This is a genomic window from Paractinoplanes rhizophilus, assembly GCF_042664765.1.
Lineage (GTDB): Bacteria > Actinomycetota > Actinomycetes > Mycobacteriales > Micromonosporaceae > Actinoplanes > Actinoplanes rhizophilus.
In genome coordinates this window covers 1-56125 of sequence record NZ_JBHTBJ010000027.1, presented here as the reverse complement: position 1 = coordinate 56125, position 56125 = coordinate 1, and the positions used below count along the sequence as shown (strand labels likewise).

The 56125-nt window shown below is 70.9% G+C and carries 57 protein-coding genes and 3 tRNA genes (1 of these 60 cut by a window edge); 42 read left to right on the top strand and 18 right to left on the bottom strand.

Annotated elements, in window-relative coordinates; all coding sequences use genetic code 11:
- Positions 1–574, top strand: the 3' portion of a protein-coding gene (clpB, locus tag ACFQS1_RS28495) for an ATP-dependent chaperone ClpB (RefSeq protein WP_378974179.1). It extends 2015 nt beyond the left edge of the window; the window shows 574 of its 2589 coding nt (coding positions 2016–2589); its start codon lies off the left edge, out of view; the stop codon is at positions 572–574.
- A 39-nt stretch (positions 575–613) separates the two neighbouring features.
- Here the strand turns inward: clpB and ACFQS1_RS28490 are convergent, their stop codons facing one another.
- On the bottom strand, positions 614–796 hold the full coding sequence (locus tag ACFQS1_RS28490) for a hypothetical protein (protein WP_378974298.1): 183 nt from the start codon (positions 794–796) through the stop codon (positions 614–616).
- A 401-nt stretch (positions 797–1197) separates the two neighbouring features.
- On the opposite strand from ACFQS1_RS28490, the gene ACFQS1_RS28485 reads away from it, so the two are divergent.
- The 5 genes from ACFQS1_RS28485 (at position 1198) to ACFQS1_RS28465 (ending at position 5527) form a co-directional block, all read left to right on the top strand.
- The gene (locus ACFQS1_RS28485; RefSeq protein ID WP_378974176.1) at positions 1198–1920 is read left to right on the top strand and encodes a hypothetical protein; all 723 of its coding nucleotides are present in this window, start codon (positions 1198–1200) and stop codon (positions 1918–1920) included.
- Positions 1921–2047: 127 nt separating this feature from the next.
- Positions 2048–3550, top strand: a complete 1503-nt coding sequence (locus ACFQS1_RS28480) for a hypothetical protein (protein ID WP_378974174.1) — start codon at positions 2048–2050, stop codon at positions 3548–3550.
- 380 nt (positions 3551–3930) lie between these two features.
- Positions 3931–4248: a hypothetical protein gene (locus ACFQS1_RS28475; RefSeq protein ID WP_378974172.1), complete on the top strand. Its 318-nt coding sequence runs from the start codon at positions 3931–3933 to the stop codon at positions 4246–4248.
- A gap of 122 nt (positions 4249–4370) precedes the next feature.
- Positions 4371–4748, top strand: coding sequence for an ArsR/SmtB family transcription factor (locus tag ACFQS1_RS28470; protein ID WP_014440216.1), 378 nt, complete (start codon positions 4371–4373; stop codon positions 4746–4748).
- A 104-nt stretch (positions 4749–4852) separates the two neighbouring features.
- Complete coding sequence (locus tag ACFQS1_RS28465) at positions 4853–5527, top strand: class II aldolase/adducin family protein (protein ID WP_378974169.1); 675 nt, start codon at positions 4853–4855, stop codon at positions 5525–5527.
- A 689-nt stretch (positions 5528–6216) separates the two neighbouring features.
- Here ACFQS1_RS28465 and ACFQS1_RS28460 read toward each other — a convergent pair.
- From ACFQS1_RS28460 to ACFQS1_RS28445, 4 genes are read right to left on the bottom strand one after another with little or no spacing between them, the layout of a single operon-like run.
- On the bottom strand, positions 6217–7038 hold the full coding sequence (locus ACFQS1_RS28460) for a DedA family protein (protein ID WP_378974166.1): 822 nt from the start codon (positions 7036–7038) through the stop codon (positions 6217–6219).
- A gap of 59 nt (positions 7039–7097) precedes the next feature.
- Complete coding sequence (locus ACFQS1_RS28455; RefSeq protein WP_378974164.1) at positions 7098–9596, bottom strand: polynucleotide kinase-phosphatase; 2499 nt, start codon at positions 9594–9596, stop codon at positions 7098–7100.
- A complete protein-coding gene (locus ACFQS1_RS28450) occupies positions 9593–10951 on the bottom strand; it encodes a 3' terminal RNA ribose 2'-O-methyltransferase Hen1 (RefSeq protein WP_378974162.1) in 1359 nt (452 codons plus the stop codon). Before ACFQS1_RS28450 ends, ACFQS1_RS28455 begins: the two co-directional genes overlap by 4 nt.
- A 45-nt stretch (positions 10952–10996) precedes the next feature.
- Positions 10997–11179, bottom strand: a complete 183-nt coding sequence (locus ACFQS1_RS28445; RefSeq protein ID WP_378974159.1) for a hypothetical protein — start codon at positions 11177–11179, stop codon at positions 10997–10999.
- A 170-nt stretch (positions 11180–11349) separates the two neighbouring features.
- Here ACFQS1_RS28445 and fbaA point away from each other — a divergent pair, with 170 nt between their 5' ends.
- Both fbaA and ACFQS1_RS28435 read left to right on the top strand, forming a co-directional pair.
- A complete protein-coding gene (gene fbaA / locus ACFQS1_RS28440; protein WP_378974157.1) occupies positions 11350–12375 on the top strand; it encodes a class II fructose-bisphosphate aldolase in 1026 nt (341 codons plus the stop codon).
- Positions 12376–12494: 119 nt separating this feature from the next.
- Complete coding sequence (locus ACFQS1_RS28435) at positions 12495–13010, top strand: methyltransferase domain-containing protein (RefSeq protein ID WP_378974155.1); 516 nt, start codon at positions 12495–12497, stop codon at positions 13008–13010.
- Between the two features lie 228 nt (positions 13011–13238).
- On the opposite strand, the gene ACFQS1_RS28430 is transcribed toward ACFQS1_RS28435, so the two are convergent.
- Positions 13239–14438, bottom strand: coding sequence for an LOG family protein (locus ACFQS1_RS28430; RefSeq protein ID WP_378974153.1), 1200 nt, complete (start codon positions 14436–14438; stop codon positions 13239–13241).
- An 18-nt stretch (positions 14439–14456) separates the two neighbouring features.
- On the opposite strand from ACFQS1_RS28430, the gene ACFQS1_RS28425 reads away from it, so the two are divergent.
- Both ACFQS1_RS28425 and ACFQS1_RS28420 read left to right on the top strand, forming a co-directional pair.
- Positions 14457–15446, top strand: a complete 990-nt coding sequence (locus ACFQS1_RS28425; RefSeq protein WP_378974151.1) for an ADP-ribosylglycohydrolase family protein — start codon at positions 14457–14459, stop codon at positions 15444–15446.
- Positions 15447–15491: 45 nt separating this feature from the next.
- Positions 15492–15914, top strand: coding sequence for a DUF3151 domain-containing protein (locus ACFQS1_RS28420; RefSeq protein WP_378974149.1), 423 nt, complete (start codon positions 15492–15494; stop codon positions 15912–15914).
- 68 nt (positions 15915–15982) lie between these two features.
- On the opposite strand, the gene ACFQS1_RS28415 is transcribed toward ACFQS1_RS28420, so the two are convergent.
- Genes ACFQS1_RS28415 through ACFQS1_RS28405 form a run of 3 tightly spaced genes read right to left on the bottom strand, consistent with a single transcriptional unit; the run spans position 15983 to position 20413 of the window.
- Positions 15983–18103: a MinD/ParA family ATP-binding protein gene (locus tag ACFQS1_RS28415; RefSeq protein WP_378974147.1), complete on the bottom strand. Its 2121-nt coding sequence runs from the start codon at positions 18101–18103 to the stop codon at positions 15983–15985.
- Positions 18104–18161: 58 nt separating this feature from the next.
- Entirely contained in the window at positions 18162–19121 is a 960-nt protein-coding gene (locus ACFQS1_RS28410; protein WP_378974144.1) for a diacylglycerol kinase family protein, read from the bottom strand.
- Entirely contained in the window at positions 19121–20413 is a 1293-nt protein-coding gene (locus ACFQS1_RS28405) for an adenylosuccinate synthase (RefSeq protein ID WP_378974142.1), read from the bottom strand. Before ACFQS1_RS28405 ends, ACFQS1_RS28410 begins: the two co-directional genes overlap by 1 nt.
- Before the next feature lie 112 nt (positions 20414–20525).
- On the opposite strand from ACFQS1_RS28405, the gene purD reads away from it, so the two are divergent.
- Entirely contained in the window at positions 20526–21767 is a 1242-nt protein-coding gene (gene purD, locus ACFQS1_RS28400) for a phosphoribosylamine--glycine ligase (protein ID WP_378974140.1), read from the top strand.
- Between the two features lie 255 nt (positions 21768–22022).
- On the opposite strand, the gene ACFQS1_RS28395 is transcribed toward purD, so the two are convergent.
- Positions 22023–22475, bottom strand: a complete 453-nt coding sequence (locus ACFQS1_RS28395) for an SCP2 sterol-binding domain-containing protein (protein ID WP_378974137.1) — start codon at positions 22473–22475, stop codon at positions 22023–22025.
- A gap of 131 nt (positions 22476–22606) precedes the next feature.
- Here ACFQS1_RS28395 and ACFQS1_RS28390 point away from each other — a divergent pair, with 131 nt between their 5' ends.
- The 6 genes from ACFQS1_RS28390 (at position 22607) to purL (ending at position 30029) form a co-directional block, all read left to right on the top strand.
- Complete coding sequence (locus ACFQS1_RS28390) at positions 22607–23155, top strand: ArsR/SmtB family transcription factor (RefSeq protein ID WP_378974135.1); 549 nt, start codon at positions 22607–22609, stop codon at positions 23153–23155.
- Entirely contained in the window at positions 23155–24519 is a 1365-nt protein-coding gene (locus tag ACFQS1_RS28385) for an MFS transporter (protein WP_378974133.1), read from the top strand. Before ACFQS1_RS28390 ends, ACFQS1_RS28385 begins: the two co-directional genes overlap by 1 nt.
- Positions 24516–25937 carry an adenylosuccinate lyase gene (gene purB, locus ACFQS1_RS28380; RefSeq protein ID WP_378974130.1) on the top strand — a complete coding sequence of 474 codons (1422 nt, stop codon included), beginning with the start codon at positions 24516–24518 and terminating at the stop codon, positions 25935–25937. The genes ACFQS1_RS28385 and purB overlap by 4 nt, the downstream gene beginning before the upstream one ends.
- Positions 25938–26286: 349 nt before the next feature.
- A complete protein-coding gene (purS, locus tag ACFQS1_RS28375) occupies positions 26287–26541 on the top strand; it encodes a phosphoribosylformylglycinamidine synthase subunit PurS (protein WP_378974128.1) in 255 nt (84 codons plus the stop codon).
- Positions 26538–27245 (top strand): phosphoribosylformylglycinamidine synthase subunit PurQ, encoded by a 708-nt coding sequence (purQ, locus tag ACFQS1_RS28370; protein ID WP_378974288.1) that lies wholly within the window; start codon positions 26538–26540, stop codon positions 27243–27245. Before purS ends, purQ begins: the two co-directional genes overlap by 4 nt.
- Positions 27246–30029: a phosphoribosylformylglycinamidine synthase subunit PurL gene (gene purL / locus ACFQS1_RS28365; RefSeq protein ID WP_378974125.1), complete on the top strand. Its 2784-nt coding sequence runs from the start codon at positions 27246–27248 to the stop codon at positions 30027–30029.
- A gap of 66 nt (positions 30030–30095) precedes the next feature.
- Here the strand turns inward: purL and ACFQS1_RS28360 are convergent, their stop codons facing one another.
- Complete coding sequence (locus ACFQS1_RS28360; RefSeq protein ID WP_378974123.1) at positions 30096–31955, bottom strand: carboxypeptidase-like regulatory domain-containing protein; 1860 nt, start codon at positions 31953–31955, stop codon at positions 30096–30098.
- 233 nt (positions 31956–32188) lie between these two features.
- Here ACFQS1_RS28360 and ACFQS1_RS28355 point away from each other — a divergent pair, with 233 nt between their 5' ends.
- The 5 genes from ACFQS1_RS28355 to amcA all read left to right on the top strand — a co-directional run bounded on the left by ACFQS1_RS28355 (position 32189) and on the right by amcA (position 36860).
- Positions 32189–32563, top strand: a complete 375-nt coding sequence (locus ACFQS1_RS28355) for a sterol carrier family protein (protein WP_378974121.1) — start codon at positions 32189–32191, stop codon at positions 32561–32563.
- Positions 32564–32644: 81 nt separating this feature from the next.
- Positions 32645–34234 carry an amidophosphoribosyltransferase gene (purF, locus tag ACFQS1_RS28350; protein ID WP_378974118.1) on the top strand — a complete coding sequence of 530 codons (1590 nt, stop codon included), beginning with the start codon at positions 32645–32647 and terminating at the stop codon, positions 34232–34234.
- 34 nt (positions 34235–34268) lie between these two features.
- Complete coding sequence (gene purM, locus ACFQS1_RS28345; RefSeq protein WP_378974116.1) at positions 34269–35417, top strand: phosphoribosylformylglycinamidine cyclo-ligase; 1149 nt, start codon at positions 34269–34271, stop codon at positions 35415–35417.
- 146 nt (positions 35418–35563) lie between these two features.
- The gene (gene amcB / locus ACFQS1_RS28340; protein ID WP_378974286.1) at positions 35564–36667 is read left to right on the top strand and encodes a cyclophane-forming radical SAM peptide maturase AmcB; all 1104 of its coding nucleotides are present in this window, start codon (positions 35564–35566) and stop codon (positions 36665–36667) included.
- Positions 36636–36860 (top strand): multiple cyclophane-containing RiPP AmcA, encoded by a 225-nt coding sequence (amcA, locus tag ACFQS1_RS28335; RefSeq protein ID WP_378974113.1) that lies wholly within the window; start codon positions 36636–36638, stop codon positions 36858–36860. Before amcB ends, amcA begins: the two co-directional genes overlap by 32 nt.
- Positions 36861–37286: 426 nt before the next feature.
- Here amcA and ACFQS1_RS28330 read toward each other — a convergent pair whose 3' ends face one another.
- Both ACFQS1_RS28330 and ACFQS1_RS28325 read right to left on the bottom strand, forming a co-directional pair.
- Positions 37287–37499 carry a DUF3073 domain-containing protein gene (locus ACFQS1_RS28330; protein WP_203782548.1) on the bottom strand — a complete coding sequence of 71 codons (213 nt, stop codon included), beginning with the start codon at positions 37497–37499 and terminating at the stop codon, positions 37287–37289.
- A 226-nt stretch (positions 37500–37725) separates the two neighbouring features.
- Positions 37726–38805, bottom strand: coding sequence for a Glu/Leu/Phe/Val family dehydrogenase (locus ACFQS1_RS28325; RefSeq protein WP_378974110.1), 1080 nt, complete (start codon positions 38803–38805; stop codon positions 37726–37728).
- A gap of 152 nt (positions 38806–38957) precedes the next feature.
- Between ACFQS1_RS28325 and ACFQS1_RS28320 the strand changes: the two genes are divergently transcribed.
- The 6 genes from ACFQS1_RS28320 to ACFQS1_RS28295 all read left to right on the top strand — a co-directional run bounded on the left by ACFQS1_RS28320 (position 38958) and on the right by ACFQS1_RS28295 (position 43262).
- Entirely contained in the window at positions 38958–39797 is an 840-nt protein-coding gene (locus ACFQS1_RS28320) for a DUF8083 family protein (RefSeq protein ID WP_378974108.1), read from the top strand.
- Positions 39798–40079: 282 nt separating this feature from the next.
- On the top strand, positions 40080–40289 hold the full coding sequence (locus ACFQS1_RS28315) for a BldC family transcriptional regulator (RefSeq protein WP_014687221.1): 210 nt from the start codon (positions 40080–40082) through the stop codon (positions 40287–40289).
- A 111-nt stretch (positions 40290–40400) separates the two neighbouring features.
- Positions 40401–41189, top strand: a complete 789-nt coding sequence (locus ACFQS1_RS28310) for a class I SAM-dependent methyltransferase (protein WP_378974105.1) — start codon at positions 40401–40403, stop codon at positions 41187–41189.
- A gap of 17 nt (positions 41190–41206) precedes the next feature.
- Positions 41207–41395, top strand: coding sequence for a hypothetical protein (locus ACFQS1_RS28305; RefSeq protein ID WP_378974103.1), 189 nt, complete (start codon positions 41207–41209; stop codon positions 41393–41395).
- A gap of 44 nt (positions 41396–41439) precedes the next feature.
- On the top strand, positions 41440–42006 hold the full coding sequence (locus tag ACFQS1_RS28300; protein WP_378974101.1) for a hypothetical protein: 567 nt from the start codon (positions 41440–41442) through the stop codon (positions 42004–42006).
- Positions 42003–43262, top strand: a complete 1260-nt coding sequence (locus tag ACFQS1_RS28295) for a PrsW family intramembrane metalloprotease (RefSeq protein ID WP_378974099.1) — start codon at positions 42003–42005, stop codon at positions 43260–43262. The genes ACFQS1_RS28300 and ACFQS1_RS28295 overlap by 4 nt, the downstream gene beginning before the upstream one ends.
- An 8-nt stretch (positions 43263–43270) precedes the next feature.
- Here the strand turns inward: ACFQS1_RS28295 and ACFQS1_RS28290 are convergent, their stop codons facing one another.
- The gene (locus ACFQS1_RS28290; RefSeq protein WP_378974097.1) at positions 43271–43519 is read right to left on the bottom strand and encodes a hypothetical protein; all 249 of its coding nucleotides are present in this window, start codon (positions 43517–43519) and stop codon (positions 43271–43273) included.
- A 151-nt stretch (positions 43520–43670) separates the two neighbouring features.
- Between ACFQS1_RS28290 and ACFQS1_RS28285 the strand changes: the two genes are divergently transcribed.
- Positions 43671–44090, top strand: a complete 420-nt coding sequence (locus ACFQS1_RS28285) for a PaaI family thioesterase (protein ID WP_378974095.1) — start codon at positions 43671–43673, stop codon at positions 44088–44090.
- A 63-nt stretch (positions 44091–44153) separates the two neighbouring features.
- The gene (locus ACFQS1_RS28280) at positions 44154–44543 is read left to right on the top strand and encodes a hypothetical protein (protein ID WP_378974093.1); all 390 of its coding nucleotides are present in this window, start codon (positions 44154–44156) and stop codon (positions 44541–44543) included.
- Positions 44544–44588: 45 nt separating this feature from the next.
- On the opposite strand, the gene ACFQS1_RS28275 is transcribed toward ACFQS1_RS28280, so the two are convergent.
- Complete coding sequence (locus ACFQS1_RS28275) at positions 44589–44897, bottom strand: hypothetical protein (RefSeq protein ID WP_378974091.1); 309 nt, start codon at positions 44895–44897, stop codon at positions 44589–44591.
- 47 nt (positions 44898–44944) lie between these two features.
- Here ACFQS1_RS28275 and ACFQS1_RS28270 point away from each other — a divergent pair, with 47 nt between their 5' ends.
- Both ACFQS1_RS28270 and ACFQS1_RS28265 read left to right on the top strand, forming a co-directional pair.
- Entirely contained in the window at positions 44945–45121 is a 177-nt protein-coding gene (locus ACFQS1_RS28270) for a hypothetical protein (RefSeq protein ID WP_378974089.1), read from the top strand.
- Positions 45122–45253: 132 nt separating this feature from the next.
- Positions 45254–45766 (top strand): hypothetical protein, encoded by a 513-nt coding sequence (locus tag ACFQS1_RS28265; protein ID WP_378974087.1) that lies wholly within the window; start codon positions 45254–45256, stop codon positions 45764–45766.
- 151 nt (positions 45767–45917) lie between these two features.
- Here the strand turns inward: ACFQS1_RS28265 and ACFQS1_RS28260 are convergent, their stop codons facing one another.
- Positions 45918–47243: a cryptochrome/photolyase family protein gene (locus tag ACFQS1_RS28260; protein WP_378974085.1), complete on the bottom strand. Its 1326-nt coding sequence runs from the start codon at positions 47241–47243 to the stop codon at positions 45918–45920.
- Positions 47240–48142: a phytoene/squalene synthase family protein gene (locus tag ACFQS1_RS28255; RefSeq protein ID WP_378974083.1), complete on the bottom strand. Its 903-nt coding sequence runs from the start codon at positions 48140–48142 to the stop codon at positions 47240–47242. Before ACFQS1_RS28255 ends, ACFQS1_RS28260 begins: the two co-directional genes overlap by 4 nt.
- A gap of 39 nt (positions 48143–48181) precedes the next feature.
- Between ACFQS1_RS28255 and ACFQS1_RS28250 the strand changes: the two genes are divergently transcribed.
- The 10 genes from ACFQS1_RS28250 to ACFQS1_RS28205 all read left to right on the top strand — a co-directional run bounded on the left by ACFQS1_RS28250 (position 48182) and on the right by ACFQS1_RS28205 (position 54652).
- Positions 48182–49321: a polyprenyl synthetase family protein gene (locus ACFQS1_RS28250; RefSeq protein WP_378974081.1), complete on the top strand. Its 1140-nt coding sequence runs from the start codon at positions 48182–48184 to the stop codon at positions 49319–49321.
- An 8-nt stretch (positions 49322–49329) separates the two neighbouring features.
- Positions 49330–50802: a phytoene desaturase family protein gene (crtI, locus tag ACFQS1_RS28245; RefSeq protein WP_378974079.1), complete on the top strand. Its 1473-nt coding sequence runs from the start codon at positions 49330–49332 to the stop codon at positions 50800–50802.
- Positions 50799–51401: an isopentenyl-diphosphate Delta-isomerase gene (idi, locus tag ACFQS1_RS28240; RefSeq protein ID WP_378974077.1), complete on the top strand. Its 603-nt coding sequence runs from the start codon at positions 50799–50801 to the stop codon at positions 51399–51401. Before crtI ends, idi begins: the two co-directional genes overlap by 4 nt.
- Positions 51391–52365, top strand: a complete 975-nt coding sequence (locus ACFQS1_RS28235; protein ID WP_378974075.1) for a MerR family transcriptional regulator — start codon at positions 51391–51393, stop codon at positions 52363–52365. The genes idi and ACFQS1_RS28235 overlap by 11 nt, the downstream gene beginning before the upstream one ends.
- A 138-nt stretch (positions 52366–52503) precedes the next feature.
- Positions 52504–52576, top strand: a tRNA-Glu gene (locus ACFQS1_RS28230).
- A 63-nt stretch (positions 52577–52639) separates the two neighbouring features.
- A tRNA-Asp gene (locus tag ACFQS1_RS28225) sits at positions 52640–52713 on the top strand.
- A 13-nt stretch (positions 52714–52726) separates the two neighbouring features.
- Positions 52727–52800 (top strand) — tRNA-Phe (locus ACFQS1_RS28220).
- Positions 52801–53342: 542 nt separating this feature from the next.
- Positions 53343–53582, top strand: coding sequence for a hypothetical protein (locus tag ACFQS1_RS28215; protein WP_378974073.1), 240 nt, complete (start codon positions 53343–53345; stop codon positions 53580–53582).
- Between the two features lie 265 nt (positions 53583–53847).
- On the top strand, positions 53848–54045 hold the full coding sequence (locus ACFQS1_RS28210; RefSeq protein ID WP_378974071.1) for a hypothetical protein: 198 nt from the start codon (positions 53848–53850) through the stop codon (positions 54043–54045).
- 37 nt (positions 54046–54082) lie between these two features.
- Positions 54083–54652, top strand: a complete 570-nt coding sequence (locus ACFQS1_RS28205) for a hypothetical protein (RefSeq protein ID WP_378974069.1) — start codon at positions 54083–54085, stop codon at positions 54650–54652.
- Between the two features lie 6 nt (positions 54653–54658).
- On the opposite strand, the gene ACFQS1_RS28200 is transcribed toward ACFQS1_RS28205, so the two are convergent.
- Positions 54659–55699 carry a serine hydrolase domain-containing protein gene (locus tag ACFQS1_RS28200; RefSeq protein ID WP_378974067.1) on the bottom strand — a complete coding sequence of 347 codons (1041 nt, stop codon included), beginning with the start codon at positions 55697–55699 and terminating at the stop codon, positions 54659–54661.
- Between the last annotated feature and the right edge of the window lie 426 nt (positions 55700–56125).

Genomic DNA, 56125 nt, shown 5'->3' with positions numbered 1-56125 from the left:
TCGGCGGCCGTACAGCGTGGTGCTGCTCGACGAGGTGGAGAAGGCCCACCCGGACGTCTTCGACGTGTTGCTGCAGGTGCTCGACGACGGGCGGCTCACCGACGGGCAGGGCCGGACGGTCGACTTCCGCAACGCGATCCTGGTGCTGACGTCCAACCTGGGCTCGCAGGCCGGCGACTTCACCATGACCGACGAGGAGCGCCGGGACGAGGTGCTCGCGGTGGTGCGGGCGCACTTCAAGCCCGAGTTCCTCAACCGGCTCGACGACATCGTGGTGTTCCACGCGCTGACCAAGGACGACCTGTCGGCCATCGTGGACATCCAGGTCGGGCGGCTGCGCAGCCGGCTGGCCGAGCGCCGGCTGCGGCTCGAGGTCACCCCGGCGGCGATCGACTGGCTGGGCGAGCACGGGTACGACCCGATCTACGGCGCGCGGCCGCTGCGGCGGCTGGTGCAGTCGGCGATCGGGGACTCGCTGGCGAAGGCGCTGCTCGCGGGGTCGATCCGGGACGGCGACACCGTGATCGTGGATGTCGGCACCGCCAAGGAGGGGCTCACGGTCTCGCGCGGTTGATGCGAAGCGGCCCCGGGGAAGATCCCCGGGGCCGCTCTGTCAATCTTGCGCTCGCTGCCGATAGGCCTCGGTCATCAGTACGTCGGTGACCAGGTGCTCGCCGTCGGCCGTCCAGATCCGTATGCCGTCGCGGTGCAGCCGGTAACGGACGTTCTGGAATCTCGTACGCGTGTCGTCATGGTGCACGACGGTCAGGGTGTCGGCGTGGGGCATGGGACTCACCGGTCCTTGTCAGGTCGGGGGCGGCCGCGGGGTGGTCACGCGGCCGGCGCGATCGGTTGGGTGCCCGGATGCGGTCGGCTTCGGCTTCGCGCCGGCGACTCGCATGCACTTGGGCAGGGTGGGAGGCTGGAGGTCTGTGCTGCTCAGCCTGCGCCACGAGGCGAAAGTGTAGGGCTCAAGGTCACGCCGTGTCTGCCCTCAAACGAGCGACCTAGATCCGGATTTTTCGGTCTTATCGCCCGATGGTGCCATAGCGGGATGGTGCGTGCGGGGCGGTCGCGAATGTGGCCCCGCACCGATACCGTAAGTGGATCAAGTTAGGGGGAAATGTGACCGTCCCGAGTTATTCGTCTCCCGGATATCCGGCACCCGCTCCACGGACGAGACCAACCGTCGTGACGGTGGCGTCCTACCTGCTCTACCTGGTGGCCGTTCTCGAGGTCATCAGCGCCATCCTCGTGTTCACCACGCTCGGCACGACCACCGACGCCATCAAGGACGCGTACGCGGACACCTCGCTGAACGCCGACGAGGCCGGCAGCGTCATCGGGGTCGTGTACGGCATCGGCGCGGGGATCAGTCTGCTGCTCGCGGCCGGCTTCGCCGTGCTCGGCATCTTCAACGGCCGCGGCAAGAACCCGTCCCGCATCGTCACCTGGGTGGTCGGCGGCATCGCGCTCTGCTGCGTCGGCGCCGGGCTGGGCGGCAACGCCCTGGCCGGCTCGCTGGAGGACCGGAGCACGGCCGGCGCCCCGACCCAGACGGAGATCCAGAATCGCCTCAACGACGCGCTGCCGTCGTGGTACCAGCCGGCCAGCACGACGATCACGGTGATCGTGCTGATCGCCATCCTGACGACGATCATTCTGCTGGCGCTGCCGGCTTCCAACGCTTACTTCCGGAAGCAGCCGGCCGCTCAGGGGTGGGATCCGGCCGTGCCGTATCCGACGTATCCGCCGGCGGGACAGCCGGGGTATCCGCCGGCCGGGCAGCCGGGGTATCCGGCGCAGCCCTATGGTCAGCCCGGACAGCCCGCGCCCGGTCTGCCGCCCTATCCCGGGCAGCAATCGCCGCCGCCCACCGACCCGCAGTCGCCGCCGAGGCCGCCGACCGACCCCGCGTGACCGGTTTCCGCTATGCCCCGCCCTCTATTACTGGGGCGGGGCATAGCGGTCTCTGGGTGGGTTCCCCCGCGATCACGGCGCGGCTTGGGTAGGTTCGGGCGCAACGGATCACCTTTGGGGGTCGTCTATGTCGTACCCAACTCAGCCGCCGACGGGCCTCGCGCCGGCCTCGCCCTCGGGGCGGCCGCCGGTCGTGTCGGCCGCCGCCGTCCTGTTGTGGGTCATGGCGGCGGTGGGGCTGTGCTACGCGGTCGCGACCGTGGCGGTGGTGCCGGGAACGATCAGCCGCTTCCGGGACGCCATCGGCGGGACGGCGGACGAGTTCCAGCGCTTCAACGGCGGTACTGACCCGGACACCTACGTCGGCGTCGTCTGGCTCGGCGCGGCGATCGGCCTCGTCCTCGCGGTGATCATCTTCGCGCTCTACGTGGTGCTCGGCATCGCGCTGCGCCGGGGCAGCAACGCCGCCCGGATAGCGACCCTGGTCATCTGCGGCCTCGGGGCGCTCGCGGGCGCGGGTTCGCTGATCGCGGTGGCCATCCAGCGGGCCGGGGACGCCGTGGCGTGGTCGCTGGGGGATCAGCTCTCCCGGGCCTATCCGGGTGGATGGCTGGGCGTCAATGTCACCCTCGCGGCGGGACAGATCATCGCGTACGGGTTGGTGGCGGTGCTGGTGCTGGCGGCGCCCAAGGTGTTCTTCCGGGGGGCGGCTGCGCCGGCGCCGGCCTCGGGGGCGGCGGGCTTTCCGCAGTATGGCGCGCCCTATCCCGGTGGGTATCCGGCCGCGCCCGGGTACAACGTCTTCGGGCCCGCCTCGGCGCCGCCTGCCTCCGCGCCGCCTGCCTCCCCGCCGCCTGCCTCCGCGCCGCCCGCTTCGGCGCCCCCGGCGTCTGCTCCGCCTGCCTTTGCGCCGCCTGGTTCTGCGCCGCCTGGTTCTGCGCCGCCGGCGCCTCCGGTTCCTGGGGTGGGCCCGCAGCCTCCGCAGGGGGCATGGGTGGCGCCGCCGGGCGCCTACGGCCCGCCGGGGGCGTCTGGTGCGGCCGGAGGCTACGGTGCGCCCGTGCCGGGTGGGTATGGGCCTCAGCCCGGCTATGGGGTGTTGCCGCCTGGGGCGGGGTACCCGGCCGCGCCTGGCTACCCGGCCGCGCCTGGCTACCCGATTCCGGGTTATCCGCAGGGCCCCGGTTACCCAACGGCCGGCCCCGGATACCCGGCGGTGCCGCCCGTTCCCGACCAGGCGGCGGTCTGGGGCCGTCCGGCGGAGCCGCAGGCCGGCCCGCCGCCGAGCCCCACGGAGCCACCGGCGACCGCGGGTGGGTCGAGCGCTCAGCAGCCGTCCGCGTCGACCGTGGGTGGGCCGTCGGCTTCGGCCGTGGGTGGGGCGTCCGCGTCGACCGTGGGTGGGGCGGCGGGCGAGCAGCCGTCCGCGGTGTCCGGCGACGGGCCGGCGACGGCGGGGAAACCGTCCGAGGGGGAGGGGGATGTGACGAACGCCTCCCCGTTCGAGCGGCCGACCGGGGTCGGATCCGATCAGTCGTTCGCCCGCGAGGGCGAGGCCCCGGAGGGCGGCGGGGCGACGCCGCCGACGGCCGCCGAGGGCGACGAGTACTGGGCTCGGCCGGCCGAGTAACTGGTCACGGGCTGTCTCGCATCGACCGCCATGGGTCACCCGAACGGGTAGCTTTGTCTGCTGGCGACGTACTCCTATCGGCTGTCCGGGTAGACATGGGCCATCCGGTCGGAGGGTGTTTTTCGCTGAATGGGTAAACGAGCGATGACACGATTCACAGGACCTTCCCAGCGCCACGACCGGGTGATCTGTGTGCTCCGTCGCATGTGACGCCGGACATAGGAGCTTTGAGCTGCATCGATGGTTCCAGCAACGGGCGAAAGGGACCATCGTAATAGTTAAGTTTATTTTCAGATAGAGCCAAAGCCGTGCGTCAATAGTCACCTTCCGCCCCGGCGGGGCGAAAGGTACCTGTTTCGTTCAGCCAGTAAGCTCGATGGATGGAAGCACGCCACGACCTGCGTAAATTCATCACTGAATTAGCCGACGCGGAGCGTGGCGCCATGCTTTCATCGGGTCGTGAACATCTCGTGCCGGGCCGCCCCGGCCGAGTGATCGCGCAGTGTGGCGAGATGACGACGGCGAGGCAGGTGCGTACCTCTCTGAATACGGATCGGCGACCCGAATCGGATCGAAGAATTGACAATGTGGGGCTCCTCACCCTGGGGGCGGGGATCGAGAGCCCGACACGCACGGGCAGCGACCAGACGGCGGCTGAGGCGTTGCAGGAGGCAGAGACCGAAGTCGGTACCGCGTAAAGCTCGATCGGGAGGCCCTCCCGCGATCGACCAACAAGGTGATCGATATCGGCCTTACGGCCTGAAAGTTAGCCGGTTCGTTCCTGCGCACATGCAGGAGAATCGATGCAGTTGGTGGAAGGATGGAGATCGTGGGAACTGCGTTGGCGGAAATGACAATGCCTCAGATCTCGCCGCTTGCCGGCGAGCCTATTGAACGTGCCGACGCCGAGCGGCTGGCGGGAGTGCTGAAGGCACTCGCCGACCCGGCCCGGCTGCGGCTGCTGAGCCTCATCCAGTCCGCGACGGACGGCGAGGCGTGCGTCTGCGACCTGACGGCCCCCCTGGGCCTGTCGCAGCCGACCGTGAGCCACCACCTGCGGATCCTGACGGAGGCCGGCCTCCTCGAGCGCGAGAAGCGCGGTGTGTGGGCGTATTACCGCCTGGTGCCGACCGCCATCGCGACCATCGCCGACCTTCTGACCCCGCCCCGCAAGCGGGCCACCAAGAAGGCGCGCTGACCACTAGCGACCAGCGGGAAAGCCTGGCGCCACCGCTATGGGGGCGTGGCGCCAGGCAGAAGTCCTCCGCCCCTCAGTCCACCCCCGGACCAGAGGAGTTACGGATGAACTACGTTCCGGGTGATCTGCGTGACCAGCTCACGCACGTGGGCTACGACGTGGTCCAGGCCGGCCTGGTCGTCGGATCCGGCGGCAACCTGTCCGCGCGGATTCCGGACGAGGACGCGATCTGGGTGACCGCGTCCGGCACCTGGCTCGATCGGCTCAGCCGGGCCACGTTCGCCTCGGTACGCGTCGCCGACGGAGAACCCACCTCGGTGGGCGCCATGCCCCCGTCGCGACTCGAGCCGACCAGCGAGATCGCCCTGCACCTGGCGTTGTACCGGGCGCGGCCCGACGTCAACGCCGTCATCCACCTGCACCCTCAGACCGCCCTGCTGCTCGACGCGCTCGGCGAGCACATCCGGATCGTCACCACCGACCACGCCTTCTACCTGCGGCGGGTCTCCACGGTGCCGTTCCGGCTGCCGGGCGGACCCGAGATCGCGGCGCTCACCGCGGCCATGGCCGCCGACGGCACCGACTGCCTCGTGCTGAGCCACCACGGCTGCGTGGTCATGGGCGACTCGGTCGAGCTGGCCCACAAGCGCGCCCGCAACCTCGAAGAGGCCGCTCAGCTGACCTACCGAGCCCTCGCCGCCGGCCGCCTGGAAAACCTGCGCGACTGCCCCGAGGAGTTCCTGGACCGCCTGTCCGGCTCCGCCGCCGTGCGGGTCTAGCTCCGCCTGTGGACAGCGAGGAAAAACTGTCGTACCCGCCTGCTTAACTGGCCCCGCCCTACCGGGTGGGGGCGGTTCGTGGCGCGGCCGGCAAGCGCGAAAAACGAGACGCGCCGGCGGGGAAGCCCGCCGGCGCGCGGAGACTCGCGGTGGTCCGGAGCAGGGGTGGCCGAAGACCGGGTGGGCGGTCCGGAGCAGGGGTGGCCGGAGACCGGGTGGGCGGTCCGGAGCAGGGGTGGCCGGAGACCGGGTGGGCGGTCCGGAGAGTGTCGGCGGTCCGGAGAGTGTCGGCGGTCCGGAGAGTGTCGACGGTCGGGAGTGTTTGGGTGGACGCATTGGGGCTGTCGCGCCTACCGGTGAACGCGGTGGGGGCTGTCGCGCCGACCGGCGGATCCCACGATGCCCCGAGCGGCAAACGAAGGCGGAAGCCACCGCCAGACGCGGCAGGCACCGATTGGCCGTAAGGAACGCGCTGCACTGATGGCCGTAACGGGCGGCGCGGCGGGATGGGTCAAACGGAGGGCAACCGTGGGTGGCCACAACGGGCGGCAAGCGCGGGTGGCCATAACGGACGGCGTGCGCGAATAGCCGCAAACGGGCGGCAAGCGCGGATCACCATGAACGGTCGGCACGCGCCGGTCCTCAGCACACCCCGCGGGCCAGGGCGATCCTCAAGGAGGCTAAACGGATCAGTGGCGGCGGTGTGACCGCGGCGGCGTGCGCGGCTTGTCCTCGTCCTCGTCGTCGTGGATCGACTCGACTATGCCGGCGATGCTGGCGGCCGCCACGACGCCGATGGCCGCGGACGGCTCGGGGCCGGTCGCGGCGGGAGCGTTCTTCTTGTGCCGCCGCTCGCGGAGCATCTCGATGGCGATCGGCAGCACCGAGATCAGCACGATCAGCGCGACCACCGGCAGGATGTAGTGGTCGATCTTGTCGCCGATGGCGTCGTAGATCTGCTGGGCCAGCAGGTGGCCGATGATCAGGATGCCGTCGGTCCAGAGGACCGCGCCCACCACGTTCCACACGAAGAACTGGCGGGCCGGCATGCCGAGGGTGCCGGCCACCGGGTTGAGGAACGTGCGGACGATCGGGATGAAGCGCGCGAGCACCACGGCCTTGGCGGGGCCGAACTTCTCGAAGTAATACTCCGCCTTCTCCACGTACTCCTTCTTGAAGAGCTTGGAGTCGGGCTTGTCGAACATCCGGCGGCCGTAGCGCGCGCCCAGCCAGTGGCCCAGCTGCGCGCCGGCGATGGCGGCGATCGGCGCGCCGATCAGCAGGGCGGCGAACGAGATGCGGCTGTTCGCCCCGAAGATCGAGTCGGCAACCGGGGAGGATGCCACGCCGGCCAGGAACAGCAGCGAGTCGCCGGGGAAGAAGAAGCCGACCAGCAGGCCGGTCTCGGCGAACATGATCGCGATAACGCCGATGAGACCGAAGGTGTGAATCAGTTCCTGCGGGTCCAACGGGTTGAGGGCAAGCTGCTCGGTCAGCGCGCGGATGTCCACGAGGAGCAGGGTACCGGCCGTTGGGTAGCCGGTACCTGTACAACTCCTGTGGAAACGGCTCAGAGACGCGGGTCGACCGGCTCCGATTCCGCGGCGAGGATCGCGAACACCAACTCGTGCACCCGCCACACCGGGGCGCCCTCGGCCAGCCGGTCGAGCGCCGCGAGCCCGAGCCCGTGCTCGCGCAGCGCGAGGTTGCGCTTGCGGCCGAGGTTGCGCCGGCGCAGGCCGGCGAGCTGCTCGGGTCGGGTGTACTCGGGACCGTAGATGATCCGCAGGTACTCCCGCCCGCGGCACTTCACGCCCGGCTGCACCAGCCGCCCCTTGTCGTCGGTGACGGCGAGCCCCGCGTACGGCTTGACCACCATCCCCTCGCCGCCGGCGGCGGTGAGCGCGAGCCACCAGTCGATCGCCTCGGCCTCTCCCGCCGGGTCGCTCAGGTCGACGACCAAGCGCCGGGTGGTCGTGAACAGCGATGGGTCGGCCGCGACCAGGCGGTCCGCTTGCGCCAGGTGCCAGCCGTGGTCCTTCGACGCGTACGAGACGCCGGCGCCGGCCAGCACTGCGAACGGAGCCAGCGTGATGCCGGTGAGGCCGTCGGTCGGCTTCACGTAGGCACGGTAGGCCGCGGAGTAGCCGTCGATCTCGGAGGAGCGCAGCTCGATCCGGTCCCGCAGCGCCGTGACGTCCAGCCCGCGGGCCGCGACCTGATCGAGCACCGCGCGGGCGGCCGGCAGCGCGTGCCGCCCGGCGGCGCCGACCCCGGCGTACCGCTCCCGGATCAGCCCGCCGGCCTTCGCCGACCAGGGCAGCAGCTCGGTGTCGACCAGCAACCAGTCGGTGCCGAGCTCGTCGAAGAGCGGCGTCGCGGCCGCCCGCACCCGGGCGAGCAGCGGCCCATCCAGCGCCGGGCCGAAGAACGGCCGGCCCGTGCGGGTCCAGATCGCGTCGCCCGCGCCCGTGCGCGAGACCCGGACCACGGCCCGCGAGCCCATGTGCTTCTCCTCGCACACCACGCGGGAGACCCCGGCGGCCCGCATGTCGGCCAGCGCGGTGGACGGGTGCTCGAGGTAGCCCTCCACCGTGGCGGTCGAACAGGGCGCCATGGTCGGCGGCAGCCACACGAGCGTGGCCGGGTCGAGGGCGAACCGGCTCATCACCTCCAGCGCCGCGGCCGCGTTCTCGGCGGCGACGGTGGTCCGCCCGTACGCGTAATCGATATGCCGACGGCCCGTCACGTCCGCGATGTCCAGGCCCTCGTCGGGCTTTTCCGCCCGCGAAGCGGCGGCCAGCGGACGAACCGGCGCGTAGTGCTCGCGCGCCGCCGGCACCGCCACCAGCTCGCGCGACGGCCAGCGCAGCGCGGTCAGCTCGCCGCCGAAGACGCAGCCGGTGTCGAGGCAGATGGTGTTGTTGATCCACTCCGGCTTGGTGGTTGGGGTGTGGCCGTAGACGACCGCGGCCGAGCCCCGGTAGTCGCGCGCCCACGGGTAACGGACCGGCAGGCCGTACTCGTCGGTCTCGCCGGTCGTCTCGCCGTAGAGCGCGAAGCTACGCACCCGGCCGGACGCCCGGCCCTGGTAGGCCTCCTTGAGGCCGGCGTGCGCGACCACCAGCTTGCCCCCGTCGAGCACGTAGTGGCTGACCAGGCCTTCGATGAAGGTCTTGACCTCGCCGACGAACTCCGCGGGCTCCCGCGACAGCTGCGCGAGGGTCTCCGGCAGGCCGTGGGTGAGCTGCACGTTGCGCCCGTTCAGCTTGCGGGCCAGCTTCTGCTCGTGGTTGCCCGGCACACAGATCGCGGTGCCGGCCGCCACCATGCCCATGACCAGGCGCAGCACGCCCGGGGAATCGGGACCACGGTCGACCAGGTCACCAACGAAAATCAAGGTCCGGCCATCCACGTGTACGGCGTTGACAGCGCGGCCCGCGTCGTCGCGCACCACCTCGTACCCGAGCTTGGCCAGCAGGGCCAGCAGCTCGGGCAGGCAGCCGTGCACGTCGCCGACGATGTCGAACGGGCCGGTGACCTCCCGCTTGTCGTTGAACAGCTTCTCGTAGCGGATCTCGGCGGCCGCGATCTCGTCGGGCCCGCGCAGCACGTGCACCTTGCGGAAGCCCTCGCGGGTCAGCGACCCGAGCGAGCGCCGCAGGTCACGGTACATGCGGGTGAGCACCGGCCGGCCGAACGTGCGGTCCGGGCGGGCTTCGGTGCGCTCCCAGGCCAGGCTTTCGGGTACGTCGAGGACGATCGCCACCGGCAGCACGTCGTGCTCCCGGGCCACCTTGACCAGGCCGGCCCGGGCGTGCGGCTGCAGGTTGGTGGCGTCGACGACGGTGAGGCGGCCGGCGGCGAGGCGCTTGCCGGCCACGTAGTGCAGCACGTCGAAGGCCTCGGCCGACGCGCTTTGGTCGTTCTCGTCATCGGCGACCAGCCCGCGGAAGTAGTCCGAGCTCAGCACCTGCGTGGGCTTGAAGTGGGCACGAGCGAAGGTCGACTTGCCGGATCCGGAGATGCCGACCAGCGCGACGAGCGCGAGCTCCGGTACGTCGATCATGCCGCCTCATTCCCTACGAAGATCGCCATCTGGGTCGGTGCGCCGGTCGTCTCGTGCGCCTCGCCGACGGGACGGAACGAGACCGTGTAGCCGCGGTCGCTCGCGACATTCCGGGCCCACTGCTCGAACTCGGCGCGGGTCCATTCGAAGCGGTGGTCCGAGTGGCGCATGCCGGTCAGGCCTTCGTAGTGGACGTTGTATTCGGCGTTCGGCGTGGTCACGATGACCGCGCGCGGCTTCGCGTGGCCGAAGACGCTCGCCTCCAGGGCCGGCAGCCGGGGTGGGTCGACGTGCTCGATGACCTCCATGAGCACGGCGGCGTCGTAGCCGCGCAGCCGATCGTCGCGATAGGTCAGCGCCGACTGCCGGAGCTTGACGCGGTCGCGCTGCCGCTCGGGCAGCCGGTCCAGCCGCAGCCGGCGGGCGGCCTGATCGAGCGCCCGCGACGAGACGTCACACCCGACGATCTCGGTGAAGCGCCGGTCCTTGACCAGGGCCGTCAGCAGCGCCCCGCCGCCGCAGCCGAGGTCGAGCACCCGGGCCGCGTCGACGTCGTGCAGCGCCGTCAGCACCGCGTCGCGACGCTGCTCGGCCAGCGACGCCTTGCGGGCGACGGGGAGCTCGTCCTCCTCCTCTTTGACCGGCTCGTCGATCTCCAGCCGGCGCAGCGCGGAATCGGCCAGCGCCTTTCGATGCGCCAGGTACCGCCGCGCGATCAGCACCTTCGACGGGTGCCCGGCGAGCCAGCCCTCGCCCGAGCGCAGCAGCTTCTCGATCTCGTCGGGTGCCACCCAGTAGTGCTTGGCGTCGTCGAGGACGGGCAGCAGCACGTACAGGTGATTGAGGGCGTCCGCGAGACGCAGCGTGCCGGAAAGGCCCAGGTCGAGGTAGCGGCTCTCGCCGCCGATCTCCGGCTCGAGCGGGATCGGCTCGGCCGTCACCGCCCAGCCGAGCGGCTCGAACAGGCGGGTGGCCAGGTCGGCGGTGCCGCGCAGCAGCGGCACGCGGACCTCCAGCGGGATAGCCGCCGCGGCGAGCTCGGGCCGGTCCTTCGAGGCGCCGCGCAGGGCGCTGCGGAAGACCTTGGCCAGCGCGGCGGCGAGCAGGCTGGAGGCCGCGTACGGGCGGTCGTTGACGTACTGACCCAGATCGAACGCGTCGCGCTGGGCCCGCAGCCGCTGTGGATCGACGTCCAGCAGCAGCGCCGCGGTGCACCGGGCCTCGGTCGCCTCCGGGTACATCACGTACGCCGTGCCGGTGGGCACGTCGAACGAATGCACCTTGCCGGGGTGCTTGACCAGCAGATAGCCGAGGTCGGTCGCGGGCGCGTGGGTGGTCGTCACGGTGAGCAGCACGTCTCACATGATCAGACGGCCGCGCCCGTTAGGGCGACTGATTTGTCAGCGGTAGTCGTCCTCCAGCTCCACCACCCGCTGCTGCTCCTGGGCGTCCCACTCCGGGGTCTCGTCGTCCACGGCCGGGATCGGCTCGTCGTCGCCCTCCTCGAGGCGCGCGGTCGTGGCCTGCTCGGCGGCATCCGCCTCCGGCGCCTCCAGGTCGATGTCGTCGTCCGGGTACGTCATCTCGCGCTCCTCTCTGTGTCCTTTGGCCGGTTCCCCTCCAGCATGCCCGCAAACCGGCCAAGTTTCGGGGCGGTTTCCCCTCGTCCGGACGACTGCGGAATACTGCGCAGAGGAGGACAGCGCGGTCCTGCCCTCTGTCTCGCATCCGCAATTGAGCTAGGAGCGCACCGATGCCCATCGCTTCTCCCGAGGTCTACGCCGAGATGCTCGACCGCGCCAAGGCCGGCGCGTTCGCCTACCCGGCGATCAACGTGACGTCCTCGCAGACCCTCAACGCGGCCCTGCAGGGCTTCACCGAGGCCGGCAGCGACGGCATCATCCAGATCAGCACCGGCGGCGCCGAGTACGTCTCCGGCCCGACGGTGAAGAGCATGGTCACCGGCGCGGTCGCCCTCGCCGAGTTCGCGTACGAGGTGGCCAAGAACTACCCGATCAACGTCGCGCTGCACACCGACCACTGCCCCAAGGACAAGCTGGACAAGTACGTCCGGCCGCTGCTGGCGATCAGCAAGGAGCGGGTCGCCAACGGCCGGGCGCCGCTGTTCCAGTCGCACATGTGGGACGGCTCGGCCGTGCCGGTCGACGAAAACCTGCAGATCGCCGAGGATCTCCTCAAGGACGCCGCGGCCGCGCACATCATCCTCGAGATCGAGGTCGGCGTCGTGGGCGGCGAGGAGGACGGCGTCGCCCACGAGATCAACGACAAGCTGTACTCGACCGTCGAGGACGGCCTGGCCACCGCGGCGGCGCTCGGCCTGGGCGAGAAGGGCCGGTACATGACCGCCCTGACCTTCGGCAACGTGCACGGCGTCTACAAGCCGGGCAACGTCAAGCTGCGTCCCGAGATCCTCAAGGAGATCCAGGACGCGGTCGGCGCCAAGTACGGCAAGGAGAAGCCGTTCGACCTGGTCTTCCACGGCGGTTCCGGCTCGCTGCTCTCGGAGATCCACGGCGCCCTCGACTACGGCGTGGTCAAGATGAACATCGACACCGACACGCAGTACGCCTTCACCCGCCCGGTCGTCGACCACGTGATGAAGAACTACGACGGCGTCCTGAAGATCGACGGCGAGGTCGGCAACAAGAAGGCGTACGACCCGCGTGCCTGGGGCAAGCTCGCCGAGAACGGCCTGGCCAAGCGCGTCGTCGAGGCCTGCGAGAACCTCCGCTCGACCGGCACCACGCTCTCGAAGTAATCGCTTCTCTTCTGACGAACGCGGCCGGCACCCGTTAGCGGGTACCGGCCGCGTTCGTCTTGGCGGGTTACTCACAGGTATGTGTACGATCGTCCCCCGACCCCCGGAGGATCTTGATCGTGCTCGGTATCGAGGGTTACGAACCCGCGTGGCACCACGACGCGGAGGCCCTCGCGGCGGTGCACCGCACCAGATTCGTGCGGATCATCGGGCGGAAGCTGCGATCCGGCTGGCTCATGTGGGACATGGCCGAGCGCGGCTGGTTCGCCGACGGCCCGGTGGTCCTCGACTTCGGCATAACCCATGTGGAGATCACGCACCGTAAGTTCGACGAGTGCGCGATCACGTGGGACCAGATCGACCTGAATCAGCCGGTCGACTGGTACGAGCACTTCGACTGGCGGCCCGACCCGCACGCGGCGCTGCGGCACGCGCGCGGGCGAATCCTCCGGGCGGTGAACGTGATCGAGCTGATCACGGTCGCCGAGTGGCGGCCGCGGATCCTGCACGCGATCGAGTTCCTCTTCGAGGGCGCGCGGCTGGCCGTCTACAACGCGATGGACGAGAACGGCCTCGACGACGTCCCGGAGTCCGAGCTGCCCGCAACGAACTGGCGGCGCGTGCACATCGCCTGATTCCATGGCCCGGGCACGAGGTGGTTGCCTGGGCCATACGCGTGCCGGGCCACGGCGAGCCCAGCTCAATCACCGCAACGCATTCCCCCGGCTGTGGACAGCCGCTCGAAAATGTCGGAGGCGGCTGGTCTACTGAGCCCCACCCAGTGCCGGGGTGGGGTGGGCGTAGGGGCGGGCGCGACGCAGCGCTGATGAGTTCGTGTCCGCTCGGGACAGTAAGTCGGCAAGTCAGCGGGAAAGGGCCGCCATCGCGACGTCCAGGGAATCGGTGACGACGATCAGGTTGGACTGGTCGCCGTGCGGTGACTTGGCCAGCAGTGGGCGCAGCAGGGCCTCGACCGGCAGCTCGCGCCAGTGGTCGACGCCCAGGAAGACGAAAGCGCCGGACGGGCCGTCGGTCTGGTAGAAGGTCTTGGTCGCGGCCTGGAAGATCTCCTGCACCGTGCCGGCCCAGCCGGGGGCGAAGACGATGCCGCCGCGGGAGAGGCGCAGGATCGAGTCCTCGCGGACGGCGTTCGAGAAATACTTGCCGATCTGGCCGGCGAACAGGTTGGCCGGCTCGTGGCCGTACAGCCAGGTGGGCAGGGCCAGGCCGCCGTGGCGCAGCTTGCCGACCACATCGGACGCCGCGGTCGCCGGGGTCGGATAGGCGGCGCGCACGGCGAGCGCGGCGGCCGTGTACGGGTCGTGGTCGGTGAAATGCGGGGCGGCCGAGAGCCGGTCGATCGCGGCCGAGAGCTGGCCGGCCGGGCGGGCGGCGAAGTAGGCGCCGAGGTTGGCCGCCTCCATGACGCCGGGGCCGCCGCCGGTCACGATCAGGCGGCCGACCGAGGCGAGTCGCCAGGCCAGCGTCGCGGCCATCCGGTAGGCGGCCGAGCCGCGCGGCGCCGCGTGGCCGCCCATGATGCCGACGGCGGCCTTGGCCTGGTGGGTCGCCGACCAGGCGCCGAGGGCCTTGCCGAGGGCGTTGTCGATGCCGGCGTCGTGCAGCCGCTGGGCCAGGGCCTCGCGGATGTCCGGACCGGCGCCGCCGTGCTCGATGAAGTGCTGGTAAACCAGGGTGTCGTACATGCCGGCGAAGCCCTCGTGGGCGAAGCCGAACGACAGGTCCTCGGGGGTGTAGAGGGTGGCGGGATGCGTGGGATACGGCCGCGCGTCGAACGGCGGCACCAAGTGGGCGCCGCGGCGGATCAGGTCGATCTCCACATCGGGGCCCACCAGGTGGCAGCCGACGAACAGCGCGCCCTTGACATCGACGCCGGCGAAGTCGGGCGGGTCCACGTCGAGCCGCAACCCGAGGATCACCAGCCCGGCCAGCGACCGCCGGGCGAGGTGGGCATCGAACTCGGCGCGCGACTCGACCTCGAGCGGGCTGGCGTCGAACGGGATGTCCCCGCCGAGAACGGGGTGCAGTGGATCTCCGGGCACACACGTAGGGTAGCCACCGTGCGAAACGTGGCGGGATCGCTCTATGGCTTGGCGTACGGGGACGCGCTCGGCAAGCCGACCGAGTTCCAGGACTACGCGACGATCGTGGCGACCTACGGGCCGGGCGGGCCGCGCGAGCTGACCGGGTGGCCGGCGCTGGTCACGGACGACACCCAGATGGCGCTCGCGGTGGGTGAGTCGTTGCTGGCGGCGCCGTCGATCACCCCGGAGGCGCTCGAACCGGTGCTGCGGCAGGCCTTCCTGGAGTGGGCAGCCAGCCCCGACAACAACCGGGCGCCCGGGATGACCTGCCTGCGGGCGTGCGCGGCGCTCTCCGACGGGCGGCCCTGGCAGCGGGCCACCGAGGCCGGGTCCAAGGGCTGCGGCGCGAACATGCGGGTCACGCCGGTCGGGCTGATGCCGGGGCTGAGCGACGATCAACGGGCCGGCGCGGCCCAGCTTCAGGCCGGGCTCACGCACGGGCATCCGACGGGCCTCGCGGCGAGCGAGCTGACGGCGTACGCCTGCAATTGGCTCCGAAACGGCCTGGACCCGGACGATCTGCTCGCCGCCCTCCGGGATCGCTGCCGCCGGCAGCGCCGGATCTACCGAGGCGATTGGCTCGGCGATCTCTGGCAGCAGCCGGGCATCGCCGAACCCGAGGACTTCATCGCGCGGGGATGGGACGAATGCCTGGCGGCGCTGGATCGCGTCGAGCGCGCGCTCGCGGCCGGAGACTTCACCGGCGATCCGTGCCGGGCGACCGGAGAGGGATGGATCGCGGAGGAAGCGCTGGCCACGGCCCTCTACTGCTACCTGATCTCGCCGGACGAACCGGTCGCGGTGCTCGCGCGGGGTGCGGCGTCCTCGGGGGACTCCGACTCGATCGCCTGCCTCGCCGGGGCTTTCGCGGGTGCGTCACTCGGGCTCAATGCATGGCCTTCGGCCTGGCAAAACCAGATTGAGTACGGGGACAGACTGGCTCGCCTGGCAGATGTGTGGGATTGATCCCCCGCCGGGAATTCATGCCCATGCGGCCGGTTGAATGAAGTCATGCAGAATCTGCTTCCCGAGCCGCCGGCCACGCTGCTGCCCGCCGACGCCGAGGCCGAAAACGCGCTGGCCAAGGCCGCCGAGACCGGCACCACCGAGGCCTACAAGGCGGTCGCGGCCGCCCACCCGGCATTCAGCGGTGGCTGGGCCGCCCTCGCCGCCGACGCACTCGCGGCCGGCGAGCCCGTCACCGCCTACGCCTACGCCCGCACCGGATATCACCGCGGCCTGGACGCCCTGCGCCGCAACGGGTGGAAGGGGCACGGGCCGGTGCCCTGGTCACACGCCCCTAACCAGGGCTTCCTGCGCTGCCTGCACAGCCTGTCGCAGGCCGCCGCCGAGATCGGCGAGGCCGACGAGGCGGCCCGCTGCGCCCAGTTCCTCCGCGACAGCGACCCGGCCGCGGCCGACGCCCTGACCTGAGCCGCCCGCCGCCCGCCGCCCGCCGTTTGTCGATTGCCGTTTGTCGTCCGCTCAGGATCGCCGCCGCGTCACAGGCCCTCGGCCACCGCGGCGGCGATCTTCAACCAGGCATCCTTGGTGTTGGCCGACAGCTGGCCGTACCGGATCGGCTCACCGGAGTCGATGAGCTTCTCGTACGGCGCCATCAGCACCGCCCGGGTGCGCGCGGCGAAATGCCGCTGGATCGCGGGGAGGTCGATGTCCTTGCGGGTCGGCGGCAGCGAGACGACCGTGACCGCCTGACGCACCAGCCGCTGACGGCCGCTCTGCTCGAGGTGGTCGAGCATCCGGGCGGCGGTCTCGGCCGAGTCGTTTCGCGCCGACATGCTGATCACCAGCTGGTCGGTGGCGTCGGTCGCCGCTTGCCAGTTCTGCGCCCGCACGTTGTTGCCGGTGTCCACGAAGATCAGCTTGTAGAAGCGGCTGACGATCTCGCGGATCTCGCCGAACGCCGAGGCGGTCAGCATCTCGCCGGCGGTCGCGGACTCGTCGGAGGCGAGCACGTCGAACATGCCCTCGCCCTGGGCGCGGACGTACTGCGAGAGGTCGCCCACCCGGCCGTGCGAGCCACGGAACAGGTGCAGGTCGCGCATCATGTCGCGGACCGTGCGGGCGTGGAAGTCCTGCTGGGCGCGCATGCCGAGGGTGCCCTGGGTCTCGTTGTTGTCCCAGGCCAGCACGTACCCGCCGCGCTTCTGGCCGAACGTCATGGCCAGCAGCAGCACCGCCACGGTCTTGCCGGCGCCGCCCTTGGGGTTGACCACGGTGACCTGGCGCAGTCCGCCGAAGTTGCGGCGGACCATCTCGACGTCCTGCTTGTATTCCTGCTCGCGCTTGCCCGGGGCCAGCTTGACCAGGCCCAGCGCGGTCTTGTTGAGCATCGCTCGCGCGCCCATGGTGGCGGTCGGCTCGGCCGGCTTGGCCAGCCGGCGGCGCGCGAACTCCTCGGCGGTGGGGGTGCCGTCGGAGACCCACGGGAGGTCGGCGAACGGATCGGCCGAGGGCTGGCCGGGCGCGGGCGCCTGCGGCGGTGCGGGCTGGGCGGGAGCGTGGGCTTGCGGCGGGACCATGGCCGGGGGGTACGGGCCGGGCGGGGTCCCGGGGTGATGCTGGGCCGGGTTGGGTTGCGGCGGGTATGGCTGGGCCGGATTGGGTTGCGGCGGGTAGGGCTGCGCCGGGTTGTGCTGTGGCGGATATGGATGCGGCGGGACCTGCTGCGGCGGGTATGGCTGCGGTGGGTTGTGCTGTGCGGGGACGTGCGGCGGGGTCTGCGGAGGGCCCTGCTGCGGAGTTTGGGGCGGCGGGGCCGGGCGGTAGATCGCGCCGTTGGACGGCTCGGGCGCCGGTGACTGCGGTGTCGGGCCGTGCGGGGCCGGGGATTGCGGTGTCGGGCCGTGCGGGGCCGGTGGCATCTCTTCCGGGCGGACGATGCCGGGCACCGAGACGGAAGCGGTGGCGCGCGCCGGTGGGGTCTCGCCGGTCGGTGCCTCGGCGGTGGCCCGGTGCGGAGGCTGTGACCAGGGCGAATCCGGATTGTCGTGCACGCCCGAACCCGAGGTCGGCTCCGGGGATGGTTCGGCGGAGACCGGCGCGGTGGCGGGCGTCGAGGCCGTGGGCGGTCGCGGCACCGGGATATGGGTGGCCGGTGGCATCGGGGCCGGCGGGATGTGGGTGGCGGGCGGGATGTGGGTGGCCGGCGGGATCGGCGTTGCCGGTGCTGACGGCGTTGCCGGTGGGAACTGCGCGGCCGGCGGGATCGGCGTGGCGGCGGTGGCCGGCGGTGTCCCGGTGGCCGGCGGTGTCGCGGTAGCCGGCGGTGTCGCGGTGCCCGGCGGTGTCCCGGTGGCCGGCGGTGTCGCGGCGGCCTGCTGCGTCGCGGTGGCGTGCTGCGTCGCGGTGGCCGGCTGGGGCGGCACCGGGATGGCTTGCGGGGGCGGCACGGGCACCGGGCGGTCGGGGCGGTAGACGGCCTGCGGGCCGGTCACGCCCTGCGGGCCCGGCAGCGGAACGGGGGGCGGCGCCTGATGCGGCACCGGCCGGCCGTGCACGGGTGCCTCCACCTCCTCCTCCCAGAACGGCTCCACGTCGCGGTCGGGCGGCGTGGGGCTCGTCCCCGGGACGTAGACGCGGTCGGCGTGCTCGTCCTCCACGGAAGCGTCCTCCCCGAAATTGTCGTACTTCAGTACTACTTCAGACTCTCACGGTAGGTCAGGCCGCGTACACCGCCCAGGCCCCCGGCTCGGTCCACCACGAGCGCTTGCGGGTCGTCGAACCGCCGACGCCGTCGTCGAGAAACTGCAGCTCAACATCGCGCGGCAGGACCGAGACCGCCCGTCCGCGGGCGCGGCGCACCTCGACCTGGACCTTGGTGCCGCGGAAGCGCTGCTTGATGATCTTGGGGATGGCGACCCCGACCTCGACCCGTCCGTCGGTGGGGTCGCCGGTGGCCAGCAGGCGGAAGCCGCCGAACTCCGCGTAGCCGCCACCGTTACCGATGGCGCAGGCCAGGATCGGCTCCTCGCCGTCGGAGAGCACCACGTCGTCGACCTCGATCCGGCCCCGCCACGGCACCGCGCGGTCCGCGTCGTCAGCACCGCCGAGCAGCGCGCCGTCCACGGTCACCGAGCCGCCGTCGTTGCGCAGCAGATCGAGGCGGCGCACCCGGCCGGAGAGAACCGCCTCGGCCACGCCGGCGGGAGTGCGCGGCAGGCCGAGCTGGGCCGCGAGGTCGGTGGTGTTGGTCACGTCCAGCGGCAGCAGGGCGATCGCGGGGAGATCCGGCACCGTGCGATCGGACCGCAGATCGGCGGGGCGTTTGCTGGGCGCCGGAGCGTACCGCCGAACGAGCCGTCGCAAGACGGCGCGCAACTGGCCGTCGACCGCCGTCGCCACCACCAGCCGGGCCTTGCTCTCGACATCGGGCCAGGTCAGGCCGTCGGGGCGGGGATCGCCGTCGAACCGCGACAGCACCGCGTCGATCTCCTGATCGGACCCGGCGGTCACCGTCTCGACCCGGGCGCCCTGTTCCTTGAGCAGGTCGGCCAGCTGCAACACCGGCACCCGCGGGCTGGCACACGAGGCGGCCGTTCCGCAGCCGCCACAACTCTCGCCGCAGGCGTCCGCGGCGCCCGCGCCCTCGGCCAGGCTCAGGATGACGACGTCGAACATCACGCCTCGCCCAGTACCGAGTGACGCTCGATGACCGCCTCGCGGCCGGGGCCGACGCCGACGATCGAGATGCGCGCGCCGAGCCGCTGCTCGACGAACTCCACGAACCGCTGCGCGTCCTTGGGCAGCTCGTCGAAGCTGCGGCAGCCGGAGATGTCCTGCTTCCAGCCGGGGAGCGTCTCGTAGATCGGGACCGCGTGGTGGAAGTCGGTCTGGTTGACCGGCATCTCGTCGTGCCGGACGCCGTTCACGTCGTAGGCGACGCAGACCGGGATCTCATCGAGACCGTCGTAGTTGTCCAACTTGGTCAGCGCGAAGTCGGTGACCCCGTTGATCCGCTGCGCGTAGCGGCCGATCACCAGGTCGAGCCAGCCGATGCGGCGCGGGCGGCCGGTGGTCGTGCCGTACTCGTGGCCGACCTCGCGCAGGTAGTCGCCGAACTTGTCGTGCAGCTCGGTCGGGAACGGGCCCTCGCCGACCCGGCTGGTGAACGCCTTGAGTACCGCGACCACCCGGTCGATGCGCGTCGGCGGGATGCCGGAGCCGGTGCAGGCGCCGCCGGACGTCGCGTTGGAGCTCGTGACGAACGGGTACGTGCCGTGGTCCACATCGAGCAGGGTGGCCTGGCCGGCCTCGCACAGGACGACCTTGCCGGCGTCGATCGCCTCGGCCAGCTCCAGCGCGGTGTCGCCGACGTAGGGGCGCAGGCGGTCGACGTACGAAAGAAGCTCTTTCACCACGTCCTCGGGCTTCACGGCCTGGCGGTTGTAGATCTTGGACAGCACCTGGTTTTTGAAGGAGAGCGCCGCCTCGACCTTTTGCCGCAGGATCGACTCGTCGAAGAGATCCTGGATGCGGACGCCGATCCGGTTCATCTTGTCGGCGTACGTCGGGCCGATGCCGCGGCCGGTCGTGCCGATCCGGCGGGCGCCCAGGTACCGCTCGCTGACCTTGTCGAGCGAGCGGTTGTAGGACGGGATGACGTGCGCGTTCGCGCTGATCCGCAGACGGGACGTGTCGATGCCGCGGGCCTCGAGGCCGTCGATCTCCTGGAACAGCACGGCCAGGTCGACCACCACGCCGTTGCCGATCACCGGGGTGACGCCCGGCGTCAGGATGCCGCTGGGCAGCAGGTGCAGGGCGTATTTCTCGCCGTTGATCACCACGGTGTGGCCGGCGTTGTTGCCGCCGTTGAACTTGACGACGTAGTCGAGCCGGTCGCCCAGCAGATCAGTGGCCTTGCCCTTGCCCTCGTCGCCCCACTGGGCGCCGACCAACACGATTACCGGCACTTACTTCTCCTGTACACGCCGCGTACTCGGCGATGCCCGGGTACTTCCGAAGTTTACGCGACCGACCTGCGGTGCGACGTGCGGAAGGAGGCCGCCGGTAGGATCCGCGGTCGTGCGCGTACTTCTGATCGGCTCCGGCGGGCGGGAACACGCCCTCGCCGTGGGCCTCGCCGCCGACCCGTCCGTCGACTTCCTCGCCGCCGCTCCCGGCAATCCGGGCATCGCGCAGGTCGCGTCGGTGTTCGACGTGACCGCGACCGATCCGGCCTCGGTGGCGGCGCTCGCCGTCGAGCTCGCCGCCGACCTGGTGGTGGTCGGTCCGGAGGCGCCGCTGGTCGCGGGGGTGGCCGACGCGGTGCGCGCCAAGGGGATCGCCTGCTTCGGGCCCAGCGCGGCGGCGGCGCGGTTGGAAGGCTCGAAGGCGTTCGCCAAGGACGTCATGGCGGCGGCGGGGGTGCCGACCGCTCTTTCGTACGCGTGCACCCGCGCCGACGAGGTGGACCGGGCACTCGGCGAGCTCGGCGCGCCGTACGTCGTGAAGAACGACGGTCTGGCGGCCGGCAAGGGGGTGGTGGTGACGTCCTCGCTGGACGAGGCGCGCCGGCACGCCGGCGAGTGCGGCAAAGTCGTGATCGAACAGTATTTGTCAGGCCCGGAGGTGTCGCTGTTCGTCGTCACCGACGGCACCGCGGCCGTCCCGCTGATGCCGGCGCAGGACTTCAAACGGCTGGGCGACGGCGACGAGGGGCCGAACACGGGCGGCATGGGGGCGTACGCGCCGCTGCCGTGGGCGCCGGACGACCTGGTGCCCCGCGTGATGCGGGAGACGGTCGAGCCGACGCTGGCCGAGATGCGGGCCCGCGGGATCCCGTTCGCCGGGTTGCTCTACGTCGGACTGGCGCTCACCCCGGACGGCCCCAAGGTGATCGAGTTCAACGCCCGCTTCGGCGACCCCGAGACCCAGGTCGTGCTGGCTCTGCTCGCGACGCCGCTGGGCGGCCTGCTGAACGCGGCGGCGACCGGCAAACTGGCCGAGCACCCGCCGCTGAGCTGGCACGACGGCGCCGCGGTCACGGTCGTGGTGGCCAGCGCAAACTACCCGGCCACCCCGCGCACCGGCGACGTCATCACCGGCGCGGAGGCGGCGGGCGTGATCCATTCCGGCACGGCCCGCCGCGCGGACGGTGCGCTGATCTCGGCCGGCGGGCGGGTGCTGAGCGTGACGGCTGTCGGCGAGGGCCTGGCCGCGGCCCGCGATGCTGCTTATGCCCTGGTGGACGGGATCCGCCTGGACGGTGCGCAATTCCGCACCGACATCGCGCTGGGCGCGGTCGAGGACCGGATCACGCTTTAGCGGATCGGCCGTCGCGCGGCCCGGTTCGCCGGCGGGGTCGTACCGCGCCTTGCTGCCGGGTGCGGGTTGCTTGGTCGCCATGGCCGGGGCGTGGGTGGTGGCGGCGGGAGCGGCTGGTTGCGGCTTACCGCGGCGGCACCGAGGTCGTCCGGCCGAACGCTGATGACCTGCTGTCCGCGGCGCGCCGGAAGTAATCAAGATCGGCTGGCTGGGCGTGGGGCCGGCCCCGTGCAAGGGGCCGGCCCGGCAGCGGCGTCAGGCCTTCGGGATGTCGAAGAGCTTGGCCACGTTGGCGGCCAAGCCCAGGTCGCCCTTTGCCTTGATCTTGCCGGTCATGAACAGCATCATCGGGTTGCCGTCGCCGGAGACGACCTTCAGGAACGTCAGGGCGTCCATGGTCATGGCCAGCTTGGGGTCGCGGGCCGGCTGGTTGGTCACCGTGCAGGCGCCGTTCTCGATGACGGTCTCGTAGGTGTCGCTGCCGCCGTCGGGGGCGCCGGTGATGATCCAGTGGATGACGGCCGAGGTGTTGCCGGCCTTCTCGGCGCGGAACAGCGTGGGCATCCGGTTGAAGACCTCGTCGAGGATCTTTCCGCGCGCGTCGCCGGACATGACCTCGGCGATCTTCGCATCCGGCGTCGACTTGACGAGCTGAGCGAACTCCTTCGGGCCGATCGAGGAGAGCGACTCGGCGTTGAAATCAGTCATCGGTGGACCTTTCGGTATCTGCGCTGTACCTACTCGTCGGTAACCTTAGCGACAATGCCGCTTCTCCGTGCAGTGTGCCACTCCCAAATATTTGTTGGACAGTCGGCACGCGGATGCCTAAGCTCCCCAACATGCCTTTGGGAGATGACCGCGAGGATTGCGGCGCGGGCGAGACGGCCGCGCTGCGGGCGATGGCCCATCCCGTGCGGCTGCGGATGATGTCCCTGCTCACCGCGGCGCCGATGACCGCGGCCGAGGTCGCCCGCGAGCTCGGCCTCACCCACGCGAATGCCAGCTATCACCTGCGCAACCTGCTCGCCGGCGGGCTGATCGTGGTCGCCGGCGAGGAAAAGATTCGCGGTGGCGTCGCCAAGCGCTACCGATACGACGTCGGCCGCGACAAGGAGCAGCGCGGGGCGGCGACCGACGAGCAGCTCCGGCTCGAGGTCTCGGCCTTCGCCCACGAGCTGATCCGGCGTTCCCGGGAGGCGCATTTCCGGCCGGGCCCCCGGCTGCTCGCCGACGCCGAGCTCTGGGTCGAGCCCGATAAATGGCGGGAGATCCGGGACCGGGTCGCCAAGGCTCTCGTCGAGCTGCACGAGGCGGCCCGGCCGCCGCGCACCCCCGGCACGATCCGCACCAGCACCACCACGGCGATGTTCGAGATGGGAGACGCCTGATGAACCTCCCGGCGCCATTGCGGCTGCGGCCCTTCCGCCTGCTGCTGTCCGGCCGGACGATCAACGCCCTCGGCAACGCCTTCGCCCCGATCGCGCTGGCCTTCGCCGTGCTCGATCTCACCGGCTCGGCCACCGACCTGGGCTTCGTCGTCGGCGCGCGCACGGTGGTCAACGTCGCGTTCCTGCTCTTCGGCGGGGTCCTGGCCGACCGCCTGCCCAAGAACCTGCTGATGGTCGGGTCGAGCGTGGCCGCGGCGCTCACCCAGGGCGTGGTGGCCGCGCTCGTGCTGACCGATTCGGCGACCATTCCGCTGCTCATCGGGCTCGCGGCGATCAACGGCATGGTGGCGGCGCTGGCGTTGCCGGCGAGCGCCTCGATCCTGCCGCAGATCGTGCCGGCCGAGATGCGCCAGCAGGCGAACGCGATCAGCCGGGTCGCGCTGAACGGCGCGGCGATCCTCGGGGCGCCGGTGGCCGGCGTCGTGGTGGCCGCGGTCGGGCCGGGCTGGGGCATTCTCGTCGACGCGGCGACGTTCCTGGTGTCCGCGTTCTGCTTCGCCGCGCTCAAGGCCCCGGCCGGAAACGCGCTCAAGGCCCCGGCCGGAAAGGCGGCGGCCGACACCGAGTCGCCCGCGCCCGGGGCGGTCGCGCCGGATTCGCTGGTGGCCGCGGATGAGCTTGCACTCGGCGTACCGGAAAATGGGGTGGAATCGAAAAGGCCGAACATTGTCACCGATCTGCGCGTGGGATGGTCGGAATTTCGCTCGCGGCGGTGGCTCTGGACGGTGGTCGCGGGCTTCTGCGTGATGAACATGGCGTGGGCCGGCGGCCTCTTCGTGCTCGGGCCGGTCGTCGCGGACGACACCTTCGGGCGGCGGGCCTGGGGATTCGTGCTGGCCGCTCAGACCGCCGGCATGATCGTCGGCGGGCTGATCGCGATGCGGCTGCGGCTGCGCCGGTTGCTGTTCTTCGGCGTCGCCTGCTGTTTTCCGCTGTCGATTCCGGTCTTTCTGCTCGGCGCCTATCCACATGTGTGGGCGCTGATCGCCACCTCGCTCGTCGCCGGCCTCACGCTCGAGCAGTTCGGTGTGGCGTGGGAGACGACAATGCAGGAGCACGTGCCGCCGGAGAAACTCGCGCGGGTCTATTCCTACGACATGGTCGGCTCGTTCGTGGCGATTCCGGTCGGCGAGATGACGGTCGGGCCGATCTCGCACCTGGCCGGCCGCGAGGCGACGCTGGTCGGCGCGGGACTGCTCATGATCGCCTCGGTGGCCTTCATGCTGGGCAGCCGGGACGTGCGCACCCTGCCGCACAAGCTGCCCGAGCCGGTCGAGACGCCCGTGGGAGAATCTGTCGCGTGACGATCCCGAACGTGCTGGCCGCCCGCTACGCCTCCGCCGAGCTCACCGCCCTCTGGTCGCCGGAGGAGAAGATCCGGATGGAGCGCCGGTTGTGGCTGGCCGTGCTGCGGGCGCAGCGCGACCTGGGCGTCCCGGTGCCGGCGGGCGCGGTCGAGGCGTACGAGGCGGTTGTGGACAACGTCGACCTCGCGTCGATCGCGGCCCGCGAGCGGGTCACCCGCCACGACGTGAAGGCGCGGATCGAGGAGTTCAGCGCGCTGGCCGGCTTCGAGCAGATCCACAAGGGCATGACCTCGCGCGACCTCACCGAGAACGTCGAGCAGCTGCAGATCCGGGCGTCGCTCGAGCTGATCCGCGAGCGGGCGGTCAGCACGCTGGCCCGGCTCACCGAGCGTGCCGTGGAGTATTCCGAGCTGGTGATGACCGGCCGGTCGCACAACGTGGCGGCGCAGGCCACCACGCTCGGCAAGCGGTTCGCCTCGGCCGCGGAAGAGCTGTTGATCGCGTACGAGCGGCTGGACGACCTGATCGGGCGGTACCCGCTGCGCGGCATCAAGGGCCCGGTCGGGACCGCCGCCGACCAGCTCGACCTGCTCGACGGCGACTTCGACGCGCTCGGCACGCTGGAGCGGCGGGTCGCCGCGCACCTCGGCTTCGACCGGGTGCTCAGCAGCGTCGGTCAGGTCTACCCGCGCTCGCTCGACTTCGACGTGGTCGCCGCGCTCGCCCAGGTCACCGCCGGGCCGTCGTCGCTGGCCACCACGATCCGGCTGATGGTCGGGCAGGAGCTGGTCACCGAGGGCTTTAGGCCGGGCCAGGTGGGCTCGTCGGCGATGCCGCACAAGATGAACACGCGCTCGTCGGAGCGGGTCAACGGGCTCGCCGTGATCGTCCGGGGTTACCTGTCGATGGTCGGCGAGCTGGCCGGCGACCAGTGGAACGAGGGCGACGTCTCCTGCTCGGTGGTGCGCCGGGTGGCGCTGCCCGACGCCTTCTTCGCGACCGACGGCCTGTTCCAGACGTTCCTGACCGTGCTCGACGAATTCGGCGCCTACCCCGCGGTGATCGCCCGCGAGCTCGACCGGTTCCTGCCGTTCCTGGCCACCACCAAGATCCTGGTGGCCGCGGTGCGCAAGGGCGTCGGCCGCGAGACGGCGCACGAGGTGATCAAGGAGCACGCGGTGAGCGTGGCGCTGGCGATGCGCGAGAAGGGCGCGGCGGTCAACGACCTCTTCGACCGGCTGGCCGGCGACGAGCGCCTGCGGCTCTCGCGCGCCGAGATCGACACGCTGGTGGCGGACCGTGCGGCGTTCGTGGGGGCGGCGCCTTCACAGGTACGGGCGGTGGCCGACCGCGTGGCGTCCATCGTGGCCGCTCACCCGGACGCGGCGCGTTACGCTCCCGCGCCCATCCTGTGATTCTGCCGCCGGGGCGCGACGGAGCTCGACCCTCGCACCGCACCCCGGCGGAACCCGCTCGACGTGCCCGGACCGGCGACGGCGGGGGCTCCGCCGCCGGCTCTTTCCGGAGATCGATATCACGACCGTAGGTGTTCGCGATGATCTCGCCAAGAACTCAGATCTCCCATATCACCGTGTGATGACGGCGCGGATCGGTTGAAGCTTCGATCGAACAGGTGGTCGAGATCACCCGCAAGACTGCCTGCTCAGCGGCGATGGCGTCGTCCTGCCGACACCGGCCGATGGCTTCGTCCGAAGGTTCACCAGGTAGGCTGCCGATGCTTACACCTATCAGTCAGGAGTGCCCGTGGCTCGCGTCGTGGTCGACGTCATGCTCAAGCCGGAGATCCTCGACCCGCAGGGCCAGGCGGTGGCAAACGCACTGCCCCGGCTCGGCGTCAACGATGTCTCCTCCGTCCGCATCGGCCGGCGCATTGAGATCGAGTTCGCCGGCGAGCCGGATCTCGAGCGTGCCCGCGAGATCGCGGACAAGCTGCTCGCCAACCCGGTGATCGAGGACTTCACCATCCGCCTGGATGGCGCGCCGGCGGAGGTCGCCTGACCATGCGCATCGGTGTGGTCACCTTCCCCGGCTCACTCGACGACGGGGACGCCGCCCGCGCCGCGCGCATCGGCGGCGCCGAGGCCGTTCGCCTCTGGCACGGCGACCCCGACCTGCACGGCGTCGACGCCGTGATCCTCCCCGGCGGCTTCTCCTACGGCGACGCCCTGCGCTGCGGCGCGATCGCCCGCTTCGCCCCGGTGATGGAGACGATCGTCGCGGCGGCCCGTGGCGGCCTGCCCGTGCTGGGCATCTGCAACGGCTTCCAGATCCTCTGCGAGGCGCACCTGCTTCCCGGCGCGCTCACCCGCAACCAGCACCTGCACTTCCGCAACCGCGACCAGCTCCTGCGCATCGAGTCCACCGACACGGCCTGGACCAACGGGTACGCCCCCGGCCAGGAGATCTTGATCCCGGTGAAGAACGGCGAGGGCTGCTACGTCGCCGACGAGCGGACGCTCGACGCGCTCGAGGCCGAGGGCCGGGTCGTCGCCCGATACCTGGAGGGCAACCCGAACGGCTCGCAGCGCGACATCGCCGCGATCACCAATGAGGCCGGCAACGTCGTCGGCATCATGCCGCACCCGGAACACGCGGTGGAGGCGCTGACCGGCCCGTCGCTGGACGGCCTCGGCTTCTTCACCTCCGTCCTGCGCGCCCTGGCCGGGGCCGGCGCGGGCGGACAGCACCCAGGGGGACAGTAGATGACGACGCAGCCGGAAAAATCCACCGGCTTCGCCGCGACCGATGTGCTCGTCAGCGAGTTCGACGGCGGGCCGGACACCGTTCAGCGTGCGATCAGCACGCCGGAAGAGATCCAGCCGCACACCGAGCTCGGCCTCAAGGACGACGAGTACGACCGGATCCGGCAGATCCTCGGACGGCGGCCCACCGCCGCCGAGCTGGCGATGTACTCGATCATGTGGAGCGAGCACTGCTCGTACAAGTCGAGCAAGGTGCACCTGCGCCAGTTCGGCGAGAAGGCGCCGCAGAACACCCGGATGCTGGCCGGCATCGGCGAGAACGCCGGCGTCGTGCAGATCTCCGAGGACCTCGCGGTCACGTTCAAAGTGGAGTCGCACAACCACCCCAGCTTCGTCGAGCCGTACCAGGGCGCCGCGACCGGCGTCGGCGGCATCGTGCGCGACATCCTCGCCATGGGCGCCCGGCCGATCGCGGTGATGGACCCGCTGCGCTTCGGCGCGGCCGACCACCCCGACACCGCCCGGGTGCTGCCCGGCGTGGTGGCCGGCATCGGCGGCTACGGCAACTGCCTGGGCCTGCCCAACATCGGCGGCGAGATCGTCTTCGACCCCACCTATCAAGGCAACCCGCTGGTCAACGCGCTGAGCATCGGCGTGCTGCCGGTGTCCCGCCTGCAGCACAAGGAGGCGGCCGGCGTCGGCAACGTCGTGGTGCTGCTGGGCGCGCGTACGGGCCGGGACGGCATCGGCGGCGTCTCGGTGCTGGCGTCCGCGACCTTCGACGAGGAGGCCGAGCAGCGCCGCCCGTCGGTGCAGGTCGGCGACCCGTTCATGGAAAAGCTGCTGATCGAGAGCTGCCTGGAGCTGTACGACGCCGGCCTGGTCGCCGGCATCCAGGACCTCGGCGGCGCCGGCCTGACCTGCGCGCTCACCGAGACCGCGGCCGCGGCCGGCACCGGCATGCGGGTGTGGCTCGAGCGGGTGCCGCTGCGCGAGGCCTCGATGTCGCCCACCGAGATCCTGGCCAGCGAGTCGCAGGAGCGGATGCTGCTGATCGTCACGCCGGAAAACCTCGGCCAGGTGCTGGCCGTCGCCGAGAAGTGGGGCGTCTGGGCCACCGCGATCGGCGAGGTGACCCCGGCCGAGGCCGACGGGTCGCCCGGCCGCCTGGTGATCAGCTGGAACGACCACGTGGTCGTCGACGTGCCGCCCGGCTCGCTCGCCGACGACGGCCCGGTCTACGCCCGGCCGATCCGCGAGCCCGCCGACCTGATCCTGCTGCAGGCCGACAAGGCCGAGACGCTGCCGCGTCCGTCCACCGGCGACGAGCTGCGCGAGACGGTGCTGCGGATGGCCGCCTCGCCCAACCTCTGCGACAAGACGTGGGTCACCGAGCAGTACGACCGGTACGTGCTCGGCAACACCGTGCTGGCCCAGCCGGAAGACTCCGGGGTGCTGCGCATCGACGAGCAGACCGGGCTCGGGGTGGCGCTGTCGGTGGACGGCAACGGCCGGTTCGCCCGGCTCGACCCGTACGAGGGGGCCAAGCTCGCGCTGGCCGAGGCGTACCGCAACGTCGCGGTCACCGGCGCCGAGCCGGTCGCGGTCACCGACTGCCTCAACTTCGGCTCGCCCGAGGACCCGGCCGTGATGTGGCAGTTCGCCGAGGCCGTGCGCGGTCTCGCCGACGGCTGCCAGCAGCTGGGCACCCCGGTCACCGGCGGCAACGTCAGCTTCTACAACCAGACCGGCGCCGCCGCGATCCACCCGACCCCGGTGGTCGGCGTGCTCGGCGTCTTCGACGACGTGTCCCGCCGGATCCCGATGGGCTTCGTGCCGCCGTCCGCGCCCGGGCCGGCCCCGGCGTCCGGCGCAGCGGCCGACGGCGACCAGCTCTTCCTGCTCGGCGAGACGGCCACCGAGCTGTCCGGCTCGGAGTGGGCCTGGGTCACCCACGGTCACCTCGGCGGCCGGCCGCCCAAGGTGGACCTGGTGCGCGAGCAGCGGCTCGGCGCGTTGATGGCACGGGCCTCGCAAGCCGGTCACGTCACGGCCGCGCACGACCTCTCCGACGGCGGTCTCGCCCAGGCGCTGGTCGAGAGCTGCCTGCGGTACGAGGTGGGCGCGCGGATCGCGCTCCCGGACGACGGCACCACGTCGTTCGTGTACCTGTTCAGCGAGTCGGCCGGCCGGGCGGTGGTGGCGGTGCCGCGCGGGCACGACAAGGCCTTCGTGGCGCTGGCCGCCGAGTACGGCGTGCCGTGCACCCCGATCGGCGTGACGTCGCGCGAGCCGGTGCTCGAGGTCCGGGACGAGTTCTCGATCCCGCTGCCCGAGCTGCGCGAGGCCTGGTCGTCGACGCTGCCGCGGCTGTTCGGCGGCGTGGCCGAGATCGCCGGCCGGCACGGCGACCCGGAGCACGCGGCCAACCCGGACGGGCCCGGGTTCTCCGCGCCGTCCGGAGTTCCGGACGCCGGTGGCAGCACAGTCGACCGCGGGGACGCGGCGCTGGCGGCGGCCGCGGCGGGAGGCGCCATGGAGACGGCGGCACCGGTCGAGGTCTCCTTGTCCGAGGCGCTCGGGATCTCCTCGGCAGGCGCGGCGTCGGCCGAGGACTCGGTGTCGGGGGCGCGCTCGGTCGAGCTGGAGATCTCGGAGTCGGCGGCGGAGCCCGAGGACGAAGCCGGCGACGAGGCGACCTCGGACGACGAGGCGATCTCGGGCAACGAGGCGATCTCGGGCGACGAGGCGGCCCCGGGCGGGCCGATCGAGCCCGCGGAGTGATCCACCCGTAAACGAAACCGGCCCCGCCTCTGCTGACAGAGGCGGGGCCGTGTTATGACGAGCTGGTCAGTTGTCCCACTCCGTCGGGCGCCGCTGGCCCGGGTGGGACGGCTGGGCCTGGCCGCGGCCGCCGCGCGGCTCGTAACCGCCCTGGTCGTAGCCGTTGCGGTTGTCGTCGTAGCCGCCGCCCGCGTATTGGCCGCCGCCGTACTGGCCACCGCGCTGGTCGTAGCCGCCCTGGTCGTACTCGTCGTAACCGCCGGCCGCGCCGCCGTACTGGCCGCCGCCGTACTGACCGCCGGCCGGAGCCGCCGAGCCGTAGGTGCCGCCGCCCTGGGAACCGTAGCCGTTGGCCTGGTCGTAGCCGCCGTGGCTGTCCTCGTAGCCCCCGGCAGCCGGGCCGGTGCCGTACTGCCCGCCGCCGTACTGCGCGCCGCCGCCGTACTGGCCGCCGCGCTGGTCGTAGCCGTCGTAGTCGTCCTGGCCGGGCTCGGGGCGGTACATGCCGGTCGGCTCGTCGTACCGCTGCTGGCCGCCGCCGTACTGCCCGCCGCCGTATTCGCCGGCCGCACCGTACTGGTTGCCGCCGTATTCGCCGGCTGCGCCGTACTCGTTGGCGGCGCCGTACTCGTTGCCGGCGGACACGGGAGCCGCGCCGTAAGTGCCGGTCGGCTGGGCCGCGCCGTAGACGCTCGTCGCCGCGCCGTACCCGTCGTCCTGGGCGCGGCCGTACTGTCCGCCACCGTAGGCGCCCGCGTCGCCGGCCGGGTCGTCCCAGCCGCCGCCGTACTGGTTGCCCTGGGGCACGGGAGCCCCGTACGGGTCGGGGAACTCGTCCTCGACCGGTCGTTGCAGCATGGTCGGCGCGTCGGCCATCGGCGAGGCGGCCGCCCGTGGCGCCATCATCGTCGCGTCCCGGCCCGCGCCCATCGGCGAGGCCACCCGGGTCGCGTCGTTGAACCGGCCCTGGCTCGGCGGCACCGCGCCGCCCCCGCCGCCCATCGCGGTCGGGTCGTCGTCGAGGCCGTCGCCGCCGTTGTTGCCCTTGCGGCGCATCAGCACCAGCACGATCGCGCCCACGCCGGCCGCCACGAGCAGGCCACCCAGCAGGATGAACAGCAGCGAGCCGCCACCGCCGCCCTGGTCGGCCGACGTGTTGTTGGTGTCGGCGCCGGCGGCCGCCGAATCCTCGGTGGTCGGCTCCTCGGCCAGGGCCTCCTCGGAGACCTCGGTGCTCGGGGTGGCCGACGCGGACGCGGAGGGGGTGGCCGTCGCGGTGGCCTCGACGGCCTTCAGCGTCAGCGGCACGTTCACGCTCTTACCGGCGGTCGCCTGCACCTGCACGGTGGCCGTGTCGTAGCCGTCCTTGAGGGCGCCGACGGTGATCGTGCCGGGCGCGATCGGCTTCGAGTCGGTCGAGTTGAACGCATACCCGCCCGAGCCGTTCGTGGTCGCCGCGAACGCCGTGCCGGAGCTGTCCTTCATGGCGACGGACGCGCCCGAGATGGCCTTGCCGTTCTGGTCCTTGACCTTGCCGGAGACCGAGGTGACCGTCTGAGGCTTGTCGGGGCCCTTGACGTTGATCTGCTGGCTGGTCTGCCCGGGGTCCTCGCCCTGAACGGTCACGGTGATCTTGATGTTGGCCGTCCGGGTCTCGCCGGCGTTGACCGTGGGCGCGGTGAGTCTGGCGCTGAAGGTGCGGCCGTTGCCGTCGATCGTGGTGATCTGGCCACAGCCGTTGTTGCACCGGATGCCGTCGCCGCTCACCTGGATGTTGGCCTGCACGTTGTTGCCGCCGCCACCACCGCCGTTGTTGACGGCGCGCACCGAATACTGCATCGTCACCGAACTGCCCGACACCACGTCGGTCGGCAGGTTGGTGATCTGCACTTCGGGCGGGTCGGCCAGCGCCACTGCGGGCGACACGGCGATACCGCCGGCGACCACCGCCAGTAACGCACCGGCTTGGGCCGCTCGGGTCCGTAGGTGCGTTGTCACGTCCACCGCCTTCCGGTCGCACGGTCATCCCGGACTGTCTCAGGGTGCCCGGTTACGTCCCGCGACTAAAAACACCGTCGGCCACTATGCCTTGTCGCACGCCCCATGCGCGACCCAGGGGCGCGTACCAATCTCAACCGAGCGAGTCGTATCGTCCCGACGTGTCCCCTGCGCACAATAAATCCGAGGCCGTGGAACAGGCGTTGTACGCGCTGGATCGGGGTGTCGAACCCGAACGGTCCGTGCTTCGTGACGCTGTGCGAGCATTGCTGACCGAGTTGTCCGTTCGTGCTCCGGGCCGTTCGGTGGAGGTACGAGTTCCGCCTTTCGGTGCGATTCAGTGTGTCGCGGGCCCCCGGCACACCCGTGGCACACCCCCCAATGTGGTCGAAACGGATCCGGTCACCTGGGTGCTGGTCGCGACGCAGCGTGTGACCTGGACGGATGCGGTGAGTGACGGCCGGCTGCGCGCCAGCGGCATCCGCACCGACCTCACCGAATTCCTTCCGCTCGGCGCGCCATCGGCCGACGGCTGAGGCCGAGCCGCGCCCCTCACCCTCGCGTACACTGGGCCGGTCGGAGCGGACGACCATGTAAAGCGAGCAGGGAGCGATCAGGTGCCCCGAGGCGGCGACGGCCGGTTGACCGACGATCTCGACCCCCAGGAGCGCGGCCCCCAGGATGCCTGTGGCGTCTTCGGCGTCTGGGCGCCCGAGGAAGAGGTCGCCAAGCTCACCTATTTCGGGCTCTTCGCTCTCCAGCACCGCGGCCAGGAGGCCGCCGGCATCGCGGTCAGTGACGGCTCGGGCGTGGTGGTCTACAAGGATCTCGGCCTGGTCTCCCAGGTCTTCGACGAGCCGACGCTGGCGAGCCTGCGCGGCCACCTGGCGATCGGCCACACGAGGTACTCGACGACCGGCGGGTCCAACTGGGAGAACGCGCAGCCCACGATCCGCGCCACCACGGCCGGCACGACGATCGCCCTGGCGCACAACGGCAACTTGGTCAACACGACCGAGCTCGCCCGCGAGGTCGCCGAGCGCGGGCTCGAGGCGGACAGTGCGACGTCCGACACGGCGTTGGTGACCACCCTGCTGGCCAGCCGCCCCGATCTGTCGGTCGAGGCCGCGGCGCTCGAGGTGCTGCCGCGCCTGCGGGGCGCGTTCAGCTTTGTGTTCATGGACGAGACCACCCTGTACGCGGCGCGCGACCCCCAGGGCGTACGCCCACTGGTGCTCGGCCGGATGGAGCGTGGCTGGGTGATCGCCAGCGAGACGGCGGCGCTCGACATCGTCGGCGCCAGCTTCGTCCGCGAGGTCGAGCCGGGCGAGATGCTCGCGGTCGACGAGCACGGCCTGCGCTCCAACCGGTTCGCCGCGCCCGAGCCCAAGGGCTGTCTTTTCGAGTACGTCTACCTGGCCCGCCCGGACACCACGATCGCCGGCCGCAACATGTATTCGGCCCGCGTCGAGATCGGCCGCCGCCTCGCCAAGGAGCACCCGGTCGAGGCCGACCTGGTCATCCCGGTGCCCGAGTCGGGCACCCCGGCCGCGATCGGGTACGCGGAGGCGTCCGGCATCCCGTACAGCGCCGGGCTGACCAAGAACGCGTACGTGGGCCGCACCTTCATCCAGCCGTCGCAGACGATCCGCCAGCTCGGCATCCGGCTCAAGCTCAACCCGCTGCGCGAGGTGGTGCGGGGCAAGCGGCTGGTGGTCGTCGACGACACGATCGTGCGCGGCAACACCCAGCGGGCGCTGGTGCGGATGCTGCGCGAGGCCGGCGCCCTCGAGGTGCACGTACGCATCTCGGCGCCGCCGGTGAAATGGCCGTGCTTCTACGGCATCGACTTCGCCACCCGCGCCGAACTCCTGGCGAACGGGCTGGAGATCGACGGCATCCGCCGGTCGATCGGCGCCGACTCGCTCGGCTACGTCTCCATGGAGAGCCTGATCCAGGCGACCGAGCAGCCCAAAACGCGGCTCTGCATGGCCTGCTTCGACGGCAACTACCCGATCCCTCTTCCCGCGGACAATCTGATCGGCAAGCATGTCCTGGAGGGTGTCGGCAAACGCGCGTCGATGCCGGACGCCAGCGACGAGGCCGCCACGGCCGCGGTCGCCGGGCTGGAGAAGGAGTACGACGACCGGGAGCCCGTCCGGTTGGTCGCCGGCCCCGGCGGCGGCAACGCCCTGCAGCACCCGTGATCTTCAAGAACAGCGCAGCTCTAAGGGGAAAACCGTGACCCACGTGTCCGAGCGCAACAGTGCCGGATCCAACGGAGCCGAAGGTGACCGCCGGCCATGGCAGGCGGGCGCGAGCCGGGGCGTTCGTAAGCGGTCGGTCACGTACGCGGAAGCCGGCGTCTCGATCGAGGCCGGCGACCGCGCCGTGGAACTGCTGAAGTCCAAGGTGAAAAAGACCACTCGTCCCGAGGTGATGGGCGATCTCGGTGGCTTCTCCGGCCTGTTCCGGCTCAACACCCAGAAATACAAGAGCCCGATCCTGGCCTCGTCGACCGACGGCGTCGGCACCAAGCTGGTGATCGCCCAGCAGCTCGACATCCACGACACGATCGGCATCGACCTGGTCGCCATGGTCGTCGACGACCTGGTGGCGTGCGGCGCCGAGCCGCTGTTCCTGCTCGACTACATCGCCTGCGGCGAGGTCGTGCCGGACAAGGTCGCCGAGATCGGCGCCGGCATCGCCGACGGCTGCCGCTACGCGGGCTGCGCCCTGCTGGGCGGCGAGACGGCCGAGCACCCCGGCGTGCTGCGCCCCGACGAGTACGATGTCTCGGCCACCGGCGTCGGCGTGGTCGAGGAGAGCGAGATCCTCGGCCGCGAGCGGGTCGAGGTGGGCGACGCGGTGATCGCGATGCGCTCGTCCGGCCTGCACTCCAACGGTTACTCGCTGGTGCGGCACGTCCTGCTCGGCGCCGGCCGGATGCGTCTCGACTCGGTGGTGGACGACTTCGGCACCCAGCGCACGCTCGGCGAGGAGCTGCTCACCCCGACCAAGATCTACGCCAAGGACTGCCTCGGCCTGATCGAGGAGACCGACGTCCGGGCGTTCTCGCACGTGACCGGCGGCGGCATCCCGGGCAACCTGGTGCGCATCCTGCCCGACCACGTGGACGCGGTGGTCGATCGCTCCACCTGGCGGCCCCAGCCGATCTTCGACCTCATCCAGGCCAAGGGCCGGATCGAGGACACCGAGATGGAGGCCACGTTCAACATGGGCGTGGGGATGTTCGCGATCGTCTCCTCCGACGACGCCGACCGCGCGATGGCCTACCTGACCGGTCGCGGTGTCGAAGCATGGCAGGTCGGTGAGGTCATCGACGGCACCGGCGAGGTGCAGATGATGGGGCAGTACACCCGGGGCTGACCGATTCGGTGTAAGAATCCGCGTGTGTCGATGTCTACGGCACATGCGGATCTTTCATGTACGGGCTGGCTCGAGCGGCCTAGCCTGTGGGCACGCGTGCGGCCGTGCACCGGACGGGGGTTGACATGATCAGAGAGTGGAGCGGGATGCGCGGCATAGCGGCGGTCCCGACGTACGTCGTCATGCAGCCCACCACGCTCTGCAACCTCGACTGCTCCTACTGTTATCTCCCGTTCCGCGCGGCCGACAAGCGGATGCCGGTCGAGGTGGCCGCCGCCGTGGCCTCGTCGGTCGGCGCGTTCGCCCGGGCCGGGCGGTTCTCGGTGGTCTGGCACGGCGGTGAGCCGCTGGCGGCCGGCCGCGAGCATCTGGGCGCGCTGCTGGCCCCGTTCGGCGGCTCGGTGGAACACCACGTGCAGACCAACGCCACGCTCATCGACGACGCCTGGTGCGAGTTCTTCGCCGAGCACGACGTGCGGGTCAGCGTGAGCGTCGACGGCCCGGAGGCGCGCAACGGCGAGCGGGTCACGCGCGGCGGCAAGCCCGCGTACGACCGGATCGCGCGCGGGATCGAGGCGCTGCGCCGGCACGGCATCCCGTTCTCGGCGCTGTGCGTGGTCGGCGACCCGCGTCCCGGCGTGGCCGCCGAGCTGTACTCGTACTTCCTCGAGCTGGGCTGCGAGGTGCTCGGTATCAACGTCGAGGAACGCGAGGGCGTCAACACCCGCGACAACCGGCACGCGGCCGCCGACGTGACGGCCTTCTGGGCCGAGCTGGTCGGCGCCTGGCGCCGGGATCCCCGGATCCACCTGCGCGAGGTCGAGTGGTCGCTGCGGTACGCCGGGGCGGTGCTGGACGGCACGGCCGACGACCTGCTGCCGCGTCGACTCGACCCGATACCCACCGTCGCCCACGACGGCTCGGTGGTGCTGCTCTCGCCCGAGCTGGCGGGTTTCCACGACCCCCGGTACGGCGATTTCACCAGCGGCAACGTGCTGACCACCCCGCTCGGCGAGATCCTCGCGACGGCCGCGGACACCCCGTGGATCGCCGAGTTCCTGCGCGGGGTGCAGGCGTGCCGGGAAGCCTGTCCGTACTTCGGGTTCTGCGGTGGCGCCCACGCGGCGAACCGCTACTTCGAGCATGGCCGGTTCGACATGACCGAGACCGACCACTGCCGTAACAGCAAGATTCGCCTACTGGAGGGAGTGCTGGACCATGCCCGAGATCACCAACCGACGGCCGTCTGACGCCGTGGAAGTAGATCCGGTGACGGCAAGGGTGCACGACACCAAGGCCGGGCTGGCCGCGCTCATCGAGGAGGCGGAGGTAGCGCGCGGGAAACGCGCGGAGAGCACGTCAGAGGACGGCTCGGCGGTTTGCGCGTGGAACCACTTCGAGAACATTCCCACGTTCTACAACTGGAACAATAGACCGCGTTAGCTGGCTGAGCTGGCTGGCGTCGCCTCCGGCGCCGCGGGCGATCGCCCCTTTCAAGCTGATGACGAGCCAGGCGATTTTTCGGCGCAGCAAAAACCGCTGCGACGAAAAACCGACTGGCTCGTCATCAGCGGGGCGATCGCGGGAGTTACCCGGGCAGCGAGTCCACGGAAATGACGGGGTGTCCGTGGGTGTCGTCTCCGTGACGTAGACGGCGCACGCAGAACCCGGTGGCAGGTGACCACCAGCGGCAGACGGCGTGGGGTAACCCGGCGGCAGACGGCGTGGGGGGTGGCCTGCGGTGGGCGGCTCGGCTCGAAGCCCACGCGGGTAGTGGGCCCGCGTGGGCTTCAGCGTTCGTTGAACCGTGGGAAGTTGACCGCGACACACGGGAGCACGCGGTCTGCCGCGTGCTCTGTGCAATACGGGTCAGCGCCTTGTCGGCGACCAGGTGTCTTGGTCGTCGTCCGCGTCGTCCTCGTCGTCGTCGACGAACTCATCGTTGTCGTCGTCGAAATGACGGTCGGACTTACTGGCACCTGCCAGTTCGCGCTGCAAGGCGGTGAGGTCGGTGTTCGGGGAGTGGTACTTCAGCTCCCGGGCCACCTTCGTCTGCTTGGCCTTAGCACGGCCGCGCCCCATGGCTCGACCCCCTCGCACAGAATTCGGGGCAGCCCGAAGGCGGGCCCCGATGACGTCAGGCATCTCTCGTGGCTCTTACGGTACATGGGCGATGCCGCCTTCGGCACCTCGGGTTGCGTGTGACACTGCCGCGCGTCGCGGGTTTTACGTCCCGGAACGCGCGGCAGTCCCGCCAACCGTCCGGCCGGGCCACCTAAAACGGGCCAAAGGCCCGGCCGGATGGGTCCTACCCGAGGTAGATGGCGCGCAACCGGCCGACTTCGGCCATCCTCTGCTCGGCCAGCCGGTCGGCCGCCACGGCGGGCGCGACGCCCTCCTCGTCGGCGAGCGCGAGGATCCGCTTGGTGGTGTCGAAGATGCCGGTGGCCCGCAGCTTGGCCCGCTCGAAGTTGAAGCCCTCGATCTCGTCGGCCACCTGGATCACGCCGCCGGCGTTGACCACGTAGTCGGGCGCGTAGAGGATGCCCCGCTCGGCCAGGGTCTTCTCGATGCCGGGGTGGGCCAGCTGGTTGTTGGCGCCGCCGACCACCAACGAGGCCCGCAGCGCCGGGACGGTGTCGTCGTTCAGCGCGCCGCCGAGCGCGCAGGGCGCGTACACGTCGATGTCGCTTGTGATCAGCTCTTGGACGTCTGCCACCAACGAGATCTGCGGATAGGTGGCGCGGGCCCAGGCCCGGGCCGTCTCGTTGACGTCGGTGGCGACCAGCGTGGCGCCGTCGTCGATGAGGTGGCCGGCCAGGTATTTGCCGACCTTGCCGAGGCCGGCGATGCCCACCGTGCGGCCGGCGAGCGTCGGCGAGCCCCAGGTGTGCTCGGCGGCGGCGCGCATGCCCTGGAAGACACCCCAGGCGGTCAGGATGGAGGAGTCGCCGGCGCCGCCGTGCTCGACGCTGCGGCCGGTGACGTAGCGGGTCTCGCGAGCGATGACGTCCATGTCCGGCACGTAGGTGCCGACGTCGCAGGCGGTGTAGTACCGCCCGTGCAGCGACTCGACGAAGCGGCCGTAGGCGCGCAGCAGGCCCTCGGACTTGACCCGCGCCGGGTCGCCCCAGATCACCGCCTTGCCGCCGCCCAGGTCGAGGCCGGCCAGGGCGTTCTTGTAAGCCATCCCCTGGGACAGCTTGAGCACATCGGCGAGGGCGTCGGCCTCGCTCTCGTACGGGTAGAAGCGGGTGCCGCCGAGCGCCGGCCCGAGGGCCGTCGAATAGATGCCGATGATCGCCTTGAGGCCGGTCTGCCGGTCCTGGCAGAAGACGACCTGTTCGTGCCCGCTGGCGTCGGTGCCGTCGGTGTCGAACACACCCATCGCTGCTCTCCTGATCTGGTCTCGAGGCCCTTGTGAGGCCGCTGTGCCGGCTGGGGTAACGCCGGACATAGCGAGCCTAGTCGTGCTCACCACCTTGTGATTACGCCCGCGCGGGAAGTTCCAAGCCGCGGAATTCGTGAAAGGATCGCGCCGTGCCGTCACTGTTCGCGTCGTACCTTCGGGTTTACGAACCGCTGACCGCCTTCGACCGCGACCGCCAGGTTTTCTGGCGCAAGTACGCCCGCGAGGGCCGTGCGCTCGGCCTGGTCGACGGCCCGGTCAAGCAGCGTTCCGCCGTGCTCGAGGCGCTCGGCGCGGGCTGGACCCGCCTGCCCGACCTGCCCGACGAGGCGTACGTGCTGGAGTGGGGCGAGACGCTGCTGGTCTGCCCGTGGAACCTGCGGCTGCGGGTCGCCGAGGCGGCCCTGAACGCGCGCGACGGCGTGCCCAGCGTGCTGGCCGACGCGTTCGTGCCGCCGGTGCTGGCCGGCCAGGCCCGCGCGATCGTCGAGGACTGGCGCAGCGGCGCCAAGGTGCTCGAGCACGGCGTGCCGCGGGTGCACGAGCAGATCGCGACGTGGGGCGTGCCGCTGCGCTGGTTCGTCTTCGTCGATCTGGAGGAGCGCGAGATCGACCTGGCCGCGGGCCGGCGCACGCTGCGCTACCGCACCGAGATCTCCAAGGCCCGCCGCCGCGCGCACCGGGGCGTCTCGGTGCTGCGCAAGTCGCTGGGGGACGCGCCGATCACCGAGGCGGTCGAGGAGGGCACCCGGTGGCTCGAGGAGTTCCATCCCCGGTCGATCGTGGAGCTCGACTACGGCGGCCTCGTCAACCTCCTCCCGGATGACGACCTCGGCGGGGACGATTCACCCGGACTGGTGGCGGCCGGACTTTCCGCCCTGTCCCGCGGCGACGCCGACGCCGCCTCCGAGGCGTACGAGAAGCTCGTCGATCGCTGGCGCGGCGTGCAGCTGCTGGAGCGCTGCAACTGACCCCCCAAAAACGGGACTTATGGCCATAAGTTGTCGCCCGTGGGAACGCTCCCGAGGCGAATACTCTTCGTAATCGCCGCTCGCCGAAGCGTGATAATCGGACTAAACGCGACACTATCTGGCGTAGAAAACGTGGATAAATCGGGCGTGCTTCATCCGTTAATTGGGGGACGTTCGTCCGTTCGGCCCATGTCGGACATCGGGGACTAGCCGGACCATGAGAGACGCACCGGCCGGCGGGACCCCGGCCGATGTCTATAGGTACCTGTGGAGGAGTGACCGATGGCATCGCGTACGCACGATCCTGAGCCGCTACTAACGCCGGCCGAGGTGGCGTCGATGTTCCGCGTCGACCCGAAGACCGTCACCCGGTGGGCGAAGGCCGGCAAGCTCAGTGCAATCCGCACGCTGGGCGGCCACCGCCGTTATCGGGAGTCGGAGGTTCGCGCCCTGCTGCAGGGGCAGATTCCCACGCAGCGTCAGGGTGACTGAACGGACTTCAGTTGGACGTAGCATCGTTGCAAGGGGCGTGCGCTGGGGAAGGCGAACGCCCCTTCTTCGTTTCCTGATCTTTCCAACGAGGCAGGCCCCAGGCTGGTGACCATGCAAGAGCCAGTCATCGGCGACGTCTGGGGCGAGATGATCCGCGACGCGTACGCGGTGCGGACCGGGGTGGGGCCGCGACCGCTCGCCGGCGGCCGGGTGCCGCGGCCGGTGATCGAGGTGATCGAGCGGGACGACGGCCTGATCAACGGCGCGCCGGCCGACCACTACCTGGACGAGCCCGCCGACTGGCAGCCGCACGACCACCGGGCCCTGCGTCTCTGCCGCGGCCAGGTGCTCGACATCGGGACCGGCGCCGGCCGCACCGCGATCGAGCTGCAGCGGCGCGGCATGGCGGTGACCGGCTTGGACACCTCGCGCGGCGCGATCGACATAGCCCGGCGACGCGGGTTGCGCGACGTCGTGGCGACAACAATTGACGCGTACGCGGAAAGAGCCGCCACCAAATACGACACCTTTCTGCTGCTCGGCAACAATCTCGGGTTGCTCGAGGGCGCGGAGCGCGCCCCGGTCTTCCTCTCCGCCCTCGCGAAGCTGGCGAAGCCCGGCGCCCGGATCGTGGCGCAGGGAACCGACCCGTACGGCACGACCGACCCGGTGCACGCCGAATACCACCGGCGTAACCGCGAGCGCGGCCGGATCGGCGGCCAGTTGCGCCTGCGCCTGCGTTACCGGCGGCTGGCCACCGAGTGGTTCGACTACCTGAACTGCTCGCCCGAGGAGTTGGCACGGCTGCTCGACGGCACCCGATGGCGGCTCACATCGATCGACCTGGACGACAAGCCCTACTACCTTGCCGTCATGGAGTTGATCGAATCACCGATCTGACCCGCGAACAGGTGCGGGTGAGCCGCCGGATCTCGATGGTCCTGCGGCACCGGCCCGAATCGGCCGGCCGCACGCTCGACGCGAACGGCTGGGTGCCGGTCGCCGACGGCCACGTCTTCCACCGCAGTGCGAACGGCGTCTGGCTGACCTCCGCGGTCCCGCCCGCCTATCTCTCGACAAAAGGCGCAAACCAACAAGGAGGCTAGCCTCCACAGCGGCCGCGCCGTCCGCGAGCGTCTAGCGTAGTGACATGGCGAGGGTCACCCGGCGTGAGCTGATGAATCTCCTCGGTGCTCTCGGAGTCGTCGCCACCTTCGCCGGGCTCGTCCTTGGCCTGCCCGCGATCGACCGGGCCCTGCCGGCCGAGCGTCCGGTGCGCGCCGACGAGCCGTATCCGGTCGGCGCCGGCGTCACCGTGATTCCGCCGGTCGGCTCCACCCTCGACGTGACCGGCACCCGCCCGGGCGACTCGGCAGGCACGGCGCTCTTCCATCTCGGCGCGGTGCAATACAAGATCGCCGTCCGGCCCTACGACGGCGACCTCGGCTCGGCCGGCCAACGGCTCCGGAAGAGGATCACCGACACCCCCGGATACCAGGTCACCGGCCCGCAGCTCCAGGTCGACACGGCCGGCGGCCTGATCGGCCTGCAGGGCGGTTACACCGCGCCGGGGCGCGGCGGCCGGTACGCGGTCTTCGTCTCCGACGGGCTCACCATCGAGGTCACCATCAGCGGCGCCGACCTCGACCTGGGCCGTACCCTCCCGCAGATCGAGGCCAGCACCCGCACCCTGCGCACCGACGGGCGCGCGCCGTGACGGCCGCCGACGTGCGCCCCGCTCCGGGCGGGGCCCGCGTCTCCGCGCTGGCCCGGGTCCCGGCGTTCTGGGTGATCGCCGCGCTGCTGCTGGCGGGCGCGATCCGGATGGCGCAGATCGCGGGCCGGCTGGCGTCGGCGTACCCGATCGCCACGGCCGCGGCCGTGTTGTTGTTCGCCCTTCTCGCGGTGCCGTTCTGGCTGGTCGTCGCGGAGCTCGACTTCCTCGAGCGGGAGCCGATCGAGCTGCTCGTGCTCGCCTTCGCGTGGGGCGGCCTGGTGGCGACCAGCGTCTCGATCCCGGCGAGCACCGCGCTGGAGGACATCGTCGCCAAGCTCGGCTCGCCGCACTTCGCCGCCGACTGGGGCGCGGCGCTGGGCGCGCCCTCGGTCGAGGAGACCGCCAAGACCCTCGGCGTGGTGGCGATCGTGCTGATCGCCCGTTCCCAGGTCAACAGCGTGCTGGACGGCGTCGTCTACGGCGCGATGGTCGGGCTGGGCTTCCAGATCGTCGAGGACGTCGTGTTCGCGGTCGGCGCGGTGGCGCTGGCCGGGCAGGGCGACCAGGTGCAGCCGGTGATCGCGACCTTCCTGCTGCGCGGCTTCCTCTCCGGGGTGTGGAGCCACACTCTCTTCGGCGCGCTGGCCGGCGCCGGCATCGGCTATCTGGTGGTCCGCCGCGACCGCCGTCCCGCCCACCGGGTCGGGGCGGCCGTGCTCGCCTTCCTCGGCGCCTGGGCGTCGCACGTGCTCTGGAACTCGCCGCTGCTCGGCGACGGGCTCGGCAACGGCGCGCTGGCCCTGCTGGGCGTGCTGCTGCTGAAGGGGCTGCCGCCGCTGTTGCTGATCCTGCTGCTGGTGCGGCGGGCGCACGACCGGGAGGCCGACTACTACGTGCGGCGGCTGGGCACGCTGGGCGACCCGGAGGTCATCACCGACGACGAGCTCACCGTGCTGCGTTCGGGCTCGGCGCGAGCGGCGGCCCGCCGGTACGCCGGCGAGCGGGCGGGCCGCGCCGGGCGGCGAGCCGTGCGCCGCCTGCAGAGCGCGCAGGCGCGGGTGGCCGTCGAGCTGAGCCGCGATGCCGTGCCGGGTTACGACGACATCCGCGAGCAGCGCAAGACGCTGCGCGAACTGGGCCACCCGGAGGCGATCACCGGGCCGCGGTCGTGGCGGCACACGGCGTCCACGGTCGTCACCACCGCGGTGGCGATCGCCGTTCTCTGGGTGGCCCTGTCGGCGCTGGGCGGGGCGTAGGAACGCGCTCAGGCCTGCGGCGGAACGCCGCCGTCGCCGTCCACGATCGCGTCCGGGTTGCCGTCCTGGTCGAGGTCGACCATGGTGATGTCGACCTTGCCGTCGCCGTCGGTGTCGAACTGGAACAGGTCGGGCTTGCCGTCGCCGTCGGTGTCGGACACCCAGACGTCGGGCTTGCCGTCGCCGGTCGTGTCGTTGGCGATCAGATCGACGCGGTCGTCGCCGCGCGTCTCCACGGTCTCCTGGGGCTCGCTCATCGAATCTCCTCAAGGCCCGGCTCGGTCATGCCGGAAGGGGTCTGTCGTGACCAGCAGGACAGACCCTAGGACCACCGAGCCACCCGCGCGACCTGGGGTCTGTGATCGAAGTCGCTGGAAAGCCCGGAACCGGCAGGTAACGTTCCCCTTCATGGATATCGCGGCCGATGCCCTGCAGAATCTGCTCTCCTCCGGGGGCGGCGGTGAGCTGGGCAAGCGCATGGGCATCGAGCTCGAGGAAGCCAGCGCCGAGCGGGTGGTCGGCACCATGCCGGTCGAGGGCAACACCCAGCCGTACGGGCTGCTGCACGGCGGCGCCTCGTGCGTGCTGGCCGAGACGCTCGGCTCGGTCGGCGCGGTGCTGCACGGGCAGACGGTGGACCGCCCGTTCGCGGTGGGTGTCGACATCAACGCCACCCATCACAAGGGCACCCGCTCCGGCCGGGTGACCGGGGTGGCGACGCCGGTGCACCGGGGACGCACCATGACGACCTACGAGGTGGTCATCACCGACGACTCCGGGGAGCGCCTCTGCACCGCCCGGATCACCTGTCTTCTTCGCGGAGCGTGAAATCCCGTTGCTTGTCGACCCGTGGACGAGCGTTCCTTGACCGATCCACGTACCTTTCTTCACGTGACGGAGGTACCACAGCACGCTTTCGACGACGCGGCGCTCGTTCTGCAGAGTGCGCTCAGCGGCGACAGTGATGCCGTGGTCGGCACGTTCGACGCGGTCGTCGACCGATCCGGCGTGGTCGGGGCGTGGGATGTCGCCTGGTGCCTGGCGGCCACCATGGTCGGCCAGGTCCCGCTCGGCGGCGCCTGGACGCTCGACTTCCCCGGCATCGACGACGCGCGGTACGACAAGCGCTGGGTGGCCCGTTTCGTCAGCGCGTACGTGAACGGCGACGTCCCCACCGGCGAGGCCCTCTTCGGCGCGGCGATCGCCGACGGCCAGCTCCCGGACTGCCTGCTGGCCCTGGCGGGCTCGACGGTCGCCACCCTGCGCCATCGCGCGGCCTAGCCCTGGCTCGTCCGGGGAAATGGCCGGCTTGTCGTGAGACGCCGCCTAGCTTTTCTTGAGATAGAGCGCCTTCGCGTACTGCGTGGCCGCCGCCTCGTTGTACATCGCCGCCTGCGCCATGTACCACTCGTTGTCGGAGATCGCCTTGCGCGCCTGGCTCGTCCCTGACCAGCGGATGTCGGCGTCGACCAGGGACATGCCGCGCGCCTTGAACTGCCGGCGCATCGCCGCCTTGCCGGACTGGAACGCCTCGGCCGCCTCCTCGGCCTGTTTCATGGCGGCGAAGGCCTTTTCGCTCAGCGCCTCCGCCAAGGTCCACGCCGCCTGTTCCGCCGCATTCGTGAATGTCAGCACGCCGTCCTCCTCGAAGCCGCCCGTCCGAAGGTCGTGAACAACCCTCGATGCTGCTGCTGATCGATCTCGACAACACTCTTATCGACCGCCGCGCGGCCTTCAAGGGCTGGGCGGAGTCCCGCTTCGGCCAATCCGAGGTTCCGTGGCTGGTCGAGGCCGACCGGGACGGCCACGAGAGCCGGCCTCGCGTACCGTCCGGCCGTTACCGGGGACGACCGGGATGATCACGCTCCGGCATGTCCTGTCGGCCACCTGACCCGGGCTGCCTTTCCGCCTCCAAGGTTCCGCCGGATCTCCGACGGGGCATGGACAAAGGGCCCATGCGCGGTGCCGTTGCGGCACGCCAAGGTGTACCAGTGACCTCACCGCAGACGTCCCGTCGAGGAGCGTTCGTCGCGCCGGCGCTGCTGTTCGTGGCGTTGCTCGGCGGCGCGATGTTCTTCGGCCTCCTGGCAATGTCCGGAAAGTACGAAAAGGACGTCCCGGCGGATTCCGCGGCCGTGGCCGGTACGCCGTCCAAGGCGGTGCCCGCCGCGAGAACGATCTCCACCACCGGCCCGGCGCGCGCCCCGCGTGCGACGGCCGATCCGCCCGAGTCGCACATCCCGCAACGGAGCGCGACGCCCCCGTCACCCCCGTCGGCGGTGGACGCGTCCGAGCACGCGCGCCTGATGGCCGCGCTGCCGCGCAAGCCGGTGCCGGGCCGCACGGCTTACCCGATTGTCGGCGCGTACTGCACCCCAGCCGGCGCGATGGCCCGCACCGCCGACGGCGCCGTCGTGGTCTGCGACGGCTTGGCCAGGCGCGACTCGCAGGGCAAGGGGGCCGTGGACGACAAGAACCGCTGGCAAGACGCCGACCACAACTGAGCGGCCGGAAGCGGCGAGCGGCCGAGCCTGTGAAACGGCCGTCCTGAGTGGACCGCCCAGCGGGACGCGAGGCCCGCCGGCCCGGCGATCTTGACGGACGCAACGGGCCGGCGAGCCCCGCCAGACCCGCCCGGGCGTACCGGGCGGGGGGTCACGGCCGCAGCCACACCGCCTCGTCGCGGTGGGACTCCAGCGGGCCCGGATAATCCAGTCGTCGGCGCGCCCCGTCGGGCAGGCGCCACGGCTCGTGGACGGCCGGGCCGTCGATGCTCGCGAGCTCGGGTATGTAGCGCCGAACGTACACGCCTTCGGGGTCGAACCGGCGGGCCTGGCGGATCGGATTGAACCGGCGGTAGGGCCGGGTGTCGTTCCCGGTGCCGGCCACCCATTGCCAATTGCCCGAGTTGTTCGGCACGTCGCCGTCGAGCAGCCAGCGGCCGAACCAGCGCAGCCCGTGCCGCCAGTCGACGCCCAGGTGCTTGGTGAGGAACGCGGCGGTGATCAGCCGGGCGCGATTGTGCATCCAGCCCTCGGCCCGCAGTTGCCGCATCCCGGCGTCGACGATCGGGACCCCGGTGCGCCCCTCCTGCCAGTGCGTCAGCGCCTCGGGATCGTCGCGCCACTCGTCGCCCGCATTGGGCCGGAAGGGTGTCGTGGCGATGCGCGGAAAGGTGTTGGCCACCTGGTAGTAGAAGTCGCGCCAGCAGAGCTGCCGCAGAAACGGCTCGGCGTCGCGCGCCGTCGCGGCGCCGGCCAGGGCCCGGGGCGACAGACAACCGAAGCGTAGATAGGGGCTGAGCCGGCTGGTGCCGTCCCCCGGCAGGTCGTCGTGCCGTTCCCCGAACGCGTCGATGTCGCGCAACCACGCGGTGAGCCGCCGCCGGCCCGCGCTCTCGCCACCCGCCGCGGCCTCGGGCGATTCTCCGGACGGCATCGCCGGCAGGTGCCCGGCCGCGACGTCCGGCAGCGTGATCGTGCCCGGCGTGGCCACCTCGTCGCGCCACTTGGCCGTGGTCCAGGCGCGGTGATAGGGCGTGAAGACCCGGTAGGCGCTCCCGCCGCCGCCCGGCCGCAGTTCGCCCGGGTCGACGATCGTCACCCCGGGAAAGAGGCGAAGCGAGACTCGCTCCCGGTCGCAGGCGTCGCGCAGGCGACGTTCCCGATTTTTCGCGTACGCCGTGACGTCCGCGGCCACGCCGAGCATCGTCGCCCCGACCTCGCGGGCGAGCTTCATCGCCTCCTCGACCGGGTCGCCGGCGCGCAACACGAGGTCACCCCCGCGAGCGCGCAAGGACGTACGCAAATCGGCCAGCGACTGATGCAGGAAGCGCGACCGGTTCGGCGAGAGCCGGCCGAGCCCGGGATCGAGCACGAAGAGCGGCACGACCTGGTCGGCGTTGGCGCACGCCGCGGCCAGGGCCGGGTTGTCGTGCACCCGCAGGTCACGGGTGAGCAGCACCACCGCGGTACGGCTCATGGGTGCACCGGCGTGCCCGGGCGGGTGAGCAGGCTGCGGACGGCGACCGAGGCGCGCCGGCTGCTCGGCACCGTCGCGCGGCGGGCGAAGATGTCGTACCCCGCCGCCTCCACTTCGTCGAGGATCCCGCCGTAGAGCCGGTACGCCGTCCGCATGCAGGCCTGGGAGGCGGGGTCGAGCAGGGGGATGCCCGGGGCGGCGAACGCGTAATGGCGTCGGGCCCTGCTGACCTCGTACGCGATCAGGCTCTTGACCTTGGGGTTGTCCGGCCGCAGATCGTCGCGCGTGAGGCCGAACCGGGCCAGATCGGCCAGCGGGAGATAGACGCGGCCGCGCTCCAGATCCTCGGCGACGTCCCGGATGAAGTTGGTGAGCTGGAACGCCAGGCCCAACTGACGGGCGGGCTCGCGCGCCGCGATCCGGTCGGAGGTGCCGAGGATCGGCAGCATCATGGTGCCGATCACCGCGGCCGACCCCTCCATGTATTCGAGCAGGTCGTCGTAGGTCTCGTAGGACGTGATCGTCAGATCCATCGCCATGCAACGCAGGAACGTCGCGAAGTCGGCCACGTCCAGGTCGAAGACCGCGATCGTGTGCAGCACGGCCGGCAGCAGGGGGTCGTCGACCGGCTCGCCGCGCAGGCCGGCCACGAAGGTCTCGGACCACTCGGTCAGCCGCGCGGCGCGTTCCGCGGGCGGCAGCGCCTCGGTGCGATCGACGATCTCGTCGGCGTAGCGCGTGAATCCATAGAGCGCGTGTACATGGCGACGCTTCCAAGTGGGCAATAGGCGAGTCGCCAGGTAGTAGGTGCGGCCGTGTTGCCGGTGCAGCGCTCGGCAGCGCTCGTAGGCGCTGGCCAGGTCCGCTTCCACGGGGTCCTCTTTCCCAAATCGACGCATGAATCGACGCAACTTCAAACCTAGGGTACGGTAAATCTCGTGGCCAATGACACCCTCGAGCAGAATCGCCGCCATCCGATACCGACGCAGCCCACCCGCGGCTCCGGCACGCTGCTCGACGCCATCGAGGGCACCCTCGCCGATTTCCTCGCCGCGCAGATCGCCGCGCTCGACGCGGTCGACCCGGCGCTCGGCGGGCTCGCCCGCACCACCCGCGACCTGGTGCTGGTGGGCGGGAAGAGGCTGCGGCCGACATTCGCCTACTGGGGCTGGCGCGGGGTCTCGGCCGAGCCGATCGAGCCGGTGCTGCCCGCGCTGGCCGCGCTCGAGCTGATGCACACGTTCGCCCTGGTCCACGACGACGTGATGGACGACTCGGCGACGCGCCGCGGGCGGCCGACGGCGCACCGGATCTTCGAGCGGCAGCACGGCGCCCGGTTCGGCAAGTCGGCGGCGATCCTGGTCGGCGACCTGTGCCTGGTCTGGGCCGATCAGCTGATCGCCCGCGCGCCGCTGCCGGCCGCGACGCTGTTCGGGGTGCGGGCGCGTTATGACCGCATGCGGGTCGAGGCGGTGGCGGGGCAGTATCTGGACATTCTCGGCGAGTCGTCGGCGGACGGGTGGTCGGTGGATCGGGCGCTGCTGGTGGCGCGGCTCAAGACGGCCAGCTACACGGTGCAGCGCCCGTTGCAGTTCGGCCTGGCGCTGGCCGGCCCCTCGTCGCCGGAGACCCTGGACACTGCCTACGAGCGGTACGGCTCGCTGGTCGGTGAGGCGTTTCAGCTGCGTGACGACCTGCTCGGGGTGTTCGGCGACCCGTCGGTCACCGGCAAGCCGGCCGGCGACGATCTGCGCACCGGCAAGCCGACCGCCCTGTTGCTGCTCGCCCGCCGGCTCGCCACCCCGGCGCAGCTCGCTCTGCTGAAAACCGTCTCTCTTCCCGACGCCGCCGGTCTTTCCGGCGCCGCCCGTCTTTCCGGCGCCGCCGGTCTTTCCGACGCCGATATCGGTGCGGTTGCCGAGGTCATCGCCGAAACCGGTGCGGTGGCCCGGGTCGAGTCGATGATCCGGGAGCGGGTCGCCGAGGCCGTTGCCGCGCTGGCCGCGGCGCCCATCGCCGCCGAGGCCCGGGCCGCCCTGATCGAGCTCGCGGTCCGCGCCACCGAGCGCCCGGCATGATGTCCGGCATGCGATTCGTGACGGGTCCGACCGATCGGGTGGTCGTGGTGGGTGCGGGGCTGGGCGGTCTGGCGTGCGCGCTGCACCTGGCCGCGGCCGGGCGCCAGGTCACGGTGATCGAGCGCGAATCGGTTCCGGGCGGACGGGCCGGGCGGCTCAGCGTCGACGGGTACGAGTTCGACACCGGCCCCACCGTGCTGACCATGCCGGAGCTGATCGAGGAACCGCTCGCCGCCGTCGGGGAGAGCCTGGCCGACTGGCTGGAGTTGCGCCCGCTCGACCCGGCATATCGGGCGTACTACCCGGACGGCTCCACCCTGGACGTCCGCACCGACACCGTGCGGATGGCCGCCGAGATCTCCCGGGTGTGCGGGCCGCGCGAGGCCGACGGATACCTGCGCTTCGTGGACTTCGCCCGCAAGCTCTGGCTGCTCGAACGCGACCACTTCATCGGCCGCAACCTCGACACCCCGCTCGACCTGGTCAACCTCAATCTGCTCAAGCTGCTCGGCATGGGCGGGTTCCGCCGCCTCCAGCCCAAGATCGCGTCGTTCTTCCGGGACCCGCGCACCCAGCGCGTCTTCTCGTTCCAGGCGATGTATGCCGGGCTTGCGCCGCACGACGCCCTCGCGATCTACGCGGTGATCGCGTACCTCGACTCGGTTGCCGGGGTCTACTACCCCAAGGGCGGCATGCACGCGGTTCCGCGCGCGCTCGCGGGGGCGGCCGAGAAGCACGGGGTGGAGTTCCGCTACGACACCGCCGTGACGCAGGTGGATGTCTCGGGCGGCCGGGCCACCGGAGTGCGCACGGCCGACGGCTCGCGCATCCCGGCCGATGTCGTCGTGCTCAACCCCGATCTGCCGATCGCTTATCGCGATCTTCTGCCCGCGGCCGTGCCGCGCCGGCTGCGTTACTCACCGTCGTGCGTGGTGCTGCATGTGGGGTCCAAGCACGCGTACGGGAAGATCGCGCACCACAACATTCACTTCGGCGCCCACTGGAAGCGCACGTTCGACGAGGTGATCCGCGACGGGATGCTGATGAGCGATCCGTCGCTGCTGGTCACCAACCCGACCCACACCGAGCCGTCGCCGGCCGGCCAGTCGTACTACGTGCTTGCCCCGGCGCCGAACCTGGTCAGCGGGCCGATGAACTGGCGAGGCGGGCTCGCAACGCGCTACGCCGACTCGCTGTTGCGCACGCTGGAGAGGCGCGGATACGTGGGCTTCCGGGACGGCATCGAGGTCATGCGGATCGTGACGCCCGAGGACTGGGCCGCGCAGGGAATGGCGGCCGGCACGCCGTTCGCGGCGGCGCACACGTTCGGGCAGACCGGGCCGTTCCGGCCGAGTAACCTGCACCCGGTCTTTCCGAACGTGGTGTTCACCGGGTCCGGAACGCAACCGGGCGTGGGGGTGCCGATGGTGCTGATCTCGGGAAAGCTGGCGGCCTCGCGGATCACGGGGGTTTTGCGGTGACGGCTCGCGAGTCGCATCTGGTGGAGCTCGTCGACGTTTCCGGCAGTCCAGTCGGGTCGTCGACGGTGCTCGACGCGCATCGGTCGCCCGGATCGCTGCATCGGGCCTTCTCGGTCTTTCTGCGCGATCCCGATGGCCGGGTGCTGCTGCAGCAGCGGGCCGCGGTCAAGACCCGGTTTCCGCTGCGGTGGGCCAACACCTGCTGTGGGCACCCGGCGCCCGGCGAGGACGTCGCCGCGGCGGCCGGGCGGCGGCTGGCGGAGGAACTCGGGATCGAGGGGGTTTCGCTGACGCCGGTGGGGGTCTACACCTATCGGGCCGTGGATCCCGCGTCCTCGCGGGTCGAGCACGAGTACGACCACGTGCTGCTCGGCGACCTGCCGGCCGGGATGCGGGTGACGCCCGAGCCGTCGGAGGTGGCCGAGGTGCGGTGGATCCCGGTGTCGGCGCTCGAGGCCGGGCTTGCCGCGGACCCCGGGTCGTACGCGCCGTGGCTGGCCGGGGTGACCGGGTGCCTGATCTCGTATCTTGACGGGTCGCTCGTGCCGCGGCCGTCGGCATCGCACGACGAGGCTCCGGAGCGGTCGGTTGGGCGATGAGGCGCTGAGCGCCGGTGCGGTGGCCCGTCGCTTGGGGGTGGCGGTCACCACCCTGCGGACCTGGCATCAGCGGTACGGGTTGGGTCCGTCCCGGCATGAGCCCGGGCAGCATCGGCGGTATACGGCTCAGGATCTCGACCGGCTCGAGGTGATGCTGCGGCTGACTTCGCAGGGGGTGGCGCCGGCTGAGGCGGCTGCTTGGGCGCGGCGGTCGGAGCGTTTTCCTGGCCCTTCTGGCTCCCGTGGCCCCTCCGTCTCCGGTGGCGTTTCTGGCTCCGGTGGCGTTTCTGGCTCCGGCGGCCCTTCTGAATCTGTTGGCCCTTCTGAATCTGTCGGCGGGCGGGCCATTCGGCTCGGAGACGCCGGGCTCGCCGCGCGGGGGCTCGACCGGGCCGCCATGCGCCTCGACGCGCCCGTGATGCGGGCCGTCCTCGAGGCGGCCGTCGGGGCGTGGGGAGTCATCCGGGCCTGGGAGGATATGGCGATGCCGGTGCTCGTCGGGATCGGCGAGCGACACCAGGCCACCAACCGCTTCGTCGAGGTCGAGCACCTCATCTCGCGCTGCGTCAGCGAGGTGCTCGGCGCCGTGCCCCGGCCGCGGCCCGCCTCCCCTGTGCGGGTTCTCCTCGCCGCCGCCGACGAGGAGCAGCACACCCTTCCACTGGAAGCCCTCGCCGCCGCCTTGGCGCAGGCCGGCGTGCCGGCCCGGATGCTGGGCGGACGCGTACCCCCGCTCGCCCTCGACGACGCCATCACCCGCACCGGCCCCGCCGTGGTCGTCCTCTGGTCCCAAATCGGCGAAACCGGCGACCCCGCCCAGCTGGCCCGCGTCGCCTCGCACGCCCACCCACCGCTGCTGGTCGCCGCCGGCGGCCCGGGATGGCGCCCGCCGCTGCCCCCCGGCGTGGTCCAGCTCACCACTCTCGCCGAGGCCGCAGAACTCGTATCCACCGCTGTCCAGTGACGTTTTCGCAGGTCAGAGCGGATCGGGATACCGGTTTGGAGACGGGGCCGTCGATCACGTATGCTTTCCAAGCCTCAAGCGGGGCCCGGTTGGGGTCTACGCCGCTCAGTGTCGCAGACGTGCCATACTGGCGGAGTTGCCCTCATCGTCTAGTGGCCCAGGACGCCGCCCTTTCAAGGCGGTAGCACGGGTTCGAATCCCGTTGGGGGCACTGGTAAGTTGGTAGCGCGAGCTGCCGATAAGCCAAGCGCTGCATAGCGGCGTCGCACAGCAAGGTCCTGTGGAGCAGTTGGAGTGCTCGCCGCCCTGTCAAGGCGGAGGTCGCGGGTTCAAGTCCCGTCAGGACCGCAAGCAACACCAAGGCCAGGTAGCTCAGTTGGTACGAGCGTCCGACTGAAAATCGGAAGGTCGGCGGTTCGACCCCGCCCCTGGCCACGAGTCTGGGGCTGCACTGTGCTCACACAAACCGTGAGCCTTGCAGCCTCGTCCTATTTGGCGCGACTTCGTCGCGCGTAGCGGGGGCTACGCCACCCGCACCCCCTCTGCCGGATGGTCACGCGCCGTCGTTGGCTGCGGTGGCTCGTTGCGACTTCGTCGCTCAGAGGCAGGCGTTGGGCCTTCGCCCGGCATCCGTGCCCGGCATCCGTGCCCGTACCCTCCGTCGGCCACCGGCACCCGCACGCTGAGCCTCGTACCCGGTACCCCGCGCCGCGCGCCCCGCGCCCCGCGCGCCCCGCGCGCCCGCGCCCCGCGCGCCCGCGCTCCGGATTCTGCGACCCTGCACCCTGCACCCTGCGCCCGGCACCCGCGCCGGCATCGGCGGCGGGCGTCTCGCGGTCTTGGTTGGCTGGGGTCACACGAATGGGTTTGGTGGGGTTGGGTCTGACGTTTGGGGGGTGTCATGAGACTAGTATTGGCGCATGGAGTCGCTTGGCGAAGACCTTCGGCGCACTAGCCGGCAGGTGGAGGCTTATGCGGTGTCCGAGCTCGTCATCCGGGTGGGTGCGCACAGTCTTCGCCGCTTGCCGGTGGCCGAGCGCAAGGGGATCGAGGTTCGCGAGCTTCGCCGGGCGATCGTCTTCGTGGCCGAGGCGCACCAGGGCTGCGCGGTGCCGAAGTGCGTCAGCTGCGAGGCGATTCGCAACGGGCTGGCGGTGGCGCTCGCGGTGGTCCGCGCGGAGGCGGACGGCGGCTTCGAGGAGTCGATGCGCGACTGACCCCTGCCTCATCTTCAGTCGCGGCTGCCGGCTAGAATCGAACACTAGTTCGAATCTGCTCCGGGCACGCCTGGCAGCGGTTGGAGTTCGGGTGGCTTGAGGCCGTAGCGAAGAGGATGCTGGACAGCGCAAGGAGAGCAATGGAGACCGCGTCTTGTCGCAACAGTGTGAGAGTGTGGTCGTCAGCCGCGCTGGACTGCCACGGTCTCCACGAGAGCGGTGGTTTGTTCAGCGAGCGCACGTCGAAGAGCGGAAGCGGGATCTGATGTCATCCAAGACAGATCAGAGCGACGTCGTCGAGTTGACGCCTGAGCAGGGCAGAGAGCTCTTTGACAGACGCGCGCGCAAGCTGCTCGGCATCACCGGCGACGAGTTCCTGGCTCGCTGGGATTCCGGCGACTTCATGAACTCGGACGATCCCAAGGTCTCCTCGCTGGCGGTTCTCATCCCGTTCACCCGGTAGCGATTCTTATCCCCGTCGACCCGTAGGACCAAGCCCGGTGCCTGGCAAGAACCCCACAGACGCCTTCTACGCCTTCCAGCGCCCGCTACAGCAAGACCTGTCCTGCATCACGCGGGACATCGTCGTGACGAGTCCGGGCGGTCGACATGAGCTCGATAGCGTCCACAGCCTCTCGCTCGCCGGCGGGCCGATCCTGCTCACGGCCGAGGGCCTACAACTCGACATGGGCCTCCAGTACGAGATCATCAAAACCGGTGAGACCGGCAAGATGGCGTACCGATGCACTACCAGGGCGTACGCCTACACGTTTCTGAACGAGGAAGACAACGCCCTGTACGCGTGGCACTGGCATCCGTTCGGCAACAGCAGCTACGTCGAGCCTCACGCGCACCCCTTCAGCATTGACCCGCGGCTACTACCGTCGCGTGCGCATTTCCCGACCGGGCGCACCTCGCTCGAGGAAGTCGTCCGGTTCGCCATTGACCAGTTGCACGTCGAGGTCCTCCGTGACGACTGGGACAAGGTGTTGGCGCTGAATGAGGCGAAGTTCGAGCTCCACCGCAGCTGGCGTGACCCACACGAGGCACCGAGGCCGGCATCCGCGTGAACGCGGTCAGAGTGGGATCGCCTGGTGTATGGCCTGCTCTATGCGGTCGACGGCGGCGAAGTCGCCCAAGCGTCTGGTTACGTAGGCGATCGCCAGGCCGCGTGCGGGGTCTGCCCAGCCGGCGTTGCCGCCGAGGCCGCCCTGGCCCCAGGTGCCGTCGGGCTCTATCTGGACTCCGAGGCCCCACGTGACCTCCTGCTCGATGAAGAGGTCGACGCCAGTGTGCTGGGGAATTGCCAAGGCGGGGAGCCGGCCGTCGAGGACTGCTGCGTAGAAGCGGGCGATGGCCATCGAGGTCGCGTGGATGTTGACTCCGGGGACGGCGGCGGAACGCCACAGCGGGGAGTTGATTACCGCCAGGTCGCGGGCGCCGGGCGGGTTCGATACGGCCCGCGCGTGGACGGAACCGGGGCGGCCGATCATCTGGGCCGGCCAGTCGGGGGAGTCGAACTCGAGGTCGGCGCAGCGGGACTGGTCCTCCCCGGACAGGGCGAAGGCCAGGTCGAGGTGAAAGGGGCCGGCGAGCTCTTCGGCTACGAACTGGGCGGGTGGGCGACCGTCTACCTGCCGGACCAGCTCGCCGAGAAGGTGGCCATAGGTGAGGGCATGTTCGGCGGCGACGGTGCCGGGCTCCCATTCGGGAGTGGCATTGGCGAGGTCGTTGCAGAGCAGCTCCCAATCGGACCAGGCCTCAACCGGCCGGGGGACCGGGAAGGCCGGCAGGGCGGCCAGGTGCGCGAGCAGATCCCGTACGGAAGCTGGGGTCTGGAAAGACGGCCAGTAAGTCGCCGTCGGCGCCGGCAGCTCGACCAGCCCGCGTTGTTCCAGGAGAAGGACGGCGGCGGCCATGATCGGCTTGCCGACCGAGTAGATGTTGACCAGGGTCTGCGGGTCCCAGGGGCGGGTGTGCGCTGCGTCGCGCCAGCCCTCGTGGACGTCCACCACGGGCGTGCCATGGTGGAGGACGGTCAGGGCGGAGCCGCCTCGGGGAGCGGCGGCGAAGGCGTCGGCGACGGCCTCGAAGCCTGGTGCGATGAAGCCCTTCATGTGGCGCACGGTAGTCGCTGGCGTGGCAGGAGTCCCGGTTCCGCGGCGCTGAGCTGGGGTTATGCGGGACAGTGGTACCCGATTTGGAGCCCGGAGAACGACGCTGTAATGTTTTCCGAGCCGGCAGGGACGCGGACGAGTGAGCGGAGAGATCCGCAGCGGCCGTCCTGCCAAATCCTTCGAACTACGGAACGCAGTCATGCTGCGCGTCCGTCGCGGGGGAGGTACTAGGGCAGATGGGGTGCAACCGGGAGAAACCGGTTGACGATCACCGGAAGACCTAGTAAGGTTGAACGAGTGCCCCGAGGGTGGTTTTACTTCGGGTGTGGTTGTTCTTTGAGAACTCAACAGGGTGCTTGTAAAGCCAGTGCCAATTAGATTTACCCCCGGCACAGTTTTTGTGCTGGATTCCTTTGGCAACTTTTG

Coding starts and splice junctions, on each gene's coding strand:
- ACFQS1_RS28390 (WP_378974135.1), top strand. CDS start 22,607: ATGCCTTTGGGAGATGACCGCGAGGATTGCGGCGCGGGCGAGACGGCC.
- ACFQS1_RS28465 (WP_378974169.1), top strand. CDS start 4,853: ATGAACTACGTTCCGGGTGATCTGCGTGACCAGCTCACGCACGTGGGC.
- ACFQS1_RS28385 (WP_378974133.1), top strand. CDS start 23,155: ATGAACCTCCCGGCGCCATTGCGGCTGCGGCCCTTCCGCCTGCTGCTG.
- purL (WP_378974125.1), top strand. CDS start 27,246: ATGACGACGCAGCCGGAAAAATCCACCGGCTTCGCCGCGACCGATGTG.
- ACFQS1_RS28330 (WP_203782548.1), bottom strand. CDS start 37,499: ATGGGGCGCGGCCGTGCTAAGGCCAAGCAGACGAAGGTGGCCCGGGAG.
- amcA (WP_378974113.1), top strand. CDS start 36,636: ATGCCCGAGATCACCAACCGACGGCCGTCTGACGCCGTGGAAGTAGAT.
- ACFQS1_RS28260 (WP_378974085.1), bottom strand. CDS start 47,243: ATGAGCCGTACCGCGGTGGTGCTGCTCACCCGTGACCTGCGGGTGCAC.
- ACFQS1_RS28475 (WP_378974172.1), top strand. CDS start 3,931: ATGGAAGCACGCCACGACCTGCGTAAATTCATCACTGAATTAGCCGAC.
- ACFQS1_RS28300 (WP_378974101.1), top strand. CDS start 41,440: ATGGCGAGGGTCACCCGGCGTGAGCTGATGAATCTCCTCGGTGCTCTC.
- ACFQS1_RS28255 (WP_378974083.1), bottom strand. CDS start 48,142: ATGCGTCGATTTGGGAAAGAGGACCCCGTGGAAGCGGACCTGGCCAGC.
- fbaA (WP_378974157.1), top strand. CDS start 11,350: ATGCCCATCGCTTCTCCCGAGGTCTACGCCGAGATGCTCGACCGCGCC.
- crtI (WP_378974079.1), top strand. CDS start 49,330: ATGCGATTCGTGACGGGTCCGACCGATCGGGTGGTCGTGGTGGGTGCG.
- ACFQS1_RS28210 (WP_378974071.1), top strand. CDS start 53,848: ATGTCATCCAAGACAGATCAGAGCGACGTCGTCGAGTTGACGCCTGAG.
- amcB (WP_378974286.1), top strand. CDS start 35,564: ATGCGCGGCATAGCGGCGGTCCCGACGTACGTCGTCATGCAGCCCACC.
- ACFQS1_RS28445 (WP_378974159.1), bottom strand. CDS start 11,179: ATGACGTACCCGGACGACGACATCGACCTGGAGGCGCCGGAGGCGGAT.
- ACFQS1_RS28270 (WP_378974089.1), top strand. CDS start 44,945: ATGCTGCTGCTGATCGATCTCGACAACACTCTTATCGACCGCCGCGCG.
- ACFQS1_RS28290 (WP_378974097.1), bottom strand. CDS start 43,519: ATGAGCGAGCCCCAGGAGACCGTGGAGACGCGCGGCGACGACCGCGTC.
- ACFQS1_RS28315 (WP_014687221.1), top strand. CDS start 40,080: ATGGCATCGCGTACGCACGATCCTGAGCCGCTACTAACGCCGGCCGAG.
- ACFQS1_RS28470 (WP_014440216.1), top strand. CDS start 4,371: ATGGAGATCGTGGGAACTGCGTTGGCGGAAATGACAATGCCTCAGATC.
- ACFQS1_RS28325 (WP_378974110.1), bottom strand. CDS start 38,805: ATGGGTGTGTTCGACACCGACGGCACCGACGCCAGCGGGCACGAACAG.
- ACFQS1_RS28455 (WP_378974164.1), bottom strand. CDS start 9,596: ATGATCGACGTACCGGAGCTCGCGCTCGTCGCGCTGGTCGGCATCTCC.
- ACFQS1_RS28420 (WP_378974149.1), top strand. CDS start 15,492: ATGCAGAATCTGCTTCCCGAGCCGCCGGCCACGCTGCTGCCCGCCGAC.
- ACFQS1_RS28410 (WP_378974144.1), bottom strand. CDS start 19,121: ATGTTCGACGTCGTCATCCTGAGCCTGGCCGAGGGCGCGGGCGCCGCG.
- ACFQS1_RS28285 (WP_378974095.1), top strand. CDS start 43,671: ATGGATATCGCGGCCGATGCCCTGCAGAATCTGCTCTCCTCCGGGGGC.
- ACFQS1_RS28200 (WP_378974067.1), bottom strand. CDS start 55,699: ATGAAGGGCTTCATCGCACCAGGCTTCGAGGCCGTCGCCGACGCCTTC.
- ACFQS1_RS28310 (WP_378974105.1), top strand. CDS start 40,401: ATGCAAGAGCCAGTCATCGGCGACGTCTGGGGCGAGATGATCCGCGAC.
- ACFQS1_RS28480 (WP_378974174.1), top strand. CDS start 2,048: ATGTCGTACCCAACTCAGCCGCCGACGGGCCTCGCGCCGGCCTCGCCC.
- ACFQS1_RS28395 (WP_378974137.1), bottom strand. CDS start 22,475: ATGACTGATTTCAACGCCGAGTCGCTCTCCTCGATCGGCCCGAAGGAG.